The sequence below is a fragment of the Proteus sp. FME41 genome (assembly GCF_014897315.1).
Taxonomy (GTDB): domain Bacteria; phylum Pseudomonadota; class Gammaproteobacteria; order Enterobacterales; family Enterobacteriaceae; genus Proteus.
In genome coordinates, this window is record NZ_JABUYL010000019.1 from 1 (window position 1) to 57,671 (window position 57,671).

General features: G+C 38.8%; 53 protein-coding genes and 1 rRNA gene (1 of these 54 running past the window's edge). 10 read left to right on the forward strand and 44 right to left on the reverse strand.

What is annotated here, in order from left to right:
• The first annotated feature begins 125 nt into the window (after positions 1-125).
• Positions 126-241, forward strand: a 5S ribosomal RNA gene (gene rrf / locus INT04_RS15395).
• A 134-nt stretch (positions 242-375) separates the two neighbouring features.
• Here rrf and INT04_RS15400 read toward each other — a convergent pair.
• From INT04_RS15400 to INT04_RS15415, 4 genes are all read right to left on the reverse strand, one after another.
• Entirely contained in the window at positions 376-723 is a 348-nt protein-coding gene (locus INT04_RS15400) for a YfiM family lipoprotein (protein ID WP_193016972.1), read from the reverse strand.
• 128 nt (positions 724-851) lie between these two features.
• Positions 852-2,210 (reverse strand): CDP-diacylglycerol--serine O-phosphatidyltransferase, encoded by a 1,359-nt coding sequence (gene pssA, locus INT04_RS15405; RefSeq protein ID WP_193017032.1) that lies wholly within the window; start codon positions 2,208-2,210, stop codon positions 852-854.
• A 205-nt stretch (positions 2,211-2,415) separates the two neighbouring features.
• The gene (locus INT04_RS15410) at positions 2,416-5,058 is read right to left on the reverse strand and encodes a bifunctional acetate--CoA ligase family protein/GNAT family N-acetyltransferase (RefSeq protein ID WP_193016973.1); all 2,643 of its coding nucleotides are present in this window, start codon (positions 5,056-5,058) and stop codon (positions 2,416-2,418) included.
• A gap of 28 nt (positions 5,059-5,086) precedes the next feature.
• Positions 5,087-5,788 carry a tRNA-uridine aminocarboxypropyltransferase gene (locus tag INT04_RS15415; RefSeq protein ID WP_193016974.1) on the reverse strand — a complete coding sequence of 234 codons (702 nt, stop codon included), beginning with the start codon at positions 5,786-5,788 and terminating at the stop codon, positions 5,087-5,089.
• Between the two features lie 230 nt (positions 5,789-6,018).
• Between INT04_RS15415 and INT04_RS15420 the strand changes: the two genes are divergently transcribed.
• Positions 6,019-7,188, forward strand: a complete 1,170-nt coding sequence (locus INT04_RS15420; protein WP_193016975.1) for a tRNA/rRNA methyltransferase — start codon at positions 6,019-6,021, stop codon at positions 7,186-7,188.
• A 92-nt stretch (positions 7,189-7,280) separates the two neighbouring features.
• Here INT04_RS15420 and emrB read toward each other — a convergent pair whose 3' ends face one another.
• The 8 genes from emrB to INT04_RS15460 all read right to left on the reverse strand — a co-directional run bounded on the left by emrB (position 7,281) and on the right by INT04_RS15460 (position 16,852).
• Complete coding sequence (emrB, locus tag INT04_RS15425; protein WP_193016976.1) at positions 7,281-8,798, reverse strand: multidrug efflux MFS transporter permease subunit EmrB; 1,518 nt, start codon at positions 8,796-8,798, stop codon at positions 7,281-7,283.
• Between the two features lie 15 nt (positions 8,799-8,813).
• Complete coding sequence (gene emrA / locus INT04_RS15430) at positions 8,814-9,992, reverse strand: multidrug efflux MFS transporter periplasmic adaptor subunit EmrA (protein WP_193016977.1); 1,179 nt, start codon at positions 9,990-9,992, stop codon at positions 8,814-8,816.
• Between the two features lie 192 nt (positions 9,993-10,184).
• Positions 10,185-10,712, reverse strand: coding sequence for a transcriptional repressor MprA (mprA, locus tag INT04_RS15435; protein ID WP_193016978.1), 528 nt, complete (start codon positions 10,710-10,712; stop codon positions 10,185-10,187).
• A 492-nt stretch (positions 10,713-11,204) separates the two neighbouring features.
• Positions 11,205-12,413, reverse strand: a complete 1,209-nt coding sequence (locus INT04_RS15440; protein ID WP_193017034.1) for an MFS transporter — start codon at positions 12,411-12,413, stop codon at positions 11,205-11,207.
• A gap of 167 nt (positions 12,414-12,580) precedes the next feature.
• Complete coding sequence (locus tag INT04_RS15445) at positions 12,581-12,988, reverse strand: hypothetical protein (protein WP_193016979.1); 408 nt, start codon at positions 12,986-12,988, stop codon at positions 12,581-12,583.
• Positions 12,989-12,998: 10 nt separating this feature from the next.
• Positions 12,999-14,330 carry a phosphatase PAP2/dual specificity phosphatase family protein gene (locus tag INT04_RS15450; protein ID WP_193016980.1) on the reverse strand — a complete coding sequence of 444 codons (1,332 nt, stop codon included), beginning with the start codon at positions 14,328-14,330 and terminating at the stop codon, positions 12,999-13,001.
• 120 nt (positions 14,331-14,450) lie between these two features.
• Positions 14,451-16,220, reverse strand: a complete 1,770-nt coding sequence (locus tag INT04_RS15455; RefSeq protein WP_193016981.1) for a bifunctional alpha/beta hydrolase/class I SAM-dependent methyltransferase — start codon at positions 16,218-16,220, stop codon at positions 14,451-14,453.
• Positions 16,217-16,852, reverse strand: coding sequence for a CDP-alcohol phosphatidyltransferase family protein (locus INT04_RS15460; protein ID WP_193016982.1), 636 nt, complete (start codon positions 16,850-16,852; stop codon positions 16,217-16,219). The genes INT04_RS15455 and INT04_RS15460 overlap by 4 nt, the downstream gene beginning before the upstream one ends.
• 549 nt (positions 16,853-17,401) lie before the next feature.
• On the opposite strand from INT04_RS15460, the gene INT04_RS15465 reads away from it, so the two are divergent.
• Positions 17,402-19,735, forward strand: a complete 2,334-nt coding sequence (locus INT04_RS15465) for a TonB-dependent hemoglobin/transferrin/lactoferrin family receptor (protein ID WP_226894132.1) — start codon at positions 17,402-17,404, stop codon at positions 19,733-19,735.
• Between the two features lie 89 nt (positions 19,736-19,824).
• Here INT04_RS15465 and INT04_RS15470 read toward each other — a convergent pair whose 3' ends face one another.
• The 8 genes from INT04_RS15470 to INT04_RS15505 all read right to left on the reverse strand — a co-directional run bounded on the left by INT04_RS15470 (position 19,825) and on the right by INT04_RS15505 (position 28,348).
• Positions 19,825-20,175 carry a ribonuclease G gene (locus INT04_RS15470; protein ID WP_193016983.1) on the reverse strand — a complete coding sequence of 117 codons (351 nt, stop codon included), beginning with the start codon at positions 20,173-20,175 and terminating at the stop codon, positions 19,825-19,827.
• Positions 20,176-20,463: 288 nt separating this feature from the next.
• The gene (gene proX / locus INT04_RS15475; protein WP_193016984.1) at positions 20,464-21,459 is read right to left on the reverse strand and encodes a glycine betaine/L-proline ABC transporter substrate-binding protein ProX; all 996 of its coding nucleotides are present in this window, start codon (positions 21,457-21,459) and stop codon (positions 20,464-20,466) included.
• Between the two features lie 122 nt (positions 21,460-21,581).
• A complete protein-coding gene (gene proW, locus INT04_RS15480; protein WP_193016985.1) occupies positions 21,582-22,754 on the reverse strand; it encodes a glycine betaine/L-proline ABC transporter permease ProW in 1,173 nt (390 codons plus the stop codon).
• Positions 22,747-23,946: a glycine betaine/L-proline ABC transporter ATP-binding protein ProV gene (proV, locus tag INT04_RS15485; RefSeq protein ID WP_193016986.1), complete on the reverse strand. Its 1,200-nt coding sequence runs from the start codon at positions 23,944-23,946 to the stop codon at positions 22,747-22,749. The genes proW and proV overlap by 8 nt, the downstream gene beginning before the upstream one ends.
• Positions 23,947-24,567: 621 nt before the next feature.
• Positions 24,568-25,536 carry a class 1b ribonucleoside-diphosphate reductase subunit beta gene (gene nrdF, locus INT04_RS15490; RefSeq protein ID WP_193016987.1) on the reverse strand — a complete coding sequence of 323 codons (969 nt, stop codon included), beginning with the start codon at positions 25,534-25,536 and terminating at the stop codon, positions 24,568-24,570.
• A 24-nt stretch (positions 25,537-25,560) separates the two neighbouring features.
• Complete coding sequence (gene nrdE / locus INT04_RS15495; RefSeq protein WP_193016988.1) at positions 25,561-27,687, reverse strand: class 1b ribonucleoside-diphosphate reductase subunit alpha; 2,127 nt, start codon at positions 27,685-27,687, stop codon at positions 25,561-25,563.
• Positions 27,688-27,692: 5 nt separating this feature from the next.
• Complete coding sequence (nrdI, locus tag INT04_RS15500; protein ID WP_193016989.1) at positions 27,693-28,112, reverse strand: class Ib ribonucleoside-diphosphate reductase assembly flavoprotein NrdI; 420 nt, start codon at positions 28,110-28,112, stop codon at positions 27,693-27,695.
• Positions 28,113-28,123: 11 nt separating this feature from the next.
• The gene (locus tag INT04_RS15505) at positions 28,124-28,348 is read right to left on the reverse strand and encodes a glutaredoxin family protein (RefSeq protein WP_193016990.1); all 225 of its coding nucleotides are present in this window, start codon (positions 28,346-28,348) and stop codon (positions 28,124-28,126) included.
• Positions 28,349-28,630: 282 nt separating this feature from the next.
• On the opposite strand from INT04_RS15505, the gene INT04_RS15510 reads away from it, so the two are divergent.
• Together INT04_RS15510 and cspE are read left to right on the forward strand one after the other, a co-directional pair.
• The gene (locus INT04_RS15510; protein ID WP_193016991.1) at positions 28,631-29,104 is read left to right on the forward strand and encodes a methylated-DNA--[protein]-cysteine S-methyltransferase; all 474 of its coding nucleotides are present in this window, start codon (positions 28,631-28,633) and stop codon (positions 29,102-29,104) included.
• Between the two features lie 197 nt (positions 29,105-29,301).
• Positions 29,302-29,511 carry a transcription antiterminator/RNA stability regulator CspE gene (gene cspE / locus INT04_RS15515; RefSeq protein WP_023581133.1) on the forward strand — a complete coding sequence of 70 codons (210 nt, stop codon included), beginning with the start codon at positions 29,302-29,304 and terminating at the stop codon, positions 29,509-29,511.
• A 60-nt stretch (positions 29,512-29,571) separates the two neighbouring features.
• Here the strand turns inward: cspE and crcB are convergent, their stop codons facing one another.
• The 10 genes from crcB to rsfS form a co-directional block, all read right to left on the reverse strand.
• Entirely contained in the window at positions 29,572-29,946 is a 375-nt protein-coding gene (gene crcB / locus INT04_RS15520; protein ID WP_193016992.1) for a fluoride efflux transporter CrcB, read from the reverse strand.
• 13 nt (positions 29,947-29,959) lie between these two features.
• Positions 29,960-30,925, reverse strand: a complete 966-nt coding sequence (lipA, locus tag INT04_RS15525; RefSeq protein WP_193016993.1) for a lipoyl synthase — start codon at positions 30,923-30,925, stop codon at positions 29,960-29,962.
• A 101-nt stretch (positions 30,926-31,026) separates the two neighbouring features.
• On the reverse strand, positions 31,027-31,671 hold the full coding sequence (gene lipB / locus INT04_RS15530; protein WP_193016994.1) for a lipoyl(octanoyl) transferase LipB: 645 nt from the start codon (positions 31,669-31,671) through the stop codon (positions 31,027-31,029).
• 161 nt (positions 31,672-31,832) lie between these two features.
• The gene (gene ybeD, locus INT04_RS15535; RefSeq protein ID WP_036912266.1) at positions 31,833-32,096 is read right to left on the reverse strand and encodes a DUF493 family protein YbeD; all 264 of its coding nucleotides are present in this window, start codon (positions 32,094-32,096) and stop codon (positions 31,833-31,835) included.
• Between the two features lie 199 nt (positions 32,097-32,295).
• Positions 32,296-33,507 carry a D-alanyl-D-alanine carboxypeptidase DacA gene (gene dacA / locus INT04_RS15540; protein ID WP_193016995.1) on the reverse strand — a complete coding sequence of 404 codons (1,212 nt, stop codon included), beginning with the start codon at positions 33,505-33,507 and terminating at the stop codon, positions 32,296-32,298.
• Between the two features lie 121 nt (positions 33,508-33,628).
• On the reverse strand, positions 33,629-34,642 hold the full coding sequence (gene rlpA, locus INT04_RS15545; protein ID WP_193016996.1) for an endolytic peptidoglycan transglycosylase RlpA: 1,014 nt from the start codon (positions 34,640-34,642) through the stop codon (positions 33,629-33,631).
• A 10-nt stretch (positions 34,643-34,652) separates the two neighbouring features.
• Positions 34,653-35,765 carry a peptidoglycan glycosyltransferase MrdB gene (gene mrdB, locus INT04_RS15550; RefSeq protein WP_193016997.1) on the reverse strand — a complete coding sequence of 371 codons (1,113 nt, stop codon included), beginning with the start codon at positions 35,763-35,765 and terminating at the stop codon, positions 34,653-34,655.
• 2 nt (positions 35,766-35,767) lie between these two features.
• Positions 35,768-37,663 (reverse strand): peptidoglycan DD-transpeptidase MrdA, encoded by a 1,896-nt coding sequence (gene mrdA / locus INT04_RS15555; RefSeq protein ID WP_193016998.1) that lies wholly within the window; start codon positions 37,661-37,663, stop codon positions 35,768-35,770.
• Positions 37,664-37,701: 38 nt separating this feature from the next.
• On the reverse strand, positions 37,702-38,172 hold the full coding sequence (gene rlmH, locus INT04_RS15560) for a 23S rRNA (pseudouridine(1915)-N(3))-methyltransferase RlmH (protein ID WP_193016999.1): 471 nt from the start codon (positions 38,170-38,172) through the stop codon (positions 37,702-37,704).
• Positions 38,173-38,174: 2 nt separating this feature from the next.
• Entirely contained in the window at positions 38,175-38,501 is a 327-nt protein-coding gene (gene rsfS / locus INT04_RS15565) for a ribosome silencing factor (RefSeq protein WP_193017000.1), read from the reverse strand.
• Between the two features lie 514 nt (positions 38,502-39,015).
• On the opposite strand from rsfS, the gene INT04_RS15570 reads away from it, so the two are divergent.
• Entirely contained in the window at positions 39,016-39,762 is a 747-nt protein-coding gene (locus tag INT04_RS15570) for a YbgA family protein (protein WP_193017001.1), read from the forward strand.
• Positions 39,763-39,772: 10 nt separating this feature from the next.
• On the opposite strand, the gene nadD is transcribed toward INT04_RS15570, so the two are convergent.
• From nadD to INT04_RS15610, 8 genes are all read right to left on the reverse strand, one after another.
• Positions 39,773-40,444 (reverse strand): nicotinate-nucleotide adenylyltransferase, encoded by a 672-nt coding sequence (gene nadD, locus INT04_RS15575; RefSeq protein WP_193017002.1) that lies wholly within the window; start codon positions 40,442-40,444, stop codon positions 39,773-39,775.
• Positions 40,431-41,471 (reverse strand): DNA polymerase III subunit delta, encoded by a 1,041-nt coding sequence (gene holA, locus INT04_RS15580; RefSeq protein ID WP_193017003.1) that lies wholly within the window; start codon positions 41,469-41,471, stop codon positions 40,431-40,433. The genes nadD and holA overlap by 14 nt, the downstream gene beginning before the upstream one ends.
• The gene (lptE, locus tag INT04_RS15585; RefSeq protein ID WP_193017004.1) at positions 41,468-42,016 is read right to left on the reverse strand and encodes an LPS assembly lipoprotein LptE; all 549 of its coding nucleotides are present in this window, start codon (positions 42,014-42,016) and stop codon (positions 41,468-41,470) included. The genes holA and lptE overlap by 4 nt, the downstream gene beginning before the upstream one ends.
• Before the next feature lie 12 nt (positions 42,017-42,028).
• Positions 42,029-44,611: a leucine--tRNA ligase gene (gene leuS, locus INT04_RS15590; protein WP_193017005.1), complete on the reverse strand. Its 2,583-nt coding sequence runs from the start codon at positions 44,609-44,611 to the stop codon at positions 42,029-42,031.
• A gap of 335 nt (positions 44,612-44,946) precedes the next feature.
• Positions 44,947-45,672 carry an amino acid ABC transporter ATP-binding protein gene (locus tag INT04_RS15595; protein ID WP_193017006.1) on the reverse strand — a complete coding sequence of 242 codons (726 nt, stop codon included), beginning with the start codon at positions 45,670-45,672 and terminating at the stop codon, positions 44,947-44,949.
• A complete protein-coding gene (gene gltK, locus INT04_RS15600; RefSeq protein ID WP_193017007.1) occupies positions 45,673-46,347 on the reverse strand; it encodes a glutamate/aspartate ABC transporter permease GltK in 675 nt (224 codons plus the stop codon). It abuts the gene before it with no gap.
• A complete protein-coding gene (locus tag INT04_RS15605) occupies positions 46,347-47,087 on the reverse strand; it encodes an amino acid ABC transporter permease (RefSeq protein ID WP_193017008.1) in 741 nt (246 codons plus the stop codon). Before INT04_RS15605 ends, gltK begins: the two co-directional genes overlap by 1 nt.
• A 119-nt stretch (positions 47,088-47,206) precedes the next feature.
• Positions 47,207-48,100, reverse strand: coding sequence for an amino acid ABC transporter substrate-binding protein (locus INT04_RS15610; RefSeq protein WP_193017009.1), 894 nt, complete (start codon positions 48,098-48,100; stop codon positions 47,207-47,209).
• A 365-nt stretch (positions 48,101-48,465) separates the two neighbouring features.
• On the opposite strand from INT04_RS15610, the gene INT04_RS15615 reads away from it, so the two are divergent.
• The 4 genes from INT04_RS15615 (at position 48,466) to INT04_RS15630 (ending at position 52,214) form a co-directional block, all read left to right on the forward strand.
• Entirely contained in the window at positions 48,466-48,855 is a 390-nt protein-coding gene (locus INT04_RS15615; protein WP_193017010.1) for a metal resistance protein, read from the forward strand.
• An 85-nt stretch (positions 48,856-48,940) separates the two neighbouring features.
• Positions 48,941-50,980 (forward strand): protein-disulfide reductase DsbD family protein, encoded by a 2,040-nt coding sequence (locus INT04_RS15620; protein WP_193017011.1) that lies wholly within the window; start codon positions 48,941-48,943, stop codon positions 50,978-50,980.
• Positions 50,980-51,711 carry a DsbA family protein gene (locus INT04_RS15625; RefSeq protein ID WP_193017012.1) on the forward strand — a complete coding sequence of 244 codons (732 nt, stop codon included), beginning with the start codon at positions 50,980-50,982 and terminating at the stop codon, positions 51,709-51,711. The genes INT04_RS15620 and INT04_RS15625 overlap by 1 nt, the downstream gene beginning before the upstream one ends.
• Positions 51,711-52,214: a protein disulfide oxidoreductase gene (locus INT04_RS15630; protein ID WP_193017014.1), complete on the forward strand. Its 504-nt coding sequence runs from the start codon at positions 51,711-51,713 to the stop codon at positions 52,212-52,214. The genes INT04_RS15625 and INT04_RS15630 overlap by 1 nt, the downstream gene beginning before the upstream one ends.
• Positions 52,215-52,222: 8 nt before the next feature.
• Here INT04_RS15630 and INT04_RS15635 read toward each other — a convergent pair whose 3' ends face one another.
• The 6 genes from INT04_RS15635 to miaB form a co-directional block, all read right to left on the reverse strand.
• Positions 52,223-52,909 (reverse strand): hypothetical protein, encoded by a 687-nt coding sequence (locus INT04_RS15635; RefSeq protein ID WP_193017015.1) that lies wholly within the window; start codon positions 52,907-52,909, stop codon positions 52,223-52,225.
• Between the two features lie 71 nt (positions 52,910-52,980).
• Positions 52,981-54,504 carry an apolipoprotein N-acyltransferase gene (lnt, locus tag INT04_RS15640; protein ID WP_193017017.1) on the reverse strand — a complete coding sequence of 508 codons (1,524 nt, stop codon included), beginning with the start codon at positions 54,502-54,504 and terminating at the stop codon, positions 52,981-52,983.
• 7 nt (positions 54,505-54,511) lie between these two features.
• On the reverse strand, positions 54,512-55,393 hold the full coding sequence (gene corC / locus INT04_RS15645) for a CNNM family magnesium/cobalt transport protein CorC (RefSeq protein WP_193017019.1): 882 nt from the start codon (positions 55,391-55,393) through the stop codon (positions 54,512-54,514).
• A gap of 71 nt (positions 55,394-55,464) precedes the next feature.
• Positions 55,465-55,932: an rRNA maturation RNase YbeY gene (ybeY, locus tag INT04_RS15650; RefSeq protein WP_193017020.1), complete on the reverse strand. Its 468-nt coding sequence runs from the start codon at positions 55,930-55,932 to the stop codon at positions 55,465-55,467.
• Positions 55,925-56,986, reverse strand: coding sequence for a PhoH family protein (locus INT04_RS15655; protein ID WP_193017021.1), 1,062 nt, complete (start codon positions 56,984-56,986; stop codon positions 55,925-55,927). The genes ybeY and INT04_RS15655 overlap by 8 nt, the downstream gene beginning before the upstream one ends.
• 28 nt (positions 56,987-57,014) lie before the next feature.
• On the reverse strand, positions 57,015-57,671 hold the 3' portion of the coding sequence (gene miaB / locus INT04_RS15660; protein WP_193017023.1) for a tRNA (N6-isopentenyl adenosine(37)-C2)-methylthiotransferase MiaB. 774 nt of this gene lie beyond the right edge of the window; 657 of the gene's 1,431 nt are visible here — the last part of the coding sequence; its start codon lies beyond the right edge, outside the window; the stop codon is at positions 57,015-57,017.

A 57,671-nucleotide genomic window follows, 5' to 3' on the forward strand; every position in this document is an offset into this window, starting at 1 on the left:
TTAACCTGACAACACCGAAGGTGTTTTGTCTGAGAGACAAAGAGTAGATGAAGTAGGCTTGTTAAAGATTGAAATTACTGGTTATGGAGTAGGAATACGAGATAACGGGTAATAAACAGAATTTGCTTGGCGGCCATAGCGCAGCGGACCCACCTGACTCCATGCCGAACTCAGAAGTGAAACGTTGTAGCGCCGATGGTAGTGTGGGGTCTCCCCATGTGAGAGTAGGGAACTGCCAGGCATTAAATAAGATGAGAAAGCCAACCCAATGGGTTGGCTTTTTTGCGTTTGTGATATTTAATGTTTTTGAAAAATAATCTATAAAAATACAGTTATCTGATTTAAATTCACTAAGTATTAATACTTGAATAATTGCTATTTTAATTGCTGATAAAGTAAAGAGCCCGCCATCGCTCCTGCGATATCATAAGTGAAATCATGCCAACTCCAGCCAGTGCCTTCTGGCCTACTGTCATAAAGCTCTTTAGCAGCCCCTAAACTAATAGAGAAAGACAAGCCTATTAATAACCCTTCTTTGTAGCCATAGTTTTGATGATCTGCATAAGCATTTGCACCGGCTGATGCCACCATAGAAAATAAGAAATGTTGAGCTTTATCTTTTCCTCGCCAATTGTCATTGGCAAAATGAAACGATTGGCAACCGGTTAAAGCCATTATTGAGAATAAAATAATCACAGAACCATATTTGAGCTTTGGTTTCATAAAAATAAAAGCCTTACCACGAAGAATTTATGATCATAAATAAGATATGTAGAGTATAGAAGATGATTATAAATACAAAAAAGCCTTACTGATATTTAAGTAAGGCTTTGAGGCGAGAAGTGTTAGCGTTAAAGTATGCGGCTAATTAATCTATCAACACGAATACGTCGTAATCGTTTGATTAATTTTTTCACTTTAATAGGATAAAGTTTAATACTTTCCAGATCTTGATAATGTTTTACAACAAGTGTGTTCTGGCGAATGCACGCTAACTCGTTATGCCGTTGCTCATGTAATTCATGTTTAGGATCATGAATTAATATTGCGTTTTCTAAATCTAATCCCCATGCACGTGGATTAAGATTATTACCTGTAATTAACTGCCAGCTATCGTCAACCCACATACCTTTTAAGTGATAGGTATTATCACTGTCTTTCCAAAGTCTTATTGTTAATTGGTCACTATCAATAAAACGTTGAAAACGTTGGGTAAATTTCCGTAAGTTGATTTCATAAAGATATGGCAGGGCACCAATAATTTTAAATGGCTCTTCAGGTGGAATATAGAAGTCATTAGCTGTTTTATCCCCAATAATAATTTCGACTTGTTTGCCATTTCTTAATAAATGACTGATTTGACGTACAAGGATCGCAGGTAAATTAAAATAGGGGGTGCAAATAACCAATTTTTCTTCAGTGGATGCCATAAGGTGAGAAATAGTCTTGTTTAAGATATTTTTCTTACCTAACCCGACTAAAGGTGTTACAGCTAATTCATGATTAGTCGCATTGGTTTTTATATCATAGCCATCGCGTGTGCGTAAATTAAAACGGAATTGACGAATACAGTTTTTTATTTCAGCACAACGTACTCTGTCTTTGATATCAAGACGTTGAATTGCTTCAGATTGCAGAAGGTCACTCACAATAAATTGCTTCATTGTGGTTGCTAATTCGCTATTTTGAATAATGTGATACCGGTCATAACGATATTTATCAAGTTTATGCAAATACACATTATTAATACTTGCACCACTATAAATAACCGTATCATCAAAGATAAAGCCTTTAAGATGTAATACACCAAGTGCTTCACGGGTATTGACAGGGATCCCATAAATAGGGACTTCAACATTAGGATGTTGCTGTGCAACATGGTAGTACCAATCTGCATTTGTGGCATCAGCCGAGACACCAATACGCCCACGTTGAGCGCGGTGCCAATCAACAATAACGGTAATGGATAATTCAGGACGTTGTTGTTTTGCGGTGTAAAGCGCATCAAGGATCTCTTCACCAGCCTCATCGTGCTCTAAATAAAGAGCGGTAATAAAGATCTCTTTTTTTGCTTGAGCGATATATTTCAATAAGGTGCTGCGAAACGCGGATGTTTGATAAAGCGTTTCAACATCAGCAACTGACTGAGCTAATTTAGGCAGTTGTGCAAGGTGTTGTTGATGCTTAGCAAGTTTTAGTTTAGACAACATCACAGTGCTTAATTCTCTTGTTTATGATGGCAGATGGAGCCATCGTCCATGTAGATTTTCTTTAACCGATCTACCGATCATAACATTAGTTATATGGGATGTACGTATAAAATCATCATATATAGCTAATTTATCAAAGGATGTGTGAATAATCACACAACGAAACTTTCTCTTATGATTATAGCACTTACACATCTTTTGATGATTAAAGAAGTAAGTCAAGATTCACTATTCCTTCATCAAACTGTACTTCAACAGAAAACCCTAATTTTTTTGCCAAACTTATCATATTACGGTTTTCAGGCATGGTTATCGCGGTTAAACGTTTAATGCCATGTTCTCTAGTATAGTTGATAAGTTTAGTCATAAGTTGATGGCCTAAGGTATTTCCTTTTAAATCAGAACGTACAAGAATTGCAAACTCAGCATGTTGATTATCGGGATCTGCCATTGCCCGCGCTACACCAATGATTTCTGGATGATCTTCAGGATTTCTAATTGCGACAAATGCCATTTCTCGATCGTAGTCAATTTGGGTCATATTCGCGAGATCGTCATGAGTGAATTCACTGATCTCACTAAAATAGCGATAATAAAGATCTTCTTTTGTGACTTGGTTGATAAACGTTTTCAGCAGTGGTTCGTCTTCAGGCAAAATAGGGCGAATAAAGCAAGGATTACTATCTCTCAAGAAAAATGTCTCTTCTAACTCATTTGGATAAGGGCGGATAGAGAGCCTTTGATGAGGATCGCCTTGCAGTGGCGCTAACTCCATTGCGACATCTAATAATGTAAAATCATTACCAGAAGCCAGTAATGGATGAATATCTAATCTTACAATTTGGGGGCAGTCTAAAAGTAAGTGAGAAACCTGTACCAAAAAGTGACTTAAGCTTAAAATATTAAGCGGTTGTAAAGCACTCCGTGGCTGAATTTTTCCACTTTTAATGGCGTTAATGACTAAATAGCGAGCAAGTGCCATATTCAGAGGCGGTAAAGCAACGGCGGCCTTGGTTTCAATTTGCCACTCAACACCGCCTTCACCTAATAGAATCAATGGGCCAAAGATAGGATCTTGCTCTATCGCAACTCGCAATTCTTGAGAACCCGCTCGATTAGCCATACTTTGCACTAATAAACCTTGAATTTGTGCTTGAGGATAGAGCTCTGTGACTCGTTCAATAATGGCATGAGCGGCAGATGACACTTCGGTGCTATCTCGTAAGTAAAGCATAACACCTTGCACTTCGGATTTATGGGGAATATCAGGAGAACGCAATTTTAGTGCAACAGGGTAGCCAATTTTTTCAGCTATACTCACGGCTTCTTGTGCATTATGCGCAATCCACGTAGGTAGGGTATTGAAACCATAAGCCTCCATAATAGGCTGTACTTGGTGTGTATCTAATCGATATTGCTTATTCTGTAGTGCCTCTTCGATACAACGATGTGCCTGTTGAGTATTCATTTTGATATCTAAAGGCAATGCGGGGGTTTCTTTTAATTGTTTTTGATTTCGACGATATTCCACCATATGCATAAATGCAGTAACAGCACCTTCGGGTGTGCGATAAGTGGGAATACCGGCTTCACTAAATAATTTTCGTGATTGCTGAGATGAATATTCTCCCCCCCAGTTAGTAAAAACCGTAAGCCATTTTCGTCTTGGATGATGATTAATGGTATCTATGACTCGTTGTGCGGTTTCAATACTGGGGGCAATAGCGCTTGGCGTGTGTATGAGTAGTAAGGCGTCATGATCATGGCTATCTAATAAGCAATTTAATGCCGCGATATAGCGATCAACGGTTGTATCATCCCCTAAATTTAAAGGGTTACGAAGCGTGTTTTTTTCTTGAATAACATGATGAAGCTTTTGTTGTGTGTCATCAGTGAGTTGTGCCAGCTTTCCTGAATGCAAAAATAACTCATCTATCGCCATTGCGGCAGGTGCAGAGCCATTACTTATAATCATCAATCTTTCGCCTTTTAAGGGCGTCATGTAGCTTAAGGTTTCAACGGCGGAAAACATTTCATGTGTATCTTGTACACGCAATAAGCCTGCACGCTGAAAAGCCGCATCATAAGCAACGTCATAACTGGGGGTATCACCCAATAGTAGTTGAGCCTTTTGAGTACGACCACTTTTTATCACTAAAATAGGTTTATTACGTGAAGCACTACGAGAGGCGGACATAAAACGTCGTGCATCTTTTATGTGCTCTAAATGCAATAAAATTGCACTGGTTTTACTGTCTCTTGCCAGAAAATCCAGTAAGTCATCCACTTGAATATCTTGGTTATCGCCTAAAGCGACAAAATAAGAAAAACCAATATTGCGATAATAAGCCCAATCTAAAATAGTATTAGCAACGGCGGCTGATTGTGAAATAAAGGCTAGTTTCCCTTTTTTAACAGGAAGAGGGGAGAAACTTGCATTTAAACCTTGCCACGGAGCTAAAAGCCCCAAGCTGTTAGGGCCTAGCAGACGGATATGATATTGCTGACAGAGTAATTTTATTGGTTGAAATTGTTCTGGCTGTGCTGAAAGTACAATAACTGCCTTGCAACCGAATTCACCTAATTGTGTTAATAACTCAAGATTACGGTGATGATGGGTACAAATAATGGCTAAATCCGGTATTTGAGGTAATTTATCAATAGATGAATAAGCAAAAACACCAGAGACAGAACCACGAGAGGGATTAATCGGAAACACTGGGCCGTTAAATCCACCACTGAGCAAGTTTTTCATCATGATGGTTCCTGCTCGACCTAATTTTTCAGAGGCACCAATAACCGCAATAGATTTAGGACGTAACAGTGCTTCAAGACCTCGTTGGCTCATACTCACTCCTGAGTTTTATTATCAACTTTTATTCAATGTAGCTGATTTGCTCATCTTTTGCCTGACGGCGGTCTGGTTTTCCAATTAAATATTGTTGACGAAAGTAACTAAAGTGAGAAAAAAGTTGTTGTGAAGCTTGAGTATCTCCCACATTTTCTAAAATAGAGGCAGCAACCTCTGCTGTGCAGTGTTGATCTTCTCTTGCTGCTTGGCGAAGTAGATACTCACATTTGCTCGCTTCATTTAAAGAAAAAATAGGTAATGAATCAAGGTAGGGGCTTTTACGAAACATCTTGCGAGCTTCACTCCATGTACCATCAAGGAGGATAAATAGTGGCGGTTTGCTATTAGTCGGAAGTTGATTATAAATAATCCGTTCACTTGAAGCATAGCTTTCAGGAAAAACAACATAAGCTTGCCGATTAGGCGTATTAATTGCGTCGATTAAGGCTTGTTCAGGTTCGGTACGAGACCATAAAAACGCTAAGGTATCGGGTAAGACATCAGCAATTAATTTTCCTGTATTACTGGGTTTCATCACTTCCGTGTCATACATCATCAAGCAAAATTGGCTTTTAGCGGGTTGAGCGACGATGGTATCACAAAGACACTGTTTTTCTGGTAATAAGCAGAAGTTACAGCGTTTAGTTCTAAACCCTCTAGCCTTAAAAGGGCGAGTTGACATAGAAAGTCGATATTGACGAAGTTGAGAGACCGCATTGTCATGCATAACAAATAAACCAACACAAATAAAAAGAAGCGGATCTTATCATGTTAAAAACAAACAAACTATTCAGTGCTTTTTTATGATAAAAATCAGCTTGATATATCACTGATATCTGTGATGAATTTAATTATCATTTGATCCTGATTAGTTTATCTATTCCTGTGCGTGATTCTCTCGGTGACAGTTGCTAAACTATCATGTAATCTGCGCCCCTATTGCAGTTGGAGAGACAAATGAACGATTCTTATGAAGGTAAAAACGGCAAAGTAAAAGTCATGTATGTCCGTAGTGAGGACAATGCCGATAATAAACCTAAAAAACCATCCCGTCGTCCAGAAAATGGTCGTGGTGATAGCCGTGACAACAGACGCGGCGATAACCGTGACGATAAAAATCGTGATAATAGACGTGGTGATAACCGCGACGATAAAAATCGCGATAACAGACGTGGTGACAACAAATTTTCTCGTCGTGATGACCGTGGTGCAGGTAAACCCGCAGGACGAGGTCCATCACGTAATGAATCAACATCTTCGCACGATCGCGATAATGATGGCGGAAGTTTTTCTCCATGGAAGACAGTTTCTCGCCCAGCTGGCGAAGAAGCAATAAAAGAACACGATGGTATTACAGGTAAAAGTCAGATAGATCCTGAACAACTTCGTCGCCAACGCTTAGAAGAAACGCGCATTTATGGTGAAAATGCATGTCAGGCGATGTTTAAAAACCGCCCTGATGCCATTGTACGAGCTTGGTTTTTACAAGACGTTACACCTCGTTTCCGTGATGCATTAAAATGGATGGCGGCGAATCGTAAAGCTTATCACGTGGTTGAAGAAGAAGAGATGGTTAAAGCCGCTCGTACTGATCACCACGGTGGCGTGTGCTTCTTAATTAAAAAACGTGCAGGCCATGACGCTGAAACGTATCTAAAAGATGCTCCTGAGCATGATTGTGTATTAGCACTTGAAGATGTGGGTAATCCACATAACGTTGGTGCCATTATGCGTAGCTGTGCACACTTTGGCGTAAAAGGGGTTATCTCACCTGATTCTGCGGTATTAGAATCAGGTGCGGCAGTTCGTACCGCTGAAGGTGGTGCAGAATATATCCAAGGTATTGATGCTGATAACTTTGCACAAACCTTAGATAAATTTAAAAACGCGGGTTATACGCTGGTGGCTACATCAAGTCACAAAGGTAGTGTGCCATTATCAAAAGCACAATTACCTGCAAAAATGGTCCTTATCTTAGGCCAAGAAAAAGATGGCTTAAGCGAAAGCACGTTAAATCAAGGTGATCTGAGCATTTACATCGGTGGTACAGGGCACGTTGAGAGCTTAAACGTTTCTGTCGCTTCAGGTGTATTATTAGCAGAATGGTGGCGTCAGCACCAAGGCTAATCGCTTTATAGCTTTAAAGAATGATAAAAAAATCCCGCTTAGTCATGATGATTTAAGCGGGATTTTTCTATATAAGGCCTACATTAATGGCATTATTTTCCTGGAGAGAACGGCGGTTTAGCAAACCAAACTACGATCATCATGACAAGAAAAATACCTGCAGCTAACCAGAAAATCTCATTGGCTGAAATAATGAGTCCTTGCTCTGTAATAGATTTCGCTAAATAAGCCGATGCCTGTTCATTTGAAAGACCTAATTCATTCATTTGCTGAAATGCCATTTGAGAATCGGGATCAAAAGGATTAATTTTTTCTACCAAGGTTTCATGATGCAGTGATTCTCTTTGTGTCCAGATTGTCGTGGTTAACGACGCACCAATTGCCCCTGCTAATGTTCTTAAAAAGTTCGATAAGCTCGAGGCTGATGCCATTTTTTCTGGAGGTAGTCCAGATAATGTCATCGTGGTTAGTGGCATAAAGAAACACGCAACCGCTAAACCCTGCCAGAATTGAGGCCATGCTACAGTGGCAAAATCCATTCCTGGTTCGAAGGTATAAGCACGCCAGTAAAAACAGACTGCAAACATAACAAAGCTAAAGCTGATGATATAGCGTAAATCAACTTTTCCTCCAAACTTACCAATAATCGGTGTGATAATTAAAGGTAATAAGCCTACAGATGCAGAGGCTAACCCAGCCCAGGTTGCGGTATAACCAAAGACCTCTTGTAAAAGCAGAGGCAGCAAAACAATCGTCCCAAAATAAATCATATAGGCGAGACTGAGTGTGACACAACCAATGGTAAAGTTTCGGCTTTTAAAGAGAGAAAGGTCTATGACTGGGTGATCGTCTGTTAGCTCCCACACAATTAGGAAGCTGATAGCCACAACTGCCACAATTGTGAGCACAATAATTTCTGTCGAGTTAAACCAATCAAGCTCTTTACCTTGATCAAGCATGATTTGTAAAGCACCGATACCAACTACTAATAAGATAAGACCAATCGTATCAATGGGTTTAATTTCAGTTTTTGTTTCGCGGCCAGCCAAGGTGTTTGATATACACATTATAATCAATACACCAAATGGAACGTTAATAAAGAATATCCATCCCCAGTGATAATTATCACTGATGTAGCCACCTAAAATAGGTCCTAAAATAGGTGCGACAACAATAGTCACTGACCATAAAGCAAGCGCCATATTTCGTTTGGCGGGGGGATAGTTATTCAATAATAAACTTTGTGACAAAGGGATCAGTGGCCCAGCGACTAACCCTTGAAGTACACGAAAGAAAATCAGCATCTCAAGACTTTGTGAAATACCACAAAGCCAAGAAGTTAATGCAAAAAGCGCTGTTGACCACATAAAGAGTCGAACTTCACCAATGCGTTTTGCCAACCAGCCTGTAATAGGAATAGAAATCGCATTTGCCACCCCAAAAGAGGTAATCACCCAAGTTCCCTGTGAGTTAGAAGCACCTAGGTTTCCCGCAATGGTTGGAATAGCGACGTTAGCGATTGTAGAATCGAGAACTTGCATAAAGGTTGCCAACGCAAGCGCGATGGTCATTATGGCAAGTCTTCCTCCTTGTAATGGCTCTTTGATCACCTTTACACCTCGCCTTTATTGTCCTGCATTTTGCTCAATAATTTCATTGATCAATTTATTAATTTCTGACATATCAATGGTTAGAGCATCAGTATGATAAGCAGGTGCTTGGCGTTCACTTTGTGATAATACGCGTCCATCAAGGTTAACAGTATCAATAGTGACTTCAGTAGAAAGGCCAATACGCAGTGGTTTTTCTGCTAACTCTTTTGCATCTAATGAAATACGAACAGGTAAGCGTTGAACTACTTTTATCCAGTTACCACTCGCATTTTGTGCGGGTAGTAATGAGAATGCACTACCGGTTCCCATATCTAAACCTAATACAGTGCCATGATAAATGACTTTTTTACCGTAGAAATCAGTAGTAATTTTTGCAGGTTGACCAATACGCATATTAGCCAGTTGGGTTTCTTTGAAGTTAGCATCGATCCACATGCCTGTTGCTGGGACTACAGCCATTAAAGGTTTACCCGGAGAAACTTGAGCACCAACTTGTACACTACGGCGTGAAACATAACCGTCAGTTGGGCTTAGAATTTTAGTTCTCCCTAATGCCAACCATGCATTACGAACATCAGTGGATGCTTGTAAAATAGAGGGCTGTTGAGCAATTGGTGTATTTAAAATAATGGCTTGATTTGCATTATATTGCTCTTTAGCAACGGTCAAAGCAGCTTTTGCTGTAGTCACGGCTTCTCTTGCATGTTGAAGCTCTTCTTTACCAATAACGTTACGTTCACCTAATACTTCACGGCGACGAAGATCGTTTTGTAGTTTGGTTAGCTCAGTTTCACGCAATATAATATTCGCTTTTAATTGGCGTCCATTAATAATTTGCTGATGCATTTGCCGAACACTATTAGCCAATGTCGTTTTTGCTTTTTCTAATGCCAATTCTTCATCACTTGAATCCAATTGGACTAATGGTTCTCCTGCTTTTACATAATCTGTATTATCAACGTAAACGGTTGTGACCGAACCAGATATTTGAGGCATAACCATTATTTGATTACCCGTTACATAGGCATTATCGGTGGTTTGATGATGTCTTAACACCATAAACCAATAAGCAGTGTAAGCGGCACCCGCAAGAATAAATAGAATAGTCAGTAGCAATAGCACATTTCGGCGAGTTCGTTTTTTATTGCGAATGGGAGCCTGAGGGGGGGTATTTTCCTCATTAACACTCATTTAGAAGATCTCCATAAAACCAGACAAACATCATTAGATATGTTTCCAGTATTGAAACTGGAAACATAATTATAAAGTCAATCTTAGAATAATTATTAGCGTGAAGGTAAATTATAAGTGCTAATGGGTAAGTATGTTTGCCGATTTATGGCGTAAATAGGATTAGATCAATAAAACTATTTATTATACGACTTATTCACAGCCTTTTTCAGCCAAAGTATCTAATTGTAATAGTAACTTACGCATTAGTGTTTCAAGCTGCTTTTGTTCAGATTGTTCTAGAATAGACCAGATTTGTTTTAGGCATTGATGCTGTGGTGGTAATAAGCTATTTAAAAACTCTTCGCCCGCATCCGTTAAATGGAGATGCAAACAACGACGGTCATTATGACTTTCACGACGCTCAATCCAGCCTTGTTTTTCAAGTTCATCAGCAATACGTGTTGCATTTGTTCTTGAAGATCCCAATGCAGCACTTAGCTCTGAAGGTTGAATACTCCGATTCTCTGTCGTATCTAAAATCATTAGTGCCATAAATAATGTCTCGTTAATACCCTGAGACTTCAACATATTATTACGGCTTTCAAGAAGTTTGCTTTGAACATGCATAGAAAGGCGAGTTAACAAAATTTCTTGATAGGGAATATCTTTGTTAAGCGATTTCTGTTGTGTAGCGCGAGTGTTTAGTAATTCTTCTGTTGGCGTAAATGAGCTTTCCATTTTTAGACACCTTGTTAGTTTCGAAAATTAGGATAACGCTGTTATCAACATGTTAAATGGTATATTAAACACACAATTTAGCAATTTTTATTATTTATAGTCACTTTATTTTTTTGATTATGTTACCTGATTCATAAATTTTCCGAATGATAACATAAAAAAAAGGATAGGTGCTTATCTCTTTACAATAAGTTAATAAAATCAATTTACCACTTATCTGACAATAAATAGTAGTCTATTTGCGAAAAAAGGGATCGTTTTTTACGACAAAACACGTAATAAATTTATTTTCATAGCTAATGATTGCCATGGTAATAATACTGAGTTTAAATTAATTACATAATGCTTTATTGGAAAGATTGATATAATTTTCTTAATAAAGAATGGGATGATGATATACATCAATAGTAATCACGCTGTTAAAACATTCATATTTTATTCTGATTAGAGCGGGGTTGAAGGTATAATATAACCCATCCTTGGGTATGAAAATTATTCAGCGTGAATTATTGGATCATTTTTATAACCTAAGAACCAAACAACAAGACTGATAGCACCAATAACTAAGCCCGCAATAGAAACGCCCACCCATCCATATTGATGATAAGCATAACCTGATAATAAAGAGCCCAACGCGCCCCCAATAAAATAGCTTGTCATATACGCAGCAGTAAGGCGGTTTCTCGCATCAGGTAAAATACGGTATATGGTACTCTGATTGGTGACATGAACACCCTGAACAGCTAAGTCTAGCAGGACAACACCAATAATAAAGCTGATGAGCCCGATCCAGTGATAATAAGGTGCGATAATGATAAAACCCCAAGAAAGAAGGAGGATAATTAATCCTGCTGTGGTGGTTTTCTTACCTTTCCCTTTATCGACTAATACACCCGCTTTTCCGGCCATTAATGCACCTGCAGCCCCTACAAGACCGAATAAACCAATCACAGCATCAGAGTAGTTAAACGGGTCAGATGCCAGTAAAAAGGCCATTGATGTCCACAACAAACCAAAGTGAGCAAAAATCAGTGCACCAATTAATGAGCGAGTTCTTAATACCGGTGTTGTGGCAAATAATTTAAAAATAGAGCCCAATAATTGAAAATAATTTAAATCTGTTTGGCTTTTATAGGTAGGTAAGCAGCGCCATAAAATAACCGCTAAAATGGCCAAAAAAACACTTGCTACCCAGAAGATACCTTGCCAATTTGTAAACGATGCCATCAGCCCTGATGCCGTTCTTGCCAGTAAAATTCCCAGTAAAAGGCCACTCATAATCGTACCAACCGCTTTTCCTCGTTGATGAGGTGCCGCTAATGTGGCAGCAAAAGGAACCAGAATTTGAGCGACAACGGAAAACATACCTGATAGTGCAGTACCTATTAACATCACCCAAATATTAGATGCCATAGCGGTAATTAATAGGCCACTTGCTGAAATCAATGTCATGGTAATAATCAGAGCGCGACGTTCAAAAATATCACCAAGAGGGACTAATAACATTAACCCTACGGCATAACTTAATTGTGCCGTAGTAACAATAAACCCCGCTAATGTGGCAGATATGTGGAAATAGTTTGCAATTGAGTCAAGCAGGGGTTGTGCGTAGTAGTTGCTGGCAACAACCATACCTGTGGCAACGGCCATAAGCAAAATAAGGCCTTTGCTGAGTGATGTTTGTGGTGCAGTGTTTTCCATAATACTCATAACAAATCATTTGTAAGGTAAATGATAGTAACATGAGTCATTTTTTTGCGAAAAGAATTACTGTGATAGAGATATTCAATAAATTTGACATAAATCCTTATATTTTATTTTTATAATATATTGTTTTATATGCTAAATGATTTTTTTAATTTAGTGTTTTAATTACTAAAAAGAGTAAAAAAGAGAATCACTAGACTCCATGCCCATTGAATTAAAATCCCAATTAATGCAAATGAGAATAGACGTTTAGTCCCTAGCCATCGGGCTTCCATAGTCTGTTTTTGGGGACGTTTAGGAAAGAGTGTAGAGAGGCTTTTATCAAAACTGATATCGTCTTGATAACGATACAGCGCCTGAAAAAAATGGCTATCAAGCCATAAACGAAAAAGAAAATATTGGGTAAATAAAAATAAAAAAGAAGCAACAAGGAACGCCAGTTGATGATGAAAGTGGAGGCTAAATACAGGCCATGTACTCAAATAAGGAAAAAGTGATAAAAACAGTAAATAACGCCAACTTTGTGTTAAAGATACAATGACTTTACCGCTCGTTTTTGTTGTTAGCATAGTTGTCTCGTTATTTATTTTGCTGAAAACATGAATACCAAATTTGTAAGGCTTCTCGTGTTTCAGGGTTTAAAATCACTTGAGGACGTGTTTGATACACCTGTTTTATTGCGTCTTCCAAAGTATCTACTGTGCCATTGTAAACTAACCATGCAACTGCAATGGTTGCACTGCGCGAATAGCCTAATTTGCAGTGAATATAAACAGTACCTACTTGGCTAAGTCGTTCCATAGACAACATGGCTTTGCTGATATCGTCAGGAGATAGCGGCAATAAATCGATTTGAGGTTGTGCTAAATAAAGCTGACTTTGGCTAAACTTGTTTCTTGGCCACTCACAAGTTAAATCAAATACCGCATTGGCGTTGAGTTCATAAAGAGGGCGCCCACCTAATAAAATACCTTCAGCCACTAAACTCGGTGTTTGGCACCGTTTTAAATAATAACGATAAGTACACCATGCAAAGAAGCGATAAGGTAATAGGATTATCTGTGCAGAAAGTGGAATTTCACCTTGTGTGTTTTTTTGAAAAATAGAAGCACCAGCGCCTAAATAGCCCAACATCACAAAAGTTAATGTGATTGCAGGCCAGAGAAAAATCCAAAAGAAACCTTGTAAGCCAAATGCCAGTAAATAGAAGACAGTCGCTGATAGTGCATAGTTTTTAGCAATACGTAAACTGCGTTTGCTGCCTGTAAAATGCCATTTCCAACGTGAATTTATGGGTAATAAATAACAAATGAACACACCAACACTAAAACCCGTAATAATATCAATAAAGTGATGTTGCCATGTTGTCAGTACAGAAATAGCAATTAACAGCGACCATAAATTTAAAAACCATTGCCATGATTTTGGAGTATGAGCACGAAAACGTAACCAAATTATCCACAATAAGATAATGTGCAAAGAAGGGGCCTGATTATAAGGTAAATCAAAACCTTCTAATTGGGTAAATAACCAGCCTGAAACTCCGTCTGTTGTTGGGCGAATAAAACTAAATTTTAATGGAAATAATAAAAAACCAGTGCAGGCAATAAGAGAGGCAGCAATTAAACGCAGCCCATGAATAAATTGTTCTTTTAATGTTGTACAAATAAGCAGTGAAATACCATAGGCAATATTCACACTCCAATAAGGAATGATTGTCCACGGTAAAAAAGGAATTGCTTTTTCCCATGAATAAACAAAAGAAGGAACATCAGATAATGTGGCTGTGTAAGTATTGATTTGCATATAAGTTAAATAGAAAAAAGGAGCAAGAAACAATAACCATGCAGCACCTGCCAGCCAAATACTTTTTTTTGATGATATGATTTGAGTACGTTGGGTTCCACCCATACTAAAATTCCTTTCTTTATTTTCGGTTTTTATTTTCTATTTTCACAGCCTGCTTAAAACTATCGCGGTATGTTGCTATACCGCGATAGTTTTTATAGATTACCTTTATCGCCTTTATTGTTAGCGACGTTTTGCTATCGATACACTAAAAATACCCCAGTGATCAATCTGTTGATCAAGCTTTTCAAAGCCCGCTTCATCGACTAACGCATCCATTTCACCTTGACTACGACAACGCATGATCCACGGTTGTCCATCTTGGTGGCTTGGTAATACACGGGCAATCATTTCAAGTTGAGGATGCCAAGGTTGGCAGGTATAAATCAGCAATCCACCACTTGGAATAGCGTGTGATAACCCTTTTAAAGATGCTTTTAGTAGATGATTGTCAGGGAATAATTCATAAAGTCCACTGACAATACCTAAAGTTGGGGAAGGCGAAACGGAACTTAGACTTTCAGTATCAAAAGCATTACCTTCTTCAAAACGCACTTTATCTTCTAAATGACGATCTTTAATCGCAATACGGCCTTGTTCAACGTTAATGGGACTATAGTCACGCATTAAAATAGAGTCTACTTTGCCATAATCATTAACAGCATCAAAAAGATAGCGACCTTGCCCTGCTGCAATATCCATAATATGCACTGGCATATTATTGTGTGTTAATTGACGAATAGCATAACGGATCGTATTTTCAATATTAATTTTACGTTGACGAATACCTTGCCAACCAATGCTATTTAAATATTGTCGGTCAACAATACGACCAAATAATCCTTTTCCTTGCGGTTGATTACGATAAACATAATCAAGTGTTGAGCCAGAATCAAACCCTTTATCGTACCCCAGAGCAACACCTTCAGACGCTTTACCTAATGTCCTCATTGAGCGGCTTAGTACGTTGTAATAAAGCCTTTTTGGACAAAGTTTAGGAAGAGGTGTTTGTAATGAGCGATAAACATCTGCGCTATGACTCCATGTATCTTCATACTGATAGTCATGTTGATAAAACGGCTGTGTAAATAAGGTTTCAATAAAACGACGCATTTTATTGATAGGAATTGCTCTGTCTTTCTCACCTAATGTATCGTGATAAAAGCCCGGTAAGACATGTTTTTCTTTGATAGAGGTGTTTAAACGATCATAAAAAAGATGTTGTGGCTTGGCATGAACCACATGATCCTCACCTGAAATAAATAATTGTGTCGGTAACGTAATGGCATGGGCATCTTCAACGACCCGATCCGCGGTTTTATAAAGTGCTAATAAAATATTGACGGCGATTGGGCGAGTGATCAGCGAGTCTTGATTAAAAGAGTCAATGCGGTTTTGATCATGGGTTAAGTATTTTGCTTTAACATATGAATTTACATAAAAAAGACCGCGTATCTTTTGCATTAAGGCCAGGCCTGTACGTGCAAAAGGCACATATAACTTCACTTTAAATGCTGGCGACGCTAATACCATACCCCGAATTTTTGGTGCATAATCGTGTACCCAACCGGTGACTAAAACAGCCCCGACACTTTGACCAACAACAAGAATATTTTCCATTGGAATATTATAGTTAGATGAAATGTAATGAACAAATTCATCTATATCTTTTATGGATGTTCCCATTGAGGGGCTATAGCCACGTGCCCCTTCATTTTTACCATGTCCACGAGCATCCCATGCAAACATCGAAAAATCAGGAAGGTCGAGTTCATCGACAAGATGAGAGACTCGGCCTGAATGTTCATGGCCTCGGTGAAATAGAATAATGGCTTTTGGCTCAGTGGTAATTTGAGCGGGCCAGTGGCGATAATATAACGGTGTTTTATCGCTGGTGGTAAATTCAGACTCAATCATATTCCTTTGAGTTTGATATTGTGGTTGTTGATTCATAACGATGTATCCTTATCTTTATCTATCATCGTTGCTTCTTTTAATGCGCGACGAATTCGGTGATAACAAGTCAACAAAAGTAATAAGTTAATAATAATAAAAAGATAATCTGTATTTTCTGATTGTGCCAAGGCGGGAAATAATCCGATAAAAAAAGCGATAGTACCAAAAATAAAGGCTCTATCACTTTTCCCCATTGGGCCATCATAACGACGCGTAGCATGAATAGTTTGCGCAAGCACCCCTAAAAATTCAGTCATTATCATTAAAAAAAGTGCCAGCATGATCCACCAATAGGCTTGGGGAAAAATAAAAACAAAAGGGAGATAAAGCGCAATGTCTGAAATGATGTCGCTGGCTTCATTTAATATCGCGCCTAGTGCACTTTTTTGATTATATTCTCGTGCAAGCATGCCATCGATAGCATTAAGCGCCATACGAAAAAATAAGACGAACGGCAGTAATAGAAATAAGCGAGGAGAAGAAAAGAATAACAATAATCCTCCCACCGCAACAGAGAGCAATAAGGCAAAAAGTGTGACCTGATTTGCAGTGATCCCCTTTTCAAATAGTCGGCTGGTATAAGGGCGCAAAAGGGATTGAAACTTGGGTTTAAGGTCATAAATTGTCATGACGCATCCTTGTGTTCAAAAGTGCGTAATATTATCTTGTATGATTAAATTTATTATTAGCTTATTTTTATCTCCTTGAATATCTTTATTTTAATCATTTAATTTATTTAATAATCAAATCAAAAAAGAGAGTTTAGATTTTACTTGAATTAATAATTAGATAGCTTATTAAATAAAGAAAAATGGAGGTATATAGAATGATCATTATCAGACAGTTCTGTGTTTGTCTGGTTTTTTTATTTTATAAATGATTAAGTTTACTTTAGTGATTTGTACGTAATTATGATTAGCGTTGCAAACAAGACCACACAAAAGTAAATGTATTAATTTCCTTATAATAACTGATGAAATTAGTTTAATTTATTATAAATATTATTTTAGATAAAATATAAAACTAACAAGTGTGCATCAATAGTGTAGTTATCTGTATTGAATGATTAGCATAAAAAAACTAGATAATGATAATTATTATCATTATCATAATTACCGCTGTTAACTATAGCTTTAGTCATTCATCAAACTAATAACCATATAAAAGATACTATTATTATGATCCATTTCTTAGCAAAAAATGATGTTTATCGTCAGGGATTTGGGGTGTTTTCATTTTCATCATCAGCGATTGCATTATTATTGACTTCATTCACTTCGTTAAATAGCTATGCGACGGAAAGTGTAAAATCGGAAATAACGATACCGACTAAATCAGATATCACTGCGCAACCAAAACAGCGTGAGAATATTATTATTGAACCCATTTATGTGATGGGGGAACTTAATTCGAGTGTTGAAGCGGGAAGCACCGTTCTGACATTAAAAGATATCGATAGAATTCAGCCTAATAACATCGCTGAGCTGGTGGATAAATTACCTGGAATTTCATCATCAGGTTCACCAAGACCGGGTGGACAAACGTTAAATATCTGGGGAATGGGAAATCCTGAAGATATTAAAATTACACTTGATGGTACTCCAAAAACATTTGAGAAATATCGTCAAGGTTCAATCTTTATTGATCCTGAATTAATACGCCGTCTTGATGTTGATAAAGGCCCTCATAATATTACTCAAGGTAATGGCGGATTTGGTGGTTCAGTGAGAATCGAAACTAAAGATCCGGATGACTTATTATTACCTGATCAGAATATTGGGATGTTTTTAAAATACGGACATCATACAAATGATAGACAAAACCGTTATAGTGGAGCTGTCTATGGCAAATTACTTGATGGTCAAGCAGATGGGCTATTTTATTTCAATCGTCGAGAAAGTGATGATTTACGGCGTCCAGATGGTACTAAATTTGGCTATTCACAATCTGATCAAGACTCCTTTTTAATTAAGACCAATATCTATTTAACTGAAGCACAAACATTAACGTTATCAGCATCACGATCTGAAAGTGATGGTTGGACACCTTGGGCAGCTAAACGCGATGAATTAGCCAAACCCAGCCAAGCTGAAGTCGATAAATATGGTTTTGATGCTGCAATGAAACGTAAATTAGTTTATCGCGACCAAAAAGATGACACGTTTAGTGTGAAATGGAATATTCAGCCAGTAGATTCTGATTTAATTAATTTAACACTGACTTACGGTTATTCGAAAACCAAACAAAACGATAGTCGTCCAGAGACAGCTAGTTCCTATTTTAGTGGCAGCATGGGAAATCAAAGTTGGGTTGATTATCGTAATCATCAAATTGAAATTAAGAATGAAAGTACTCTTATGCAAGGTGCTATAGAGCATAAGGTATTAGTAGGAACACGTTGGCATCGCAATGATCGTGATGTTTTAATGTTTACACGAGATAAAGCGAAAAATCCAAATTATAACTATGGCTATTATGCACCACCTTATATGCCAGAAGGAACACAAACGACTACTAGCGTCTATCTTCAAGATTCGATAAGTTATCACAATCTGACGATAACACCGGGTGTTCGCTACGATATGGTTAAAAACCAAGGTAAAGGAAGCCGAGCGATTACCTATCAAGATCCTAACCCGTATTTTGGTCATGACTACGCTGATGTAACCTACAGTGGGGCAACACCTCATTTAGGCTTATTATGGAAAATGAATCAGAATTTTAGATTCTTTGGTGATTTAACCTATACATGGCGAGCACCATTGATTGATGAGCAATATGAAGTACAAGGAAGTATTTCTAGCTTAACAGGTACGAGCCGCCACCTAGATAAAGAAACGGTAAGAGCAGCACGAATTGGCGCAATTGCAGACTTTGAACGTGTTATTCAACAAGAAGACCAATTGCAACTAAGAACAACACTGTTTGATACTCGTGGTAAAGACGAAATTTTTCGCCGCCGCGGCGTCTATTGTGAAAGCCAAAAAGTAGATGGTCATAATGGAAATTGCCCACCTTCAATCGGTAACTACCGTAATTTACCCGGTTACCATATTCAAGGCCTTGAAATAGAAGCTTTTTATAATAGCCCTAATGTCTTTGGTCGCTTAGCGTATTCGACAATGAAAGGAAAACGCGATCAATCGCCACGGGACCCGTGGTTTGGTCAGAAAACATGGATTGCTGAAATTCAACCTGATGCTTTACATGCTACGATTGGGGTAAAAGTACCGCGTATTGATGTCAATATGGGTTGGACGGGGGACTTTATTGGTGCTCAACGTCGTTCCCCTATGGATGGTGATCCTGATGCAAGTTATTGGTCATTACCAAAAAGCAAAGGTTATGCCATTCATGGTCTATTTGCCAATTGGGAACCTGCTTTTATTGATAATACTGAAGTCCGCTTTACGATAGCGAATTTATTTAACCGTGATTACTACCCTTATTTAGGGGAGTCTGTTTCTGGTGTTGGGCGTGATTATCGATTTACTGTAGTAAAACGTTTCTGATATTAACGAAAGTCACCATATGATTAAACAATAAACCCCATAGATATGGGGTTTATTGTCATTAAGCGTTCAATATTCAAGGTATTGAATTAATAACCGTATGATGCAGAAGTTGCAATCATTGCCATCATGGTAGTAAAGAAGAAAATAAAGAAAAGAATAGCCATAACGATACTGATAATAAAATAAACAAAGCCAGCCCTATTCCATGTTTCTTGTACTTTCATAAAGGTTTCAACTGAATCGTAATCACCACTTTTCCAAGCCCACTCATTTCCTTTAATACCACAAACAAAAATCCAGATAAGGTTAAGTAAAGGAACGAGAGCTAATAACGGAAGATAGGATTTATTACCAAAACCCCAAATAATATTAAACATGAAAGCACCCCAGTTCCAACGTTTAATTTCTTCAGGTACAGGTTTGTTAGTGTAAGACACAATTTATTCCTTATCTAAATCTTCAATATAAAAATGAGAATGCCAAAATGGCAACTGGAGAAGAAAATAATCATAATTGAATAATTCAATGAATGAAAGGAAGGGTTATTTAAGTGATTAATAAGAAGAATAATCTTAATAATAGAGTAGGATTAAGGTTTTTTATTGTATAAACGTATTTTGTTTAATTACGTATCATTCTAGTTATTTTATAAATAAAAACAGGCCACAATATTGTAGCCTGTTTAATAATAATCTCTATTTTAGAATATTTGTTATTTTATGATGTTATTGCGCGGCACTTTGAGCTTGTTCAATCCAGCCATCAAATGTTTTCTGATGCGCTTTAATCCACGCATTTGCATGACGTTCAATATCAGCCTGTGATTTTTGACCATTATGCATACGTAAGTTCTGCGCATTGATATCGGCAACAGACACTTTCATGACTTCAAAGAGTTTTGCTGCTGCTGGATTGGCTTCAGCCCACTTTTTATTTGCTGCGATATGCATGGTACTTGGTGGGAAACCATAGTTTTTACCATTTGCTAATGTGGTATCTGTTTTATCATCACCGGGTAATGAAGAGAAGGGCACTTGTAACCAAACAACATCTTTACCTGGTTTTAATACATCACTTATCCAATATGGCGTCCATGTGTAATAGAAGATAGGTTTACCTTCTTTATAGCGAGTAATGGTATCAGCCATCATAGCCGCATAGTTACCCTGATTATGTGTAACCGATTTTTCTAAATCATAGGCTTTTAAGTGATTGTTGATCGCTTCTTCACAACCCCAACCTGGGTTACAACCCGTTAAATCGGCTTTACCGTCACCATTGGCATCAAAGAGTTTGGCAATTTTAGGATCTTTGAATTGCTCAATATTGGTGATGTTATATTTTTCAGCCGTTTTCTTGTCAATTAAGTAGCCTTGAGCTGCGTTAACGACATAATCGCCTTTGCGATAAAAGGTGTTATCGCCGCCTGCGGCTTCATATTGTGAGTTATGAAGCGGAACCCAACTTACGGCCATAAAGGTGGCATCACCGTTGGCGATAGAGGAATAAGCGACATTGTAATCGACTTCTTTAATCGGCTGAACGGTGTAACCTAATTGTTCTAGTGCTTTATTGACGATTAAGGTTTGAAAAGTTTCTTCAGAAATCGTACTTTGCACAGGTTGAACCGAAATCCCTTTTCCAGGTAAATCAGCAGCGGATAACTGGGTGCTTATCAGTGTGGCGGACAATACGGTTGCCCAAATAACTGGATTACGCATAGTTTTTCCTTCTGTTGTGATGGTAAGAGATAAATAGCGACAGCGAACTGCCGCTTCTATTTCTTATATTGATTGAACGTGATGTTTTTTATAGATTTTTTAATTAATAGTGAAAATATTTATTACGATGCTTTTTTACCAAACAGTCGGCAAATTAAGCCAATAGGGCCTGTCATATACCAGCATCGGTTACCTTTATGACGGTTATTTTGACCTAAAGATTGTGTTAATCGGTCAAGAATAATCGCGAGGATAACAATACCAGCCCCCCCTACGGCGGCTAATCCCATATCAAGACGACCAATACCACGTAATACCATTTGACCTAATCCACCAACAGCTATCATTGACGCAATAACAACCATTGAAAGCGCTAACATCAGTGTTTGGTTTACACCGGCCATAATCGTTGGCATTGCCAGAGGCAATTGCACTTTAAATAGCATTTGGCGAGGATTTGCACCAAATGATTGTGCTGCTTCAATTAAATCTTCAGGAACTTGTTTGATCCCTAAAATGGTTAATCTCACAATAGGCGGTAAGGCAAAAATAATGGTCACGACAACACCAGGCACATTACCAATCCCAAACAACATAACGATAGGAACTAAGTAAACAAACGCAGGTGTTGTTTGCATCGCATCTAATAAAGGCCTGACGATTTTTGATGCCCTATCACTATTGGCAAGCCATATTCCTAAGGGGAGTCCGATAATCAGACAGAACAATAAAGAGGTTAGCACTAAGGCAAGAGTCACCATTGCTTCAGACCAAGCGCCAATGGCACCAATTAATATCAATGAGATAAAAGAGGTGATCCCCATTACTTTGCCTGAAAGCTGCCATGCAATCAGTGAAAATAGAATAATTGCGACTGGTGCTGGCATTGAGGTTAAGAAATTTTCAAAGCCACTTAATACGAAATCAACAGGAACACGAATACCTTGGAAAATGGGGCGAAGATGTAACACAATCCAGTCAATTGCCTCGGTCACCCAAGAATCTAATGGGATTGGCGTATTATGAAATGGGTCCATAATATTAAAGTGTTCAGGTTGAATATCGCTAGGCGCGGCATCTAACCAATCGCTACCTGCTGATGAGGTATCGATATTTCCAGCTCCACTGTCAGTTCCCCAAGGATCAGCATCTACCGATGAGTTGTCAGCGCTACTCCAAGGATCACTTTCTGTTGTATGGGTGTCGGTTGTTGCCCAAGGATCGGTGTCCACACTATTCGCTGTATTTTGTGATGATGTTTGTGCAGTATTATCTTGGTTATCTGTATTACTCATTTGGCGTCTCCTTATCCAGTGCTTGTAGTAACATTCCCTTAGAAATTAAGCCAATGTAACGGTTTTTTTCATCAATAACAGGGATAGCACAGGGAGATTGTGCAACAGTTGAAATCAGTTCATTTAAGGGGGTATCACCATTAATAGCGCAAGGCTCGGGCAAAATAGCCGATTCAATGGGCTGCTTATTTTTAAGTGCTTCTTCAAGTGAATTGACAGAAACAATACCGATAAACTTTCTGCCACGCTCAATAAGATAACCAAAGTTTCTATCTTCATCTTCAAGCACTTTTAGTGCTGAGCGAGGACCAAAACCAGGGGCTACATGAAGTAAGGTTTCAGGGCGACGTTTGGCAATATCTTTTGCGCTAAATACGTGGCTAATATCTACGCCACGGAAGAAAGTACGTACATAATCATTAGCGGGTTTATTCAATATTTCATCAGGTGTGCCGATTTGCACTACAACTCCACCTTGCATAATGGCAATTCGGTCACCAATGCGCATTGCTTCATCAAGATCATGAGAAATAAAGACAATGGTACGTTGTTTATCCCCTTGTAAGCTTAATAGCTCATCTTGCATTTCAGTCCGAATTAACGGATCAAGTGCGGAGAAAGCCTCATCCATTAACAAGATATCGGGATCGTTGGCGAGGGCTCGGGCAAGGCCAATACGTTGTCGCATCCCGCCTGATAGCTCATCAGGCCAAGAGTTTGCATAACTGCCCAGATTGACTTGTTCTAACGCATCCATTGCTTTTTGATAACGCTCGTCTTTGCTTAATCCCGCGAGATCCATTCCGAAAGCGGTGTTATCAAGTACATTCATATGAGGCATTAAGGCGAATGATTGAAACACCATACTGATTTTTTTACGTCGTACTTGGCGTAACGCTTTATCAGATATAGTGGCAATATTTTCACCATCAATAAGCACCTCACCCTTTGTGGGAGAGATCAGACGATTGAGAAGGCGGACTAAGGTGGATTTACCTGAACCAGATAATCCCATGATGACAAATATTTCGCCTTCTTCAATTGCCAGATTTGCATTTTGGACACCAACCGTTAAACCTGTTTTATCAAAAATCTGATCTTTATCCATACCAGATTCTAATAATTCAAAGGCACGTTTTGGATGCTCGCCAAATACTTTATAGAGATTTTTTACTTCGAGTTTAATTGCCATGCAATATTGAATTTCCTATTTAAATAATGAAAGGAATAAATGAAATATTAATTAATCAGTATTGTTATTTTCCTAAATAAGATTTTTAGTAAGGGAAATACCCTACCACAATGATTGAGCCTGACAACCCTATGTTAATTATAATTAACTAAATAATTATCCTGATTTTTCATCGTTTTTTTAATGATTAATAATTGAATAAAGTGAAATAAATGTTTTTTATTAAAAGATATTATCTTATCTAACTAACTGAAATAACTTTATTTTTAGAGGTATTTTTATTTTGATTAGTATCTCAATGAAAATAAATATTAAATAGTAGAATAATAAAAAAAAGAGAGATAAATTAAATGAAAAAAAAGCGATATAGGTAAGGTTTTTTTATGCTTTATGTCTTTGGATAAGATAGCAATAAGAAAAATAGACTTAAATGATTCGTAAAAAGTTGGTAATTTAAAGTGATAGTACGGTAAAAATTAGTCATTTAGCTTATTTAATAAGCAAATAAAAATACACTAAAAAATAAACTTTATTTTTCAGTGTATTATGGTTTTTATGTGATACATAACTAAATTGAATGTATTGTGTTAACTGTATGACATTCAATCGTCCTCATCAGTATTAAAAATCCCAATCATCATCTTCGGTATTAATGGTTTTTCCAATAACATATGATGAACCTGAGCCCGAAAAGAAATCATGATTTTCATTGGCGTCAGGTGATAATGAAGAGAGAATAGCAGCACTGACATCTGTTATTTCATCAGGAAATAAAGCCTCGTAGCCTAAATTCATTAAGGCTTTATTCGCATTATAATGAAGAAACTTTTTTACGTCCTCTGTCCAGCCAACGGTGTCATAAAGATCTTCAGTATATTTAACTTCATTATCATATAAATCTAGTAATAACGAGTAAGCAAAATCTTTAATATCTTGCTTTTCTAATTCAGATTTATTTAATTGCTGGTGTTGAAATTTATAGCCAATATAATAACCATGTACAGCTTCATCACGAATAATAAGTCGAATTAAATCGGCTGTATTGGTTAATTTTCCTCGGCTTGACCAATACATAGGTAAATAGAATCCGGAGTAAAATAAAAACGATTCTAAAAAGACACTGGCAATTTTTTTCTTTAGCGGATCTTCATCTTGGTAATAACGCAGAATGATGTCAGCTTTCTTTTGTAGATAAGGATTTTCTTCACTCCAACGGTATGCTTCATCAACATCTGTGGTTAAACAAAGGGTGGAAAAAATCGAACTATAAGAGCGAGCATGAACAGCTTCCATAAAACAGATATTAGATAACACCGCTTCTTCATGAGGTGTCAGCGCATCTGGCATTAGCGTGGGCGCGCCTACAGTATTTTGAATAGTATCGAGTAATGTTAATCCGGTAAAAACACGAATCGTAAGCTGTTTTTCAGCTTGAGTTAGCGTGTTCCATGAAGGAATATCATTAGATAATGGAATTTTTTCAGGCAACCAAAAATTCATGGTTAAACGATTCCAAACCTCTAAATCTTTTTCATCTTCAATACGATTCCAGTTAATTGCATTAACGTGACTTAATAAAGGTGATGACATGCTATGTTCTCCTTATTGTTATTATTAAAGTGCACATGAAACACAGCCCTTTATTTCAGTGCCAGCCAATGCGGATTGTCGAATACGAATGTAATACAAGGTTTTAATTCCTTTACGCCAAGCGTAAATCTGCGCTTTATTAATATCCCTTGTTGTGGCTTCATCAGAAAAGAACAATGTCAGTGACAAACCTTGGTCGATATGTTGTGAAGCCTCCGCGTAGGTATCGATAATTTTCTCAGCACCAATTTCATAAGCATCTTGATAATACTGACGATTTTCATTAGTCATAAAAGGGGCTGGGTAATAAACGCGGCCAATCTTACCCTCTTTTCTGATTTCTATGGGAGCTGCAATAGGGTGAATACTGGAAGTCGAGTGATTGATATAGGAAATTGACCCTGTTGGCGGTATAGCCTGCAAATTCTGGTTATAAATCCCATGCGTCATAATTGAATGTTTAAGTGTTTGCCAATCTTCTTGTGTGGGGATATGGATAGTCGATTGGCTAAATAGCTGGTGGACTTTTTGTGTTTTGGGTAACCATTGTTGAGAGATATATTTATTAAAATATTCACCTGTCGCGTATTTTGAATTTTCAAAGCCTTTAAAGTGCTGTTTTTTCTCAATCGCTAATTGATTTGACGCTAATAACGCATAGTAAGTGACGGTATAGAAATAGATATTGGTAAAATCTAATGCCTCCTCAGAGCCATAATAAATACCTTCACGGGCTAAATAACCATGTAAATTCATTTGGCCTAAGCCAATCGCATGAGAAGCCAGATTACCTTTTTCAATAGACGGTACAGACTCAATTTTTGTCATTTCAGAGACATGACTTAAGGCCCTAATGGCAGTACTGACGGTATGAGCGAAGTTAGGGGAGTCCATCGCCATAGCGATATTCATTGAGCCTAAATTACAGCTAATATCATGACCAATATGGCGATAGCTTAAATCAGGATGATACTCACTTGCACTATTAACTTGTAAAATTTCAGAGCATAAATTACTCATATTAATTCTACCTGCAATAGGGTTTGCTCGATTTACCGCATCTTCAAACATAATATACGGATAGCCTGATTCAAATTGAATTTCTGCTAATGTCTGGAAAAATTCTCTCGCTTTAATTTTCTTTTTACGAATTTGAGCGTTATTGACCATTTCAGTATATTTTTCACTAATACTAATTTCTGACATTGAAACGCCATAAATACGCTCTACATCATAAGGTGAGAAAAGGTACATATCTTCATTACGTTTAGCTAACTCAAATGTAATATCGGGAATAACAACCCCTAAAGAGAGCGTTTTAATTCTAACTTTTTCATCTGCATTCTCTCTTTTTGTATCAAGAAAATGATAAATATCAGGATGATGAGCATGAAGGTAAACAGCGCCAGCGCCTTGCCTTGCGCCTAATTGATTGGCGTAGGAAAATGCATCTTCAAGCATTTTCATCACAGGAACTACACCCGAAGATTGGTTCTCAATACGTTTAATGGGCGCGCCAGCTTCACGTAAATTAGTGAGTAGAAACGCGACACCCCCCCCTCGTTTAGAAAGCTGTAATGCGGAATTAACTGATCTACCGATAGACTCCATATTGTCTTCTATACGTAATAGAAAGCATGAGACCAATTCACCACGTTGCTGTTTGCCACTATTTAAGAAGGTCGGTGTTGCAGGCTGGAAACGGCCACTAATAATTTCATCAACAAGATGAATGGCAAGGTCGGTATCCCCTTGTGCAAGAGTGAGTGCCACCATACAGACGCGATCTTCATAGCGTTCAAGGTAACGCTCGCCATCAAATGTTTTTAAGGTGTAGCTGGTATAGTATTTAAAGGCACCTAAAAAAGATTGAAAGCGAAATTTTTTACTATAGGCATGCTTGAATAGCTGTTTGATAAAGGCAAATTCGTATTGTTCTAACACTTGTGCTTCGTAATAGTGTTGTTGTACTAAAAACTCAAGTTTTTCTTTTAGATCATGAAAAAATACCGTGTTTTGGTTTACATGTTGACGAAAAAAATGATGAGTTGCTAATTTGTCTTTATCAAACTGAATATTACCTTGCTCATCATAAAGATTTAGCATGGCATTTAGGGCATGGTAATCAAGTTGCTCTGTTGATTGTGTCATGTTAATTATCTCGTGACGCAGTGATCAGTAAGATTTGACCAAAACGTGCTTAAACCTGTTTTTACGCGTTTAACATCTTCTGGTGTACCCAGTAGCTCAAATCGATACAAAAAAGGGATTTTGCATTTTTGGGCAATAATATTGCCAGCTAAGCCATAAGCTGTACCGAAGTTAGTATTTCCAGAAGCAATGACACCGCGTATTAATTGACGGTTTTCATAAATATTTAAAAACTGAATAACCGCTTTAGGAACTGCACCTTTAGCACCCCCTCCACCGTATGTTGGGCATAGCAATACAAAAGGCTGAGTGGCGAGTAATGTCTCGTGTTCAATGATCCTAGTCGCGTTTAAATTGAGTTTTTGTACAAAGCGATGGCAGTTTTCAGAACGACTTGAAAAATAGATCAACGGTGCAGTTTGCATAAAATGCTCCTTTAGAGCGTGATCTGTCTAATTTTATCAGGGCAGAAGCCTGACCAATGTTGTTCACCATTCACAACAACAGGAACTTGGCGATATCCCATAGAAACAATCTGGGCTAAAGCGTGTGTATCTTGGGTGAGATCGACGGCAACGAACGGAATGTTTTTCTGTTTTAGAGCACGCTCTGTGGCACTGCATTGAACACAATTTGGTTTGGTATAGAGGATAACAGACATAAAATAACCCTTATAAAAATATGGATGCGTCTGTTTTCACATCCATAATGAGAAGTCCTTAAATACTATATATAGAGTTATTTATTTTCAACCATACAATATATGGTGTTTTTGTGTTTTGATAATGATTATCATTAAAATTAAACAGTTAGCGCACTCATTTTATTTTATGATCGCTCAATTGATCAATTTTTATTAGATATACGAGTAATTAGATGATTGCTTTCTCAATCAACCATGATTTAAGCTTAGTGTTACAGACAAATCAGCAGAGAACACATTATGTACCAAGATTATCTCGATACACCTGAAGGCTTCCCAAAACCTTATATCTCTATTACAGCAAATGAAAAAGGGATAACCAGTCTCTACTTTGTGAATGACAAAGAGGTTGCGGTTAACTCAAGTCCTCAAATCAATCAATGTATAAAGCAGCTAAAAGAGTATTTTGCGGGTAAACGAACCACGTTTTCAGTTCCTTTGGCGCCAGAAGGAACGGAATTTCAGCGTCGAGTTTGGAAAACATTAGAAACAATCCCTCATGGCGAGATTTGGAGTTATAAAAAATTGGCGCTTACATTAGGTTCGGTCAACTATTGCAGAGCGGTCGGAATGGCAAACTCACGAAATCCGATTTCTTTAATTATCCCTTGTCATCGAGTAATTGGTCATAACGGAAAATTAGTGGGTTACACGGGCGGGTTAGATATTAAGCGTTGGCTACTTCAGTACGAAAAGGTAGAGATTGATGACTAGTTCAGATTGTAAGTATTAAGTCTTGTTTCTTAAGTGAACTCAGCGTTAAGTCATGGGATTTGTCTGAATATTAATCATTTAACAGAAAAAAAATGTGAGTTTCGTGATCTAGACTGTGGACAGGGAATCATCATTTTTGTTTTACTATAGCCAACGCAAAACGCTTGCGTTTATTTTCTATTTTAAAGGTAAACTTGATGTCTAAATTAAAAGGTAACGTTAAGTGGTTTAACGAAACTAAAGGTTTTGGTTTTATCACTCCAGAAGATGGCAGCAAAGATGTATTTGTACACTTTTCCGCTATTACATCAGAAGGCTTTAAAACCCTTGCTGAAGGTCAAAAAGTAGAGTTTGAAGTTACTGACGGCGCGAAAGGGCCATCTGCTGCAAACGTTGTCGCTATCTAATTAACGACTTCTTTGAGACAGTAAAAACCCGTTTAATAACGGGTTTTTATGTTTTTAATATTACATTTCTCGTAATAGCCAAAATGCAAATGCCGTCATTAGAAATGAGCCTACTAAATTAGCGCCCATAGTACCTAATGCCCATCCTATTTTCCCTTCGGTTAAGAGTGCAACCACTTCAACAGAAAAGGTTGAGAACGTTGTGAGTCCGCCACAAAAACCTGTTGTCAGCATAATTTTCCAAATAGGATCAATATGCGGGGCTTTGCTAAACCAAGCGATACCAAAGGCAATGATAAAAGCACCAATACAGTTAGCAACAAAGGTGCCTGTTGCAAAATGTGAAAAAACAGGATTTAGGCGGTAGCTAATTAACCAGCGTAATACGCTGCCTAAACCACCCCCTATGAATACAGCAATTGCAATATTAAGCATGAGAGATTAATCGTTATTTAACCTCAATCCCCTGAGCTTGAAGATCGGCATGATAAGATGAGCGAACAAATGGCCCACAAGCAGCATGGGTAAAGCCCATCGCCAATGCTTGTTCTTTCATATATTCAAACTCGTCAGGACTGACGTAACGTTGAACAGGAAGATGGTGACGACTTGGCTGCAAATATTGCCCTAATGTCAGCATCGTTACCCCATGCTTACGCAGATCACGCATAACGTCAATAATTTCTTCGTTGGTTTCTCCTAAGCCGACCATTAAACCTGATTTTGTTGGAATATCAGGGTGAGCTTCTTTAAAGCGCTCTAATAGTGTTAGTGACCATTGATAATTAGCCCCAGGACGCACTTGACGGTATACACGAGGTACATTCTCTAGGTTATGATTAAAAACATCGGGTGGTGTGTCAGTGAGGATTTCAAGGGCTTTATCCATACGGCCACGGAAATCAGGTACTAGTGTTTCAATTCGGATGGTTGGGTTTTTTACACGAATAGCGGCAATACAATCAGCAAAATGCTGAGCGCCACCATCACGTAAATCATCACGGTCCACAGACGTGATAACGACATAGCGTAATCCCATATCTTTGATCGTTTGTGCGAGTTTTTCTGGCTCTTGAGGGTCGGGTGCATTAGGGCGACCATGAGCGACATCACAAAATGGACAACGACGAGTACAGATAGCACCTAGGATCATAAAGGTCGCTGTTCCGTGATTAAAACACTCAGCAAGGTTAGGGCAAGAGGCTTCTTCGCATACGGAATGAAGACCATTTTTACGCATTGCAGCTTTGATGCCCTGAATTTTACTTGAATCAGCGGGCAGCTTTATTTTCATCCAATCAGGTTTGCGTAGCAGTTGTTCACGTTCTGTAGCGACTGTTTTAACAGGAATAAGTGCCATTTTATCGGCATCGCGATATTTGACTCCGCGTTCCATCTGAATAGGTTTACTCATAATTGTGCCAGTTCCAGTTATCTAGAGTGATTAACACGATGTGACTGATGTAATCAGGGTTTTAAAAAAATATAACAAATGTTAAAAAAATTATAGCATTTTTATGGCTGTGGTTGGAATCCTAGTTGTGTACAAAAATGCTTAACTAATAACGGAGCCACCTGGGTCGTTGTTGCATTAGGCGCAAAATCAATTAGCTGTGTCATTTTTAAATCAGAATAACCACAAGGATTTATTCGTGCAAAAGGGGATAAATCCATATCAATATTGAGCGCTAGGCCGTGAAAGGAGCAACCTTTACGAATACGTAATCCTAATGAGCAGATTTTATCACCTTTGACATAGACTCCCGGTGCATCCACCCGAGCATACGCTTCTACATTAAATTCCGCTAGCGTATCAATAACGGTATTTTCAAGTGCAGTGACTAATTGGCGAACACCAATATGATTACGTTTTAAATCAACTAAAACGTACATGACTTGTTGACCGGGGCCATGATAAGTGACCTGACCTCCACGATCAGATTGGATCACAGGGATTGTTCCTGTGTTTAATAAATGTTCTGCTTTACCTGCTTGGCCTTGAGTAAAAACCTGTTCGTGTTGAACCAGCCATATCTCATCAGGTGTGTGACTTTCCCGTTTTTCCGTAAACTGATGCATAGAATCAGAAACCGGTAAATAGGGTTTCACACCTAATTGGCGAATAATGATTGTTTTGTCTTGCACCGTGAAAATCTTCATTTGTAGCGTAATTGTGAAGAGCAGTATAACGCTCCAGTAAATGAACTACCAGATTGAGATGTTTTTTTTCCGAGTGGAGTAGAATAATGAGGTATTTTAAGATAAGAAAAAGCGCCATAAATAAATGGCGCTTTTGAGAAATTTATTTTTAAAAGAAAAGATTACAGAACCATACGAACCAGTTCAAGCTCACCTAACTCTTTATATAATGTTTCTACTTGATCGATATGGGTTGCATTAATCGTGATAGAAACGGAGTGATAATTACCTTTGCTACTTGGTTTAACAGAAGGTGTGTAATCACCAGGCGCATGGCGTTGGATCACTTCAACGACTTGATCCACTAATTCTGGTTTAGCATGACCCATCACTTTGTAAGTGAAAGAACATGGAAACTCTAACAGTTCGTTTAATTTTGTTTTCATCATAATGTAATTCCTAAGACAACAGGCGCTGTTGTTTTAATAATCTATTTCTACACCTAATCTTAATAAATAAAAAGCGCATTCCTTAAGTAATAAGGAATGCGATACTGGTAATTAGGGTAAATAGGGGAATGGTAAATGTGTTTATGCCAATATCTATATGTAAATTATATGTGGTCACATTTACCTTTTTCAAGTCTTAGCTAAACCAGTGTGAGAACAATAATTTGATGTAGTCGATAATGCGACTAAAGAAGCCACCTTCTTTTACTTCATTCATTACGACAAGTGGGCGTTGCTCGATAATTTGACCATCAAGCTGAAAATTAATTGTGCCGACGACTTGGTTTTTAGTTACGGGAGCATGTAACTCTACATTATCAAGGACATAACTGGCTTTTAAATCTTTTAAACGACCACGAGGGATCGTTAAATAAACATCTTTATCTACGCCTAGCTGTACTTTGTCAGTTTCACCATACCAAATAGGTTCTGCCGCAAATTCTTTACCCACTTGTAATGGTTTGACGGTTTCAAAAAAACGGAAACCCCAAGTGAGCAGCTTTTTACTTTCAGCATCACGGCCTTTAGATGAGTGCCCACCCATTACCGCTGAAATTAAACGCATATCACCTTCTGTTGCTGAGGCGACTAAGTTATAACCTGCTGATGCTGTATGGCCTGTTTTAATACCATCAACCTTTAAACTAGTATCCCATAACAATCCATTTCGGTTAGTTTGGCGAATATTGTTGTAGGTATATTCTTTCTCTTTGTATATGGCATATTCATCTGGTACATCGCGAATTAATGCAGCTCCTATAAGTGCCATATCACGAGCAGAGCTGTATTGGCCTGGCGCATCAAGGCCATGAACAGTTTGGAATTGTGTGTTTTGTAAGCCAAGGCGTTTCACGTAGTCGTTCATCATGGTCACAAAAGTATCTTGGCTACCCGCGACATAAGAGGCCATGGCAACACAAGCATCATTACCTGACTGTAAATTAATACCACGGGTTAATTGTGCAACAGTAACTTGATCGCCTGGTTTTAAAAACATCAAAGAGGAGCCACGAAAAATAGGGTTTCCTGTTGCCCACGCTTCTTCACCAATAGGAACGATATCATTATTCGTGATCTTACCTGCGCGAATAGATTGTCCAATAACATAACTGGTCATCATCTTGGTTAGACTCGCAGGATCACGACGAACGTCGGCATTCATTTCAGCCAGTACTTTCCCAGAATTATAATCAATAAGAATATACGATTCGGCTTCGATACTAGGAACAGCAGGTATCATCGTTTTGAGTGAATCATCAGCAATACTTTGATGACTTACTGTGAATAAAGCAAAAGTGGCACTTAATAAGCTTGTTCTTAGTAATTTAACGGGGAGTGTCTGTTTCATGCTGTTTGTTTAATCCGAAAATTCAGGGAAAAATAGGGACTGATAAATAAAATATCAGCAAATCCAGACGATTCTACGCTTGAATTTGCTGATATAAAAAGGATTTTACGTCATATTACCTTTATTGAGTAATAATAAACCCAGTGATATCTTTAACTTGTTTTAGCTTGCCTTTTATCGTTTCGGCTTGATCTTTAGATGAGTAAGGGCCGAGTTGTACTTTATATAATCCATCTGTTTTATTAATCACACCTTTAGTATTAAAGGCTGAGGATAAATCATTGAGCCAAAACTGCGCGTTATTTTCATTACTCAATGCGCCTACTTGTACATAAAAGCCTTGCGCTATGGAATTTGATGATAATACTGGCTTTGGAGCTGGAGCTGGAGCTGGAGCTGGAGCTGGAGCTGGAGCTGGAGCTGGAGCTGGAGCTGGAGCTGGAGCTGGAGCTGGTGGCTGAACTGGCATATTAACGGGTACTGATGTTGTTGGTTCAACAGGCGCTGGTGTTGTTAATGGTGCTGGCGTTACAGGTTGAGCATTAAAATTAGGGCGCTCAGGTAATGCCGTTGCTTTCTTCTCTATTTGCGCACCGTGTGTACCGATACCACTCATATGGCCGCTCTGATCAACTACAATTCCTTCGATTTGTAATGGTGTTGTGGGCATTAAACGTAGGCTATCAGCAACCGCGGGAGTGACTTGTATTTGTTTACCCTTAACATACGGACCACGATCATTAATACGTACAACCATTGTACGGCCATTCATTAAGTTTGTTACTTTAACATAACTTGGAATAGGTAATGTGGGATGCGCAGCCGCAAATTCATAGGGGTTTATGCGTTCACCAATCGTCGTTAAGCGGCTCATCGCTAAGCTATCGTAGACGATAGCTTCTCCTCGCTCACTGAAGTTTGCAGGATCGGTGACAATACGATAAATCACCCCATTTTTTCGGTAATCTTGATTTGCCGTTGGGTGATAAGGTTCATAACGTGGTTCAGCCCCCAGAACACGTTGGGCTGGCACGTTAGGTAAAGGCGCGGGTTGCTTATTGGTATTTGGTTTGTCAATTACACACCCTGAAAGTAGCAATGCACTGATACCGATCAAAACCCATTGCAGACGCATAGAAACCTCATTATAAACTTTTTGATAATAGTTTTCGGTGTGTATGAATCGACATCACAATGCCAAACCCTGCCATTAAAACAATAAGGGCAGAGCCTCCATAACTCATAAGCGGTAACGGAACACCGACAACAGGAAGAATGCCACTCACCATTCCAATGTTGACGAAAACATAGACAAAGAAAATGAGCATTAATCCGCCAATCATTACTCTGCCAAATGTATTTTGTGCTTTCGTTGCAAGATAAAGACCTCGCGCAATTAAGAGTATATAAAGAGCTAGTAGTATCAAAACACCAATTAATCCGAGTTCTTCAGCCAATACAGCAAAAATAAAGTCTGTATGGCGCTCTGGTAAGAATTCTAATTGAGATTGCGTGCCTTGTAACCATCCTTTTCCATGTAATCCGCCAGAACCAATGGCAATTTTAGATTGGATGATATGATATCCCGCTCCTAGCGGGTCAGATTCCGGATCAAGTAGCATCATGACCCGAGCTTGTTGGTAATCATGCATAAGGAAAAACCAGAGAATAGGAATAAATGCGGCAACCAGCATCACGGCTACCGTTATTAAACGCCAACTCATTCCTGCAAGGAAAAGCACAAATAAACCTGAGGCAGCAACAAGAATGGAGGTACCTAAATCCGGTTGAGCGGCCACTAATAGTGTGGGAACAAAAATAATGACAAGTGCAATGGCCGTATTACGTAAAGTAGGAGGGCACACATCTCGATTCATAAATCGAGCAACCATTAAAGGAACTGCAATTTTAGCAATTTCGGAGGGCTGAAAACGCACAATACCTAAATCTAGCCAACGTTGTGCTCCTTTACTTATTTGCCCAAAGACATCAACAAGGATCAGTAACACAACGCAAAAGAAATAGAGGTGGGGTGCCCAGCTTTCATAGACTCTAGGCGGGATTTGAGCCATGACGATCATAATCATAAACCCCATCGCAATCTGACCTAATTTGCGTTGCATCATTTCCGGATCTTGACCGCTTGCGCTCCACATAATAAATGCGCTATATCCTAATAACGCAATAATGCAGAGTAGGAATAAAGGGTCGATATGGATCCGAGTCCAGAAGGATTTTTTCTTATTATTTTCAGTCATAATTATTCCTCTGAACCACGCGGAGATGGGGGAGAAGCAGGTAATACCGTGTTGTTATCACCAAGGAGAATATGGTCCAGTATTTGTCGCGTCAGATCCCCCACAGAAGGGCCTGCACCGCCATTTTCTAAAATAATAGCGACAGCTACTGTAGGCTTATCATAAGGCGCAAATGCAATCATTAGTTTATGGTCACGAAGATGCTCTGCTAATTGGCTTGCGTTATAGGTTTCATAACTAAATACCTGTGCTGTTCCAGATTTCGCCGCCACTTTATAAGGCGCATCTGCAAAGCTTCGGCGACCCGTACCATTAGGAAAGTTGGCTACACCGTACATACCATGTTTTGCTAACTCCCAATAACCTGAGTTGATATCACCAATTTGGCGTGTTTCGGTATCAACATAAGGCAACATTTCATTGCCGAGCTTAGTACCAAAAAGTAGGTGAGGCGTTTTCACTTGCCCATCATTAATTAATGTCATTAGAGCTTTGGACATCTGAATAGGTGTTGCCGTCCAATAACCTTGTCCTATTCCCACGGGGATAGTATCACCTTGATACCAAGGTTTTTTATAGCGCTGTTGTTTCCATTCTCGCGTTGGCATAATGCCATTTCGTTCTTCAGATAAATCAATACCAGTGTATTCGCCATAACCGAAGCGACTCATCCATGTGGATATGCGATCTATCCCCATATCATAAGCAACTTGATAGAAGAAAGTATCTGCAGACTCAACAATAGACTTAGTGACATTAAGTTTGCCATGCCCCCAGCGTTTCCAGTCACGGTAACGTTTCTCAGAGCCAGGAAGTTGCCACCACCCGGGATCATGAATGGTTGTGTTGGGTGTGATCACACCTTCACTTAATGCGGCAACAGACATAAAAGGTTTAACCGTTGATGCTGGGGGATAAAGACCTTGAGTGGTACGGTTAATCAGGGGTCTATCAGGATTATTCAGTAACCCTTGATATTCTGTATTAGAAATACCACCCACAAATAAGTTAGGATCATAACTTGGGTTTGAAACAAGGGCTAAAATTTCGCCATTACGAGGATCAGTTACTACGACAGCGGCTCGGCTTGTTGTGAGTAATGTTTCAATATAGGTTTGCAATTCGAGATCAACGGTCAAGTAAATATCTTTACCTGCTTGTGGTGGCTGTTCGTGTAATTGGCGGATAACACGACCTCGGCTATTAACTTCAACCTCTTCATAACCCGTTGTACCATGTAAAACAGACTCATAATAACGTTCAATACCTAACTTACCGATATCATGTGTCGCAGCATAGTTAGGCGATAAGCCTTCTTTATCAAGACGTTCAACGTCTTTATCATTAATTTTAGCAACATAACCAATCACATGTGTTAATGCTGAACCATAAGGGTAATAACGACGTTGATAACCCTTGATTTCTAACCCAGGGTAACGGTATTGATTGATTGCAAAACGTGCAACTTGTACTTGGCTTAGTGTTGTTTTTAAAGCGATAGAACTAAATCGACGTGAACGCTTACGCTCTTTTTCAAATGCTGCGATATCTTCGTCTGTTAAATCAACGACATCTCTTAAGCTTTCTAAGATTTCTTGTAAATTTGTTACCTTTTCAGGCACCACTTCTAATTGATAAATAGTACGATTAAGTGCAAGAGGGATGCCTTTTCGATCGTAGATAATACCTCGACTCGGGGCGATCGGGACTAATTTAATTCGGTTATCATTTGACCGTGTTTGATAATCGTCATGGCGAGCGATTTGTAAGTGATTAAGGTTAAAAACCAAAACACCACTTAATATAATAATGACTGAAAATGCGACAATCACACGACGGATAAATAACTTTGATTCCGCAGTATAATCTCGAAACGGGGTACGTTTTGTTCTCTTCATCCCATTTGACTTCACTTACTGACCCGCCAATTTATTGATTATTCACGATGATAAGGATGGTTTGTGGTAATACTCCATGCTCGATAAAGGCTTTCTGCAACTACGACACGAACAAGAGGATGTGGCATTGTTAAAGGGGATAAAGACCAACTTTGCTCTGCCGCAGCTTTACAAGCAGGTGCTAATCCTTCGGGGCCACCAATCAGTAAGCTGACATTTCGGCCATCAAGCTTCCAACGTTCAAGTTGTTCTGCCAGTTTTGGTGTATCCCAGCGAGCGCCAGGAATATCAAGTGTAACGATGCAATTACCTTTACCTACGGCAGCTAACATTTGTTCGCCTTCTTTTTCGAGAATGCGTTTGATATCCGCGTTTTTTCCGCGTTTACCTGCCGATATCTCGATAAGTTCTAAGGGCATGTCTTTTGGGAATCGATTAAGATAATCCATAAAGCCGGTCTGTATCCAGTCCGGCATTTTTGTACCAACCGCAATGAGCTGTAATTTCAAACTCAGCTCCAGAGTTTTTCAAGTTCGTACATACGGCGGCTCTCTTCTTGCATTACGTGTACCATGGCTTCACCCAGATCAACGACAATCCAATCAGAAACACCTTGTCCTTCAACACCTAAAGGTTGTAATCCCGCTTCGCGGCAATCATCAACGAGGTTATCTGCAACTGACATAAGATGCTTGCTTGATGTACCCGTACAGATAATCATGTAATCAGTTACACTTGATTTTCCACGGACATCTATTGTAACAATGTCTTGTGCTTTAGAATCTTCAAGTTTATCAAAAATAAATTGCTGTAATTCAGAACCTTGCAAAAGGATCACCTTTAATCTAATAAGTTAATTCAATCGAAAAATAACATACTTATGATACTTCAAGTTGCAGCATTGTTGACTACGTTTATTCGCGCTAGTCACAGACTTTAGCCTGTTTTTAGTGGTTTATTCATATGCCATTTATCTGCATCTCAAATTATTTACAGTATGAACGCTATTTTAAAGGAATTTATACCAATAAATCTATTTTACTTGATGATTAATTCCTATTAGCGATAACAAGAACATAAACCTCATTTTCTTGTATTTCGACGTTTGATTTAGAAAAATTCATATATACCCATTAACTGCGTCATAATAAATAATAAAAAGCAGGCAGATTAAGAACTTTTCAGTTAGACGACAGTTTTACCTTACAGTTCCCTTAAGGAAACAGAGGGTGAGAATAACAGCTAAACCTCGTCTGTCAATGCTGATGAAACACCTTATTAGGGTGTTTTTACTTTGTTACGTTCAGATTATACCGCTTAATGTACATACTTTTTAATTGGAGAGAAAAAGAATGGAAAAAAAAGAAAAATATCTCGGGCTATCTTCAGAAATCATGAGTAACAGCAATAGCCTGTTGCAAGAAGAATTAGCGCAATTTTGTCGTATTATGAAAGCTGAAAAAATAGACATTATGCAGATAGATAATCAGGATATAAATCAGCTATTGCCAATATATGGCTATATTGGTGATGAAGGGAGCAAGCTTACTGTTTCGTCAAATGGTGTCTTTCCTCAATTAAGTCTTGAACAACTTATACAGCCAAAAGCACTTGATCATTTTCTCACTCAATTTTTTACACTGATCGATTACCAACAACAGGTCAATCAATCCTTAACCAAAGGAGCTTTAATTAAATTTCACAGTCGATACAAATATTTAATTATGGCTTATTCACAAGTGGCTTATCGAGAGTTAGGACGTTATATCGCTAATATTTCTGACGAAAGTCGAATTGAACAAATCGCACAGACTTATCAACTAAAATTGATGGCAGCATTATGCGTTGCGCCTAATAAAGAAGGGCAAACGAACGCATTAATGCATATGGCAGGGTATTTTAAGCGAAGCTTAAATTCACAACAGAAACAAGAAATGGCACAGACAATTTTGCAATATCGTCGAGATGTTGTCCCTTTTTCCGAGCCTTTTTGTTTACTTCAACATTGGTTAACAATTTATCCTGATGATTACTTGATTAACCAACGCTATTTTTCACCTTACCCAGCCGCATTTAATTATTTAAGAGAGCAACTCTAGGGATAATAAATTATTTATAGAGTTGGTGTTGGTGAATATAGCTTTCAACAGTACTGGGTAGGAAATCGTGGCAATCTAATCTCGCTTTATGGCGAGCACGAATATCCGTTGCGGAAATATTATAAAGAGGGGTATCTGCGAGAAAAATTTTACCTGCAGGTAAACAATGAATATCTTCTTGTTGCTGAGTTTGGTGTTTTACCAACCATGTTTGCATTTGTGCTGATTCAAAATGTGTTTGATAGCCCGGACGAGCACAAACTAATAAATGGCAGACATCGAGTAAGCTTTCCCATTGATGCCATGTGTTAATTGAAAGCAATGAGTCTTGACCAATAATAAAGGCTAAAGGTTGTTTATCGCCAATTTCGTGTCTGAAGTCTCTTAGTGTTTCGATAGTATAAGAAGGCGTTGGCTTCTCAAGTTCACGGGTATCTACTTTAAATGAAGGGTATAGCTCAAGAGCAAGACGCACCATGTCAAGGCGTTGCTGAGAAGAAGCCTCAGGTTGTGGACGATGAGGCGGAATATTGTTGGGTAACCAAATGACTTCTTTTAAACCTATTAATCCAGACAGTGCTTCTACAGGGCGTAAGTGTCCATAATGAATAGGATCAAATGTTCCCCCGTATAATGCGATGGCTTGGTTAATTAAAGGTGTTGAGTAATTAGTATTGAGCATGACTGACAAATCCTTCTGGTAATGCTTTTCCACAGAGTAATAAACCTAATGCACTAAGAGATGGCCAGACTGTTTGTCCGTAATCTTGCTTAATGGTAATTTCAATTCGGCTAAGTAGTCGTATGGCTGTCAGTAATTGATGCTCAGATAAACGTTGTAATGCAGCCGTAAATATTGGACGTCTATTTTGCCAAATTCGATGTTTATCAAAAATAGATTTTAAAGATGCTGTTTTAGATTCACGGTGTAGCGTAATAAGCTGCATTAATTCACGCTGTAAGGTTCTAAGCAGAATAACAGGTTCGCTATCTTCTCTTTTGAGTTGTTGCAAAATATGCCATGCGCGCTGTGTTTTACCCGCAAGTAAAGCATCAACCCAGTGATAAGGGGTAAAATGAGAAGCATCATTTACCGCAGCTTCAACTCTGGGTAGTGTGAGTTTACCATCAGGGTAAAGCAGAGAAAGACGTTCGATGGCTTGGGATAAAGCCAGTAAATTTCCTTCATAGCAATAACAAAGTAGCTGATTACCTTGTTCATCCAGTGTTAATCCTTTTTGTTTTGCTCGACGTGCAACCCAATTAGGTAATTTATCAAGTTCAGGCGTTAAGCAAGAAATATAAGTTCCATGTTGGCTTAATATTTTAAACCATTCACTGTTTTCTTGTGCTTTTGTGAGTTTATTGCCCCGTAAAATTAATAATAAATCTTGATGTAACGCTTGGGATAACTCGGTGAGTTTCTCAGACATTGCTGCATTTGGGCCATTTTCAGGTAGATGAAGCAAAATAGATTGTCTTTGAGAAAAAAGGCTTAGCGATTGACAAAGCGAGTAAATTTCATTCCAGTCCGTATTATTATCAAGAGTAAATTGATAATGCTCGATAAATCCTTGCGCTTTTGCAACAGCTTGGATGGCATCTTGAGATTCTTGGAGCAATAACGGTTCATTACCCCAGAGTAGGTAACTTTGGCGCAGCCCCTCTTGGAGCTGCGCATTCAGTTGTTCTGGATATAAGCGGATCATTTGGCCGGTGAGATTATCTGTTTTGCCTGCTCGGTTTGTGCGGCTTTTTGGCGTTCAGCGTTATGAACAATCAATAGTTTACGCACTAATATTGCAGTCGCTTGCTCACGCATTTCTTGCTTGATAATGTCATTTTCAGCATCTTTCGCTAATGCTTCTAATGGGTTATCGAAGAAGGGGCGTGAAACCTGTGATGAAATAGGATAAATCGTACCATCAGGCATAATCACTTGTGCATCAAGCACAAATGTTAGCTGACGCTCTGCTGATTTACCGTCTTGATACACAGAAACGGTTTCTTTACTCTCTGACGAACCAACAATTTTAAGAATAGGGATATTCGCTGTTGGATTTTCAACAAGCTGAACATCACTGAGTCTAAGTTGTTGGCGCATTACACGAGATAATGGACCGTAAGGGTCGCCTGAGCTGAGGTAAAGTGTTTTTAATTCAGCGGGAACTTGGGTTTTACCTTGAAGGTGAAAACCACAGCCAGCGGTGATTAACACCGCTAAACCCAAAAATAGCGAAAGTAGATATCGCACTAGGCCTCCTTATCAGCCAACAACGATGTTCAGTAATTTGCCTGGAACATAGATGACTTTACGGACGGTCACATCTTCCAAGTATTTAGCAACACTGTACTCTTTTGTTGCCATTTCCTGAACATATTCTTTTTCTGAATTAGCAGGAACAGTGACACGACCACGCACTTTACCATTCACTTGAACAATAATGAGTTTAGTGTCATCAATCATGGCTTCTTCATCAGCAACAGGCCATGGTGCAACATCCACTTCCTCTTTTCCACCTAATGCTTGCCACATAACAAAACAAGCGTGAGGAATGATTGGAGAAAGCATGCGAACGATGGCTTCTAATGCTTCTTGCATTAATGCGCGATCTTGTTCGGTCTCTTGTGATGCACGAGTTAATTTATTCATTAACTCCATGATTGCTGCAATTGCCGTATTAAAGGCTAAGCGACGACCTACATCATCAGACACTTTTGCGATAGTTTTATGTAAATCACGGCGTAAATCTTTTTGTTCTTCTGTCAATGCAGAAAGATCAAGCGATTGTGTCGCCCCTTTTTGTGTATGCTCGTGCACTAAACGCCATAAACGGCGTAAGAAACGGTTAGCACCTTCAACGCTAGATTCTTGCCATTCTAGTGTTAATTCTGGTGGTGCTGCAAACATCATAAATAAACGAACGGTGTCTGCACCATAACGTTCAACCATAGTTTGCGGGTCGATACCGTTATTTTTAGACTTAGACATTTTGCTCATGCCTGCATAAGTCAGTTCATGGCCTTCACTGTCCATTGCTTTAATGATGCGATTTTTCTCATCACGTTCAACAATAGCTTCTGCTGGTGATACCCAGTGACGAGCACCATCTTCACCCGTGTGATAGAACGCATCTGCTAAGACCATACCTTGACACAGTAAACGTTTTGCAGGCTCATCAGAGTTTACTAAACCAGCATCACGCATCAGTTTATGGAAGAAGCGGAAATACATTAAGTGCATGATGGCATGTTCGATACCACCAATATACCAGTCAACAGGTAACCAATAGTTAGCAGCTTTGGGATCTAACATGCCTTTATCGTAATCAGGGCAGGTATAACGTGCGTAATACCAAGACGATTCCATAAAGGTATCAAAAGTATCGGTTTCACGTAGTGCAGGTTGACCATTTATGGTGGTTTTTGCCCATTCAGGGTCAGCTTTAATCGGACTGGTAATCCCGTCCATTTTCACGTCTTCTGGCAAAATAACCGGTAATTGGTCATCAGGAATAGAAACCACTGTCCCGTCTTCTAAGGTTGCCATTGGAATTGGCGCCCCCCAATAACGTTGACGAGAAACCCCCCAGTCACGTAAACGGTAGTTGATTTTACGTTCACCAACACCCATTTCTGCAAGTTTATCTGCAATCGCGTTAAAGCCAGCTTGGTTATCTAAACCAGAGAACTCACCTGAATTGATCAGGCTATTTTTCTCGGTTAACGCGCCTTCAGATAAATCAGGTTGATTACCTTCAGCATCAGCAATAACGGCCTTAATTGGTAAGCTATATTTAGTTGCAAATTCCCAATCGCGTTCGTCATGACCTGGAACTGCCATAACGGCGCCTGTGCCGTATTCCATTAAGACAAAGTTAGCGACCCAAATAGCGACTTTTTCTTTCGTTAATGGATGAATGGCATAAAGGCCTGTTGCAATCCCTTTTTTCTCCATGGTTGCCATATCGGCTTCTGCCATTTTCATATTACGGCATTCATCAATGAAGTGTTGAATTTCAGGGTTATTTTGGGCGGCTTTTTGCGCTAATGGGTGACCTGCAGCAACAGCGACATAAGTCACACCCATAAAGGTATCTGGACGCGTTGTATAAACGGTCATTTTGTCGTCGCTATCGGCAACATCAAAGGTAATTTCGACACCTTCAGAACGGCCAATCCAGTTACGTTGCATGGTCTTAACTTGTTCAGGCCATTCATCTAACGTATCTAAATCGTTTAATAGTTCTTCTGCGTAATCTGTAATTTTAATGAACCACTGTGGAATTTCTTTGCGTTCAACAGGGGTATCACAACGCCAGCAGCAACCATCAATCACTTGTTCGTTGGCTAATACGGTTAAGTCATGTGGGCACCAGTTAACTGCAGAGGTTTTTTTATACACTAAGCCTTTTTCATATAACTTAGTAAAGAACCATTGTTCCCAGCGATAATACTCTGGCGTACATGTTGTGATTTCACGATCCCAATCGTAACCAAAACCCAGTTTCTTTAACTGGTTTTTCATGTAATCAATGTTTTCGTAAGTCCATGGTGCGGGTGCGGTGTTATTTTTTACTGCAGCACCTTCTGCTGGTAAACCAAATGCATCCCAACCGATAGGTTGTAAGACATTTTTACCTAGCATACGTTGATAACGGGAAATCACGTCACCAATGGTGTAGTTACGGACGTGTCCCATGTGTAGTCGGCCAGAAGGATAAGGTAGCATTGACAGGCAGTAATATTTTTCTTTGTTATTATCTTCTGTCACTTTAAATGTATTGTTCTTTTCCCAGTGTTCCTGGATAGTTTGCTCTATATCTTCGGGACGATATTGTTCTTGCATGGCACCGATAATCCTATGGTGAATTAATGGCTACCGGAGGGTAACCGCTATAATGAAATTAAGACTTGCATAGCATAGCTGATTTTGTCTAATAGCCACAACAGTCTTTCTTAATGAAAGCCATTGTTTGCATAACTTTTTCCAGCAAATTACGAGATATGCTGAAAACCAACCCCATTTCAATGTAATAAATGCGTGATTTTTTGTGAAGATGTTTTGATATTGCGGAAAATAAGAATTATTTGATATTAAGTTGCGAGATTTATCTAAAAAATTATGTTTGCTGGCGCACATGAAGTACGCCAGCGAGTGTTCGTCATTATGAGATGTGAGAATTAGTGCAGAATTTTGGCTAGAAAATCTTTTGCTCGATCTGATTTCGGATTATCAAAGAAGTCATTTTTAAGTCTATCTTCCACAATGCGACCTTCATCCATAAAAATAATACGGTCAGCCACTTTTTTGGCAAATCCCATTTCATGAGTCACCACCATCATAGTCATGCCTTCATTTGCAAGCTCAACCATAACATCCAGCACTTCATTAATCATTTCAGGATCAAGTGCTGATGTGGGTTCATCAAATAACATTGCAATAGGATCCATACATAAAGCACGAGCGATGGCGACACGTTGCTGCTGACCACCCGAAAGTTGGGCAGGGTATTTATTCGCATGACTGGCTAAGCCAACACGTTCTAATAACTTTAAGCCTTTTTCTTTTGCGGCATCTTTATTTCTATTGAGTACTTTTACTTGCGCGAGTGTAAGATTTTCAATAATAGAAAGGTGAGGGAATAGCTCAAAGTGTTGAAACACCATACCTACTTTTGCTCGTAATTTAGCAAGATCGGTATGTTTATCATTCACCTTTATGTCATTAACAAGAATTTCGCCTTGTTGTATGGGTTCTAGGCCATTAACCGTTTTGATTAGCGTTGATTTACCTGAACCTGAAGGTCCACAGACAACAACAACTTCCCCCTTTTTAACTTCAGTGGAACATTCAGTCAGTACTTGGAACTGACCATACCATTTAGATACATCTTTTAGGGAAATCATCTAGGTAGTCCTTTTTTTAAGAAAGTTCACTAACATTGAGGCTGCAAAGCTAATGACAAAATAAACAAATCCAGCAAAGAGGATCATCTCAACCTGTGTTCCGTCTCGCTCTCCAATATTTGCGGCTGTTCTGAAAAAGTCAGTAAGGCTTAATACGTAAACTAAGGAGGTATCTTGGAATAATACAATCCCTTGAGTCAGTAAAAGCGGGATCATAGCTCGAAATGCTTGGGGTAAAATCACTAAACGCATGGTTTGTGACTTTGTCATTCCCAATGCGAGTGAGGCGGAGAATTGCCCTTTGCTGACGCTTTGAATACCGGCCCTTATAATTTCAGAGTAATACGCAGCTTCAAATAATGAGAACGCTATCATCGCTGAAATTAAACGGATATCATTTTTTGGTGAAAGGCCTAGAACATTTTGTAATATGTTAGGCACAATTAAATAAAACCACAGTAATACCATGACTAATGGAATAGAACGGAAGGTATTAACGTAAGCAGCTGCAAACCAACGAATAGGTTTAAAGGTGGATAACCGCATAACAGCCAGCACTGTACCCCATAAAATTCCTACAACAATTGCGGTGATGGTAATTTTTAAGGTAATTGCCATTCCATCTACTAAAAACGGTAGGCTTGGAACAACAGAACTCCAGTCAAACTCGTACATTATTGACCTCCTGTTGTGCCCGGTAAGCGAACACGTTTTTCAAGCCAATTCATGATTAACATTATGATGACGTTAATAAAGACATAGGCGAGTGTAATTGCGGTGAATGACTCATAGGCTTTGGCTGAATAATCGAGCAATTTATTTGCTTGTGCCGCCATATCAATAAGACCAATGGTGGAGGCTATCGCTGAGTTTTTCACTAAATTAAGCATTTCAGAGGTCATAGGGGGAATAATGACTCGATATGCATTAGGCAATAAAACATAACGGTAAGTCTGAGGTAATGTTAGGCCCAAGGCGAGTCCAGCCGCTTTTTGACCACGGGGTAATGAGTTGATTGCAGCTCTGACTTGCTCACACATACGTGCAGCAGTAAATAAGCCTAAACAGAGTGCTGAAGAGACAAAAAACTGCACATTTGGCGCTAAATCCATTTTGAACCAGTCGCCAATAGATTGTGGTAATAGCTCAGGAATAACTAAATACCACGTAAAAAATTGAACAATAAGGGGTACGTTACGAAATAGCTCAACATAAATAGTGCCTAAACTGGAGAGCCAACGATTAGGTACGGTGCGTAAAATCCCGAATAAAGAACCGACAAGAAAGGCAATAACCCAAGCGCATAAAGATAAGGCAATGGTGACTTGAAAACCAGAGACCAGCCATCCAAAGTATGTGGTGTTTCCGAAAGGGGCTTCTTGGAAAAATATCCCCCAATCCCAATCAATCGACATGATTTCACCTCCGGTGAAAAAATAGGGGCAGGGAACGGCTGCCCCAAACTTCACTGATCTGTCTGTCCAACAGATACTTTATAATTATTAATTTTGCATCAATTGCTTATGTACATTTATTAGTTCAATGCTTTGTCATTTGGTGATGCAAATAAAGCTTTCATTTCATCAGAGATAGTAAATTCTAGGTTAAGATTTTTAGGCGGGATTGGCGCATTAAACCAGCGATTGAAGGATTTTTCTGCCTCACCTGATTTTTGTGCTGTAGCAATAGTTTCATCAATTAATGCTTTGAATTGAGCATCATCTTTACGCAACATACAGCCATAAGCTTCTTCAGATTGTGGTGTACCTACAATTTCCCACTGACCTGGTTTTTTGGCTTTAGCACGTTCACCTGCCAGCAAGGCATCATCCATCATAAAGGCGACAGCACGACCTGATTCAAGCGTACGGAATGAGTCGCCATGATCTTTTGCGCTGATAATGCGCATGTTCATTTTTTTCTCATCATTCAGTTTATTGAGTAGCATCTCAGACGTTGTGCCTGATGTGACAACCACGTTTTTACCTGATAAGTCTGTGAAATCTTTAATTCCACCGTCTTTTTTCGCCAATAAACGTGTACCTACGATAAAAATAGTATTGGAGAAACCAGCTTGTTGTTGGCGAGCTTCATTATTGGTTGTTGAGCCACATTCAAAATCAAATGTACCATTTTGTAATAATGGAATGCGATTCTGAGATGTGATTGGGATAAGGCGAACCTGTAGATTAGGTTTACCTATTTTATCTTTTACAGCTTGCACAATTAGATTGGAATAGTCTTGAGAGTAACCAACCACCTTTTGTTGGTTATCATAGTAAGAAAAAGGAACAGAGGATTCTCTGTGTCCAACAATAATAATATCGTTGTCATTGATTTTTTTTAAGGTTCCAGTGAGTTCTTCTGCCTGCACTGCTCCTGCAGCCCCTAAAATCATTAATGATAATGCTAGTTTACGCATGTGCATAATAACTCCTGTCGTGGTGATAAGTGATATGAGTGTGTTGCTTTGTGTTTCTTTTTTGTTTTAATTTGTTTTGGTAATGTTAATAAATAGAACAAATAACATACGGTTGGGAAGTGTAATTTATGAAATACGAGAGGTATCTCTCAATAAAAGAATGAAATCAAATGTTGTTAATGATTTTTTTGGAAGCTGTTTTCAATAATTAAAATTATTGTAGTAGAAACCTTATAAAAATAAAGGGTAAAAATAAAAGTTTGAGATAATACGTAAAATAAAATAAGTAGGGATTTGTAAAGTTTATCTTAAGGAGTTGTTTGTCTGTAGATTACCGTTAAGATAGCGAGTCATATTGATGAGGAACATCTATGAGTAATTGGCGGTCAGGTCGCTGGCTAGTGGTGATAACAGTTTTGCTGATATTGTGTTGTATTGTTCAGCGTTCATTGGGTGCACACATCATTAGTGAGCGCTTAGCGACGGCTGTTTCTCAAACACAATATCCACTATCAATGCCGATTGCTGATGATAATAGTGCAACAGAACATCCTTATTCATTGTCTACCTGTGAATTAAGCGCTAAGTCATTATTATCTGTACCTCCATTAACAATAGAACCCTTTTTCCATTCGTGGGCTGTATTACTATTATTAAGTATGGCTGCAATTTACGTCTCTCGTCAGCGTAATCAGAAAAAACACCATCATCCACCTCCACCGATAAGACTTCACCTTCATTATTGTATTTTGAGGGATTAGAAATTTCCTTTTAGCTAAAAGATTGCATGTCTATCTTTGGGCGTTGCTCTATGTGTAGCGTTGTAGGAATTTTTAGGGAGTTATTATGTATCGTTCTTTTATTATGGCGTTGGTATTAACGCTATTCACTTTATCGCCATCTCAAGCTGCTGATACAGGCTGGTTAACTATGCCTGATAATACTCATTCACAGGTTAGGGCAACAGCACAAAAGTCACCTGCTGGTGATGTAAAAGTGTTACTTGAAGTGCAACTTGAATCTGGGTGGAAAACCTATTGGCGTTCTCCTGGTGAAGGTGGGATTGCACCTGAAATTAATTGGTCACAAGAGGTGGGCGAGATAGTATGGCATTGGCCATCACCTTCTGCTTTTGATGTAGCCGGTATTCATACTCAAGGATATGATAAGCAGGTTGTTTTTCCTATTGATCTTACATCAGTTAATAATGACCGTTTACACGGTGTCTTAACGCTATCAACATGCAGTAATGTCTGTATTTTAACAGACTACACGTTAGAACTTGATCTCACTGAGCCAGCACCTGCTGATTTTGAATGGCAATATAATCAAGCCATGGCAAAAATTCCTGTTGCGACGGGATTAGTGTCATCGGTGTCTTCTGATTATAACAATAGTCAACTCACTATTTCGTTACAAAAAGAACAAGGTGATTGGGTTAAACCTAATATTTATCTTGACCCTCCAGAAGGGATGCTTTATGGCATTCCACAACTAAATCATCAAAAAAATAACTTATTTGTGACAGTTGATGTAACCGATGATTGGGGCGATGCTGCGGGAGATATTTCAGGTAAAGCACTTTCATTTGTCATCACTGACCAAAATTTTTCCCGTCAAATAAATGATACCGTTGGGCATGGTGAAACAGGCGTAACTCCCACATCCAATTCAGGTGTCGCACTTTGGAGTATCTTAGCTTTTGCATTATTGGGCGGATTAATTCTAAATTTAATGCCTTGTGTGTTGCCTGTGCTTGCCATGAAACTCGGTTCAATATTGCATCTTGAAAATCGGGATAAAGGCGTTATTCGCAAACAATTTTCTGTGTCTGTTTTAGGAATATTAGTCTCATTTTGGGCGCTTGCTTTGTTTATGACAGGATTACGTTATAGTCAAGAAGCCCTTGGTTGGGGAATTCAATTCCAAAGCCCTTGGTTTATCGGTTTTATGGTGTTAGTCACCGCTATTTTTACTGCTAATTTATTTGGTTTATTTGAATTGCGCTTAAGTAGCAATGTAAATACCAAAATGGCAACGGCGGGAGGACAAGGATATGGTCGTCATTTTTGGGAAGGGGCATTTGCCACTTTGCTGGCAACGCCTTGCTCTGCACCATTTTTAGGTACTGCTGTGGCGTATGCATTAATTGCACCGTTAAGTGAATTATGGCTTATTTTTACTGCATTAGGGGTTGGAATGAGCTTACCTTGGATATTAGTAGCAATATTTCCCTCTGTCGCGAAAGTGTTGCCAAAACCAGGTAAATGGATGAATCGCCTAAGAGTTATTTTAGGCTTTATGATGTTGTTATCGAGTATTTGGCTAATTACCTTGTTGATCCCTCATTTGGGAATACCGATTGTTATTGGTATTTTCATTGTGATCACGTTGGCTTTATTACTGGCAATTGCACAGCACTATGGCAAAAAGGTTATGCTTATTTCTACAGTGGTTGCACTCTTTTTAGGGGGGGGGACTTACTTATTTGTGGCACAACCCGAAAGTCAAACACTTGCAGGCCAAGATGCGGTAAATTGGCAGCCTTTATCAGAAGAAGCAATTCACCAAGCATTAGCGGATAATAAACGTGTCTTTGTTGATGTCACAGCGGATTGGTGTGTGACCTGCAAAGCAAACAAATACAATGTATTATTGCGAGAAGATATTCAGGCTGCACTTTCAGAGCCTGATGTTGTCGCATTAAGAGGGGATTGGACTAAACCCTCTGATAAGATCACCCAGTTTTTAAAACACCGTGGTCAAGTTGCAGTCCCTTTTAATCAAGTTTATGGACCTTGCCATAAAGATGGCGTGGTATTACCCCCTCTTTTAAATAAAGATTCAACATTGACTGTTCTTTCAGAGGCTAAAGGAGCCCAATAATGAAAAAAACACTTTCTGCACTGGTTATCTCGTCGTTACTTTTTGGTGCAAATGTGCAAGCTGCGGCATTAAGCGCTGATCAAGAAAAAGAAGTACGTGCACTTGTTCGTGATACATTAATCAAAAACCCTGAGATTTTAGAAGAAGCTATTACTGCATTACAAGCGCAGAAAGCGGATGAGCAACAAACTCAATTCCGTACTGCATTAAAAGCGGAACACGATGCGCTATATAACGATGCAGCAAGTCCTCGTATTGGTGCTAAAGACGCTAAGTTAGTATTAGTCTCCTTTACTGACTACAACTGCCCTTATTGCAAACGCTTTGACCCATTATTAGAAAAAATCACAGCAGACTACCCTGAAGTGGCGGTTGTCATTAAGCCATTACCATTTAAAGGCGAAAGTTCTGCAAAAGCTTCTCAAGCTGTGCTTTCAGTGTGGAAAGAAGATCCTAACGCTTTCTTAGCGTTACACCAACGTTTAATGCAAAAGAAAACAATGCTAGATAATGCAAGTATTGAAGATGCAATGAAAACAACCAATACAAGCAAAGTAAAATTAACAGATGACAGCTTAAAAGCGTTACAAAATAACTTAGATCTTTCCCGTAAATTGGGTATCCAAGGCACACCAGCAACTGTTGTTGGTGATATGGTTATTCCGGGCGCAGTCGATTATGCTCAGCTAGAACTCATTGTGAAAGAACAACTGGCTAAAGTGAAAAAATAATGCGTAGTCGCTTACGAAAATGGAGCAAAGAACTGATTGTTCTGATCGTCATTTTCGTTTTGGCCTCTTTTGCAATGGACTGGTGGCGTCAACCTACGCCACCTGCCTTAACGAATTTACCAGAGCTTTATACTGTTGATAATCAAGTTATCTCTTTAGCTGAATTAAGTGCTGAAAAGCCTTTGTTAATCTATTTTTGGGCAACTTGGTGTGGTGTTTGTAAATTGACAACACCTGCAGTGAATTCGTTAGCACAAGATGGTTATAACGTGACATCAGTAGCGATCCGTTCTGGTGACAATGCAAAGTTAGAGCGCGGTATTCAATCTAAAGGATTGGTATTTCCTGTCATAAATGATAGCCGAGGCGATATTTCTCAGCAGTGGGAAATTAGTGCAACACCTTCATTTGTTATTGTTTATAAAGGGGAAATGGTAGGCTTTACTAGCGGCTGGTCATCTTCGTGGGGATTAAAACTACGTTTATGGTGGGCTTCTATCTAAATGGGTTATCAGAATTTAAGTAAAGAAAAAATAATACCGGGTAAGCTGGCAATAAAATAAATTATTTCATAAATAATATTTTTACGTCTACGCTCAATTTTTGCTTCTTGGGTATTTTGAGCTATTAACATTTTTTCATCGGCAATGCGTTTTGAAGTATTAATATGTATTGGCACAATATTAATAGAGATAACGGTTTGATTATTTTTATTCGTAGGTGTTAATTGGGCCAATGTCCAACCATATTGATGCAGTTTATCTCCGAACGCATTTTGCTGAATAATATAACCATAATAATCTTTACGAAAACCTTTTTCTTCGTTGTTGCTGGAAATTTTATGAGCATATTGCCAATAAGATTGAATATCGGCTGATGACTGAATTAATTGAGATAGTGCTGGTGGCTCAAGTAAGGTGACATTAACGCGTTTAGATTCAGCTTCTTGTTTTTGTTGAATATTAATCGCAGTTTCCCAATGCACAGGTACAATGGTTTTATCTTCAATAAGTTGATTAATTGACTCTGGTTGTTTTGATAATACCCAGCCAAATTCATGTTGTTGCCGATTGAACATCTGGCGTTGGATCCATTTATTTTCTTTATCTGTACGAAAACCCTTTGTTTCATTATCTGTTGATATTTTTTTAGTTCTTTGCCAAATAATATCGAGAATATGTTCAGGGTAATGTTCCATGATAAAGCCCTTTTATTAGAGAAAGCCCAACCTAATTAATATTAACTTAATAAGGTTGGGCTTTATTCATTTTAATTACGGCGTTTAATAAAGGCGATAATAAAAAATAATCCAACCAGTATCCACAATGGTGTATTACCCCATTTATAATAAGGGGTTAATCCTGTTGTTGGTGTCATTTTTTCCGCTAAAGCACCTTCTTCAAATTGAGGAAGTTGAGAAATTACATCACCGTTGGCGGCAATAAAGGCTGTAATACCGTTATTGGTTGAGCGTAATAATGGACGACCTAATTCTAATGAGCGCATTCTCGCCATTTGAAAATGCTGCCAAGGGCCGATTGAATTGCCAAACCACGCATCATTAGAAATCGTTAATAAGAATCGTGTATCAGGTTTGAAATTAGCACGAACTTGCTCACCTAAAATAATTTCATAGCAGATAGCAGCGGTAATTTTGGCATCATTAACGGTAAGCTGGGGTTGAACATATTCCCCTTGGCTTAATGATGACATTGGTAAATTAAAGAATGGTGCTAATGGTCGTAATAACGATTCTAACGGGACATATTCACCAAAAGGAACAAGATGATGTTTATTATAACGGTCGGTCGCTGGATATTGATAAGCATAGTGCTCACCTAGGGTGATAACACTATTGTAAAAGCGATAGCCTTCTAATGTTGGGCGAGCATCAATAATCCCCGTCATTAAGTGGGTATCTTGATCTCTTAGTTGCTTATCAAGCTCGGCTAAAAAGCCTTGTTGTTGAATTTCAATGTCAGGAATAGCAGATTCAGGCCAAATAATCAGGTTTGCGTTACCGATAAAAGGGCGACTTAAGGTGAGATAGGTCTTTAACGTACTCTCTAACGTGCCTGGTTGCCATTTTAAAGATTGTGCAATATTACCTTGAATCAATGCGATTTCTTGCGTTTCATCTGCTAAAGGTTGATACCACTGATAGGATTTAAAGCTAATAGGAAGCAGTAATAAAAGTGCAGCTACAACAATGCTATAAATTGATTTTCGATAGAGCGCTAATACAATTAATCCACTGATCATAGTCAGTAGTAACGTTATCATCGTTACCCCAAAAATAGGGGCAATTCCTTTTAATGGGCCATCTATTTGGCTATAACCAAATTGGAGCCAAGGAAAGCCAGATAATACCCAGCCTCTTAGAAACTCAGTAAGTTGCCATAATGCAGGTGCTGCAAACACAAACCGCCAAAGTGTGGGGTTTGGAAAAAACTTATTGAGTAAACCGGCAAAGAGCAGGGTATAGAGCGATAAATAGAGTGCTAATAAAATCACTAAAAAGATATTTATCGCAAACGGCATACCGCCAAAATCAGCAATGCTGACATAAACCCAATTTACACCACTACCAAATAACCCAAAGCCCCAAGCAAAGCCAAGAAATGCACCTTGGCGAGTAGTGCGTTGGGTTATGATAAATAATAGACCCGACAATGAAATTAAGGCCGCGGGCCAAAAATCAAAAGGTGAAAACGCGAATGTGCCGATGGCACCGAAAAAAACCGCCAGAAGGGCGCGAACCCACTGGCGGTTTAAGAAAGAGATATTATTCATTTATATCCTACGCATCGTTACCTAAGTCAGGGATCGGTGCATCATCGGGGATATGCACATAAACCTGAATAATCTTACGGCTATCCGCCATAACGACTTTAAATTGGTAATTATCAATGGTAATAGTTTCACCACGAGCAGGAAGGTGACCAAAGGCTTGCATAACTAAACCGCCAATTGTATCAACTTCTTCATCACTGAAATGTGTACCGAACGCTTCATTGAAATCTTCTATCTGAGTTAACGCTCGAACTGAGTAAGCGTGACGACTCAGTGGACGAATATCAATATCATCCTCATCATCATACTCATCTTCAATTTCGCCGACGATAAGTTCAAGAATATCTTCAATTGTGACAAGCCCTGATACGCCTCCAAATTCATCTATGACAATCGCCATATGATAGCGTTGAGAGCGGAATTCTTTTAATAGGCGATCGACCCGTTTACTTTCAGGTACAACTACCGCAGAACGCAGGACTTTATCCATACTAAATGGCTCTGCGTCAGTACGCATAAATGGCAATAAATCTTTTGCCATCATTAAGCCTTCAATATGATCTTTGTCTTCGCTAATGACTGGGAATCGGGAATGTGCTGAGTCAACAATCACATCTAAACACTCATCAAGTGTTTGATTGCGTTTTAGTGTGACGATTTGAGAGCGAGGGATCATAATATCCCGAACACGCTGTTCAGCAATATCCATTACCCCTTCAAGCATGTCGCGGGTATCAGGATCAATTAATTCTTTCTGTTCAGAATCGCGGATAAGCTCCATCAGATCATCACGGTTTTTAGGTTCGCCGTGGAACCACTGATTAAGCAGTGTGAGAAACCCTTTCTTAGGACCAGGGTTATCGTTACTCGAAGATTGGTCGTCGCTCATGGCGTTTTAACTATTTTTCCTCATTGAATGGTTAATTAGATATAATATTTATCATAAAAATAAGAGAACTGTTACTCTTTTTCTATCAAATAGGGATCTGCATAACCTAAATTTTGTAAGATTTCTGTCTCTAAACTTTCCATTTCTTCAGCTTCATCATCTTCAATATGATCATAGCCTAAAAGATGCAAACATCCATGAATTACCATGTGTGCCCAATGTTCTTCAACAGTCTTACTTTGTTCAACGGCTTCTGTTTCGACAACTTGGCGGCAAATAATTAAATCACCTAATAAAGGTAATTCAATCTCAGGTGGCGCCTCAAAAGGAAAAGAAAGCACATTAGTGGGTCTGTCTTTACCACGATATGTCAGATTAAGTTCGTGGCTTTCTGCTTCATCAACAATACGAATAGTCACTTCGCTGATGGGTTGAAATTGAGGTAATACGGCTTCTAACCATGTCATAAATTGAGCTTCAGTAGGAAGCCCTTGTGCATTTTCAGTTGCCACTTGTAAATCAAGGATAACTTCACTCATGATTTTCTCTCTGAAGCTTCTCTTTTTCAGCTTTGATAGCTTGGCGGCGTTTTTGATCTTCCGTTTCCCAAGCTTCATAAGCAATAACAATTTTGGCTACCACAGGGTGGCGTACAACGTCTTCACTGTGGAAAAAATTAAAGCTTAAGTCATTCACATCAGATAAAACTTCAATGGCATGACGTAAGCCTGATTTATTCCCTCTTGGCAGGTCAATTTGGGTAATATCCCCAGTGACAACTGCTTTAGAGTTGAAGCCGATACGTGTTAAGAACATTTTCATCTGTTCAATAGTGGTATTTTGGCTTTCATCAAGAATAATAAAAGCGTCATTCAGTGTTCGCCCACGCATATAAGCAAGAGGCGCCACTTCAATAACATTACGCTCTATCAGTTTCTCAACTTTTTCAAAACCTAACATCTCAAATAACGCATCATAAAGTGGTCGTAAATAAGGATCGACTTTTTGACTCAGGTCGCCCGGTAAAAAGCCCAGCTTCTCACCAGCTTCAACCGCAGGACGTGTTAATAAGATACGACGTACTTCTTGACGCTCAAGAGCATCAACAGCGGCAGCAACAGCCAGATAGGTTTTTCCTGTCCCTGCAGGCCCAATACCAAAAGTAATATCATGGGTCTGAATATTAGCAATATATTGTGCCTGATTCGGTGTACGTGGTTTTATCACACCACGCTTAGTCCGAATAGTGGTCGATTTCCCAAATTCAGGAACATGCTCATCACTTTGCTCAAGTACACGGCTTTCTTTGATAGCAAGGTGAATTTGTTCAGGGTCGATATCAGGGATCACGCTTTTAATTGGCGCGGTTTCCATATACAAGCGACGCAAAATTCCTGTAGCTGCATTAACACATAATGATTTTCCCGTAAGTTTAAAACGGTTGTCACGATGATTAATCTCGATACCTAAACGGCGCTCAAGTTGCTTAATATTATCGTCAAATGGGCCACATAAACTCATTAAACGGGCATTGTCAGCTGGCTCTAAGAAAATCTCTTGGGTCGCTACCTGTGCGTGTGCTATTACTGTCACTGATTATCCTTTTGTTAAATCTGATTAATTAGGGTTGGTGAACACCTACTCCTAATTCATCTTCTTTACGAGTACGTGCAATAACGGATTCAGGTGATTCATGGATACGTAAATCCATTTGCTCTTCCGTTCTAATGACTTTACCACGTAGAGAGTTGGCATAAACGTCTACAATCTCAACATCAACGAATTTACCAATCATATCAGGTGTACCTTCAAAGTTAACTACGCGGTTATGCTCAGTTCGACCTGATAATTCCATCACATTTTTACGGGAAGGCCCTTCAACGAGAACACGTTGTATACTTCCTATCATGGCACGGCTAAAGCTCATTGCTTGCTGATTAATGCGTTGTTGTAACAGATGTAAACGTTGTTTCTTTTCATCTTCGCTGACGTCATCGGGTAAATCGGCTGCTGGTGTGCCTGGGCGTGCAGAATAGATAAAGCTAAAGCTCATATCAAAATTAACGTCAGCAATTAATTGCATGGTTTTTTCAAAGTCGTCTTGAGTTTCATCAGGGAAACCAATGATAAAGTCTGAACTGATCAGAATACCTGGACGCGCTTTGCGTAATTTGCGAATGATGCTCTTGTATTCAAGTGCCGTATGGTTACGCTTCATTAATGTTAGAATGCGGTCAGAACCACTTTGTACAGGTAAGTGTAAGTAGCTGACTAATTC

Bases quoted from the DNA above. Each gene is read 5' to 3' on its own strand.
- INT04_RS15450 (WP_193016980.1), bottom strand. From the start codon at position 14,330: ATGGGTGGAACCCAACGTACTCAAATCATATCATCAAAAAAAAGTATT.
- nrdF (WP_193016987.1), bottom strand. From the start codon at position 25,536: ATGTCATCACCTTTATTAAGTCACGTTAATGCAATTAACTGGAATCGT.
- leuS (WP_193017005.1), bottom strand. From the start codon at position 44,611: ATGCAAGAACAATATCGTCCCGAAGATATAGAGCAAACTATCCAGGAA.
- INT04_RS15445 (WP_193016979.1), bottom strand. From the start codon at position 12,988: ATGCTAACAACAAAAACGAGCGGTAAAGTCATTGTATCTTTAACACAA.
- lipB (WP_193016994.1), bottom strand. From the start codon at position 31,671: ATGAAGATTTTCACGGTGCAAGACAAAACAATCATTATTCGCCAATTA.
- INT04_RS15625 (WP_193017012.1), top strand. From the start codon at position 50,980: ATGAAAAAAACACTTTCTGCACTGGTTATCTCGTCGTTACTTTTTGGT.
- dacA (WP_193016995.1), bottom strand. From the start codon at position 33,507: ATGAAACAGACACTCCCCGTTAAATTACTAAGAACAAGCTTATTAAGT.
- lnt (WP_193017017.1), bottom strand. From the start codon at position 54,504: ATGAATAATATCTCTTTCTTAAACCGCCAGTGGGTTCGCGCCCTTCTG.
- INT04_RS15465 (WP_226894132.1), top strand. From the start codon at position 17,402: ATGATCCATTTCTTAGCAAAAAATGATGTTTATCGTCAGGGATTTGGG.
- INT04_RS15615 (WP_193017010.1), top strand. From the start codon at position 48,466: ATGAGTAATTGGCGGTCAGGTCGCTGGCTAGTGGTGATAACAGTTTTG.
- INT04_RS15460 (WP_193016982.1), bottom strand. From the start codon at position 16,852: ATGACAATTTATGACCTTAAACCCAAGTTTCAATCCCTTTTGCGCCCT.
- lipA (WP_193016993.1), bottom strand. From the start codon at position 30,925: ATGAGTAAACCTATTCAGATGGAACGCGGAGTCAAATATCGCGATGCC.
- ybeD (WP_036912266.1), bottom strand. From the start codon at position 32,096: ATGAAAACAAAATTAAACGAACTGTTAGAGTTTCCATGTTCTTTCACT.
- INT04_RS15595 (WP_193017006.1), bottom strand. From the start codon at position 45,672: ATGATTTCCCTAAAAGATGTATCTAAATGGTATGGTCAGTTCCAAGTA.
- INT04_RS15440 (WP_193017034.1), bottom strand. From the start codon at position 12,413: ATGGAAAACACTGCACCACAAACATCACTCAGCAAAGGCCTTATTTTG.
- corC (WP_193017019.1), bottom strand. From the start codon at position 55,393: ATGAGCGACGACCAATCTTCGAGTAACGATAACCCTGGTCCTAAGAAA.
- INT04_RS15570 (WP_193017001.1), top strand. From the start codon at position 39,016: ATGGAAAAAAAAGAAAAATATCTCGGGCTATCTTCAGAAATCATGAGT.
- cspE (WP_023581133.1), top strand. From the start codon at position 29,302: ATGTCTAAATTAAAAGGTAACGTTAAGTGGTTTAACGAAACTAAAGGT.
- INT04_RS15510 (WP_193016991.1), top strand. From the start codon at position 28,631: ATGTACCAAGATTATCTCGATACACCTGAAGGCTTCCCAAAACCTTAT.
- INT04_RS15630 (WP_193017014.1), top strand. From the start codon at position 51,711: ATGCGTAGTCGCTTACGAAAATGGAGCAAAGAACTGATTGTTCTGATC.
- INT04_RS15415 (WP_193016974.1), bottom strand. From the start codon at position 5,788: ATGCATGACAATGCGGTCTCTCAACTTCGTCAATATCGACTTTCTATG.
- INT04_RS15635 (WP_193017015.1), bottom strand. From the start codon at position 52,909: ATGGAACATTACCCTGAACATATTCTCGATATTATTTGGCAAAGAACT.
- INT04_RS15400 (WP_193016972.1), bottom strand. From the start codon at position 723: ATGAAACCAAAGCTCAAATATGGTTCTGTGATTATTTTATTCTCAATA.
- emrA (WP_193016977.1), bottom strand. From the start codon at position 9,992: ATGAGTGTTAATGAGGAAAATACCCCCCCTCAGGCTCCCATTCGCAAT.
- nrdI (WP_193016989.1), bottom strand. From the start codon at position 28,112: ATGCAAACTGCACCGTTGATCTATTTTTCAAGTCGTTCTGAAAACTGC.
- proV (WP_193016986.1), bottom strand. From the start codon at position 23,946: ATGGCAATTAAACTCGAAGTAAAAAATCTCTATAAAGTATTTGGCGAG.
- mprA (WP_193016978.1), bottom strand. From the start codon at position 10,712: ATGGAAAGCTCATTTACGCCAACAGAAGAATTACTAAACACTCGCGCT.
- gltK (WP_193017007.1), bottom strand. From the start codon at position 46,347: ATGTACGAGTTTGACTGGAGTTCTGTTGTTCCAAGCCTACCGTTTTTA.
- INT04_RS15610 (WP_193017009.1), bottom strand. From the start codon at position 48,100: ATGCACATGCGTAAACTAGCATTATCATTAATGATTTTAGGGGCTGCA.
- ybeY (WP_193017020.1), bottom strand. From the start codon at position 55,932: ATGAGTGAAGTTATCCTTGATTTACAAGTGGCAACTGAAAATGCACAA.
- INT04_RS15455 (WP_193016981.1), bottom strand. From the start codon at position 16,220: ATGAATCAACAACCACAATATCAAACTCAAAGGAATATGATTGAGTCT.
- nadD (WP_193017002.1), bottom strand. From the start codon at position 40,444: ATGCTCAATACTAATTACTCAACACCTTTAATTAACCAAGCCATCGCA.
- mrdA (WP_193016998.1), bottom strand. From the start codon at position 37,663: ATGAAGAGAACAAAACGTACCCCGTTTCGAGATTATACTGCGGAATCA.
- INT04_RS15620 (WP_193017011.1), top strand. From the start codon at position 48,941: ATGTATCGTTCTTTTATTATGGCGTTGGTATTAACGCTATTCACTTTA.
- pssA (WP_193017032.1), bottom strand. From the start codon at position 2,210: ATGTTGTCTAAACTAAAACTTGCTAAGCATCAACAACACCTTGCACAA.
- proX (WP_193016984.1), bottom strand. From the start codon at position 21,459: ATGCGTAATCCAGTTATTTGGGCAACCGTATTGTCCGCCACACTGATA.
- proW (WP_193016985.1), bottom strand. From the start codon at position 22,754: ATGAGTAATACAGATAACCAAGATAATACTGCACAAACATCATCACAA.
- INT04_RS15505 (WP_193016990.1), bottom strand. From the start codon at position 28,348: ATGTCTGTTATCCTCTATACCAAACCAAATTGTGTTCAATGCAGTGCC.
- nrdE (WP_193016988.1), bottom strand. From the start codon at position 27,687: ATGACACAATCAACAGAGCAACTTGATTACCATGCCCTAAATGCCATG.
- crcB (WP_193016992.1), bottom strand. From the start codon at position 29,946: ATGCTTAATATTGCAATTGCTGTATTCATAGGGGGTGGTTTAGGCAGC.
- mrdB (WP_193016997.1), bottom strand. From the start codon at position 35,765: ATGACTGAAAATAATAAGAAAAAATCCTTCTGGACTCGGATCCATATC.
- holA (WP_193017003.1), bottom strand. From the start codon at position 41,471: ATGATCCGCTTATATCCAGAACAACTGAATGCGCAGCTCCAAGAGGGG.
- INT04_RS15410 (WP_193016973.1), bottom strand. From the start codon at position 5,058: ATGAGCCAACGAGGTCTTGAAGCACTGTTACGTCCTAAATCTATTGCG.
- INT04_RS15605 (WP_193017008.1), bottom strand. From the start codon at position 47,087: ATGTCGATTGATTGGGATTGGGGGATATTTTTCCAAGAAGCCCCTTTC.
- rlpA (WP_193016996.1), bottom strand. From the start codon at position 34,642: ATGCGTCTGCAATGGGTTTTGATCGGTATCAGTGCATTGCTACTTTCA.
- INT04_RS15420 (WP_193016975.1), top strand. From the start codon at position 6,019: ATGAACGATTCTTATGAAGGTAAAAACGGCAAAGTAAAAGTCATGTAT.